At 36.0% G+C, this 42,413-nt stretch carries 36 protein-coding genes, 7 tRNA genes, 3 pseudogenes and 1 riboswitch; of the genes and pseudogenes, 10 read left to right on the forward strand and 36 right to left on the reverse strand.

The genetic code is table 11. The features are described 5' to 3' along the window. Window positions 1-105: 105 nt before the first annotated feature. Window positions 106-1,019, reverse strand: a pseudogene (locus J3U73_RS10555) (proline iminopeptidase-family hydrolase). Between the two features lie 36 nt (window positions 1,020-1,055). Next, window positions 1,056-2,824: pseudogene (locus tag J3U73_RS10560) on the reverse strand (oligopeptide ABC transporter substrate-binding protein). A gap of 187 nt (window positions 2,825-3,011) precedes the next feature. On the opposite strand from J3U73_RS10560, the gene J3U73_RS10565 reads away from it, so the two are divergent. Then, window positions 3,012-4,382: a serine hydrolase domain-containing protein gene (locus J3U73_RS10565; RefSeq protein WP_220268209.1), complete on the forward strand. Its 1,371-nt coding sequence runs from the start codon at window positions 3,012-3,014 to the stop codon at window positions 4,380-4,382. A 685-nt stretch (window positions 4,383-5,067) separates the two neighbouring features. Here the strand turns inward: J3U73_RS10565 and J3U73_RS10570 are convergent. The 12 genes from J3U73_RS10570 to J3U73_RS10625 all read right to left on the reverse strand — a co-directional run bounded on the left by J3U73_RS10570 (window position 5,068) and on the right by J3U73_RS10625 (window position 16,568). Further along, window positions 5,068-5,847 (reverse strand): alpha/beta hydrolase family protein, encoded by a 780-nt coding sequence (locus tag J3U73_RS10570; protein WP_267410409.1) that lies wholly within the window; start codon window positions 5,845-5,847, stop codon window positions 5,068-5,070. A 10-nt stretch (window positions 5,848-5,857) separates the two neighbouring features. Further along, the gene (locus J3U73_RS10575; RefSeq protein ID WP_267410410.1) at window positions 5,858-7,783 is read right to left on the reverse strand and encodes a PTS transporter subunit EIIC; all 1,926 of its coding nucleotides are present in this window, start codon (window positions 7,781-7,783) and stop codon (window positions 5,858-5,860) included. Between the two features lie 16 nt (window positions 7,784-7,799). After that, on the reverse strand, window positions 7,800-8,621 hold the full coding sequence (locus J3U73_RS10580) for a PRD domain-containing protein (protein ID WP_267394136.1): 822 nt from the start codon (window positions 8,619-8,621) through the stop codon (window positions 7,800-7,802). Between the two features lie 208 nt (window positions 8,622-8,829). Further along, entirely contained in the window at window positions 8,830-9,696 is an 867-nt protein-coding gene (locus tag J3U73_RS10585) for an ROK family protein (protein WP_267410411.1), read from the reverse strand. 52 nt (window positions 9,697-9,748) lie between these two features. Then, a complete protein-coding gene (locus tag J3U73_RS10590; RefSeq protein ID WP_267394142.1) occupies window positions 9,749-10,648 on the reverse strand; it encodes a ketose-bisphosphate aldolase in 900 nt (299 codons plus the stop codon). 66 nt (window positions 10,649-10,714) lie between these two features. After that, entirely contained in the window at window positions 10,715-11,758 is a 1,044-nt protein-coding gene (locus J3U73_RS10595; protein WP_416381437.1) for a PTS fructose transporter subunit IIC, read from the reverse strand. Window positions 11,759-11,829: 71 nt separating this feature from the next. After that, window positions 11,830-12,168: a PTS fructose transporter subunit IIB gene (locus J3U73_RS10600; RefSeq protein WP_267410413.1), complete on the reverse strand. Its 339-nt coding sequence runs from the start codon at window positions 12,166-12,168 to the stop codon at window positions 11,830-11,832. A 13-nt stretch (window positions 12,169-12,181) separates the two neighbouring features. Then, window positions 12,182-12,649: a PTS sugar transporter subunit IIA gene (locus J3U73_RS10605; RefSeq protein WP_267410414.1), complete on the reverse strand. Its 468-nt coding sequence runs from the start codon at window positions 12,647-12,649 to the stop codon at window positions 12,182-12,184. A gap of 11 nt (window positions 12,650-12,660) precedes the next feature. Next, the gene (locus J3U73_RS10610) at window positions 12,661-13,116 is read right to left on the reverse strand and encodes a PTS sugar transporter subunit IIA (RefSeq protein ID WP_267410415.1); all 456 of its coding nucleotides are present in this window, start codon (window positions 13,114-13,116) and stop codon (window positions 12,661-12,663) included. Then, window positions 13,079-14,569 (reverse strand): BglG family transcription antiterminator, encoded by a 1,491-nt coding sequence (locus J3U73_RS10615; RefSeq protein WP_267410417.1) that lies wholly within the window; start codon window positions 14,567-14,569, stop codon window positions 13,079-13,081. The genes J3U73_RS10610 and J3U73_RS10615 overlap by 38 nt, the downstream gene beginning before the upstream one ends. Before the next feature lie 309 nt (window positions 14,570-14,878). Further along, entirely contained in the window at window positions 14,879-15,742 is an 864-nt protein-coding gene (locus tag J3U73_RS10620; RefSeq protein ID WP_267410419.1) for an aldo/keto reductase, read from the reverse strand. A gap of 298 nt (window positions 15,743-16,040) precedes the next feature. Continuing rightward, window positions 16,041-16,568, reverse strand: a complete 528-nt coding sequence (locus J3U73_RS10625; protein WP_267394157.1) for an NAD(P)H-dependent oxidoreductase — start codon at window positions 16,566-16,568, stop codon at window positions 16,041-16,043. A 189-nt stretch (window positions 16,569-16,757) separates the two neighbouring features. Between J3U73_RS10625 and J3U73_RS10630 the strand changes: the two genes are divergently transcribed. Continuing rightward, window positions 16,758-17,327, forward strand: a complete 570-nt coding sequence (locus tag J3U73_RS10630; protein ID WP_267394159.1) for a histidine phosphatase family protein — start codon at window positions 16,758-16,760, stop codon at window positions 17,325-17,327. 79 nt (window positions 17,328-17,406) lie between these two features. Here the strand turns inward: J3U73_RS10630 and fba are convergent, their stop codons facing one another. The 6 genes from fba to J3U73_RS10660 all read right to left on the reverse strand — a co-directional run bounded on the left by fba (window position 17,407) and on the right by J3U73_RS10660 (window position 24,001). Continuing rightward, window positions 17,407-18,321: a class II fructose-1,6-bisphosphate aldolase gene (gene fba, locus J3U73_RS10635; RefSeq protein WP_103751911.1), complete on the reverse strand. Its 915-nt coding sequence runs from the start codon at window positions 18,319-18,321 to the stop codon at window positions 17,407-17,409. 100 nt (window positions 18,322-18,421) lie between these two features. Continuing rightward, entirely contained in the window at window positions 18,422-20,107 is a 1,686-nt protein-coding gene (gene argS / locus J3U73_RS10640; RefSeq protein ID WP_267410420.1) for an arginine--tRNA ligase, read from the reverse strand. A gap of 258 nt (window positions 20,108-20,365) precedes the next feature. Then, window positions 20,366-21,010 (reverse strand): L,D-transpeptidase, encoded by a 645-nt coding sequence (locus tag J3U73_RS10645; RefSeq protein WP_103751913.1) that lies wholly within the window; start codon window positions 21,008-21,010, stop codon window positions 20,366-20,368. 67 nt (window positions 21,011-21,077) lie between these two features. Next, window positions 21,078-21,920, reverse strand: coding sequence for an NAD(P)H-hydrate dehydratase (locus J3U73_RS10650; protein WP_103751914.1), 843 nt, complete (start codon window positions 21,918-21,920; stop codon window positions 21,078-21,080). A gap of 2 nt (window positions 21,921-21,922) precedes the next feature. After that, on the reverse strand, window positions 21,923-23,233 hold the full coding sequence (locus tag J3U73_RS10655; RefSeq protein ID WP_267410421.1) for a serine hydrolase: 1,311 nt from the start codon (window positions 23,231-23,233) through the stop codon (window positions 21,923-21,925). 42 nt (window positions 23,234-23,275) lie between these two features. Next, complete coding sequence (locus J3U73_RS10660; protein ID WP_267410422.1) at window positions 23,276-24,001, reverse strand: LysR family transcriptional regulator; 726 nt, start codon at window positions 23,999-24,001, stop codon at window positions 23,276-23,278. Window positions 24,002-24,110: 109 nt separating this feature from the next. Here J3U73_RS10660 and gap point away from each other — a divergent pair, with 109 nt between their 5' ends. From gap to J3U73_RS10675, 3 genes are all read left to right on the forward strand, one after another. Further along, complete coding sequence (gene gap, locus J3U73_RS10665) at window positions 24,111-25,130, forward strand: type I glyceraldehyde-3-phosphate dehydrogenase (RefSeq protein ID WP_267410423.1); 1,020 nt, start codon at window positions 24,111-24,113, stop codon at window positions 25,128-25,130. Between the two features lie 158 nt (window positions 25,131-25,288). Then, window positions 25,289-25,372 (forward strand) — tRNA-Leu (locus tag J3U73_RS10670). A 70-nt stretch (window positions 25,373-25,442) separates the two neighbouring features. Beyond that, the gene (locus J3U73_RS10675) at window positions 25,443-25,664 is read left to right on the forward strand and encodes a PspC domain-containing protein (RefSeq protein WP_267394171.1); all 222 of its coding nucleotides are present in this window, start codon (window positions 25,443-25,445) and stop codon (window positions 25,662-25,664) included. Window positions 25,665-25,834: 170 nt separating this feature from the next. Here the strand turns inward: J3U73_RS10675 and J3U73_RS10680 are convergent, their stop codons facing one another. The 3 genes from J3U73_RS10680 to leuS all read right to left on the reverse strand — a co-directional run bounded on the left by J3U73_RS10680 (window position 25,835) and on the right by leuS (window position 30,477). Further along, window positions 25,835-26,182 (reverse strand): hypothetical protein, encoded by a 348-nt coding sequence (locus J3U73_RS10680; RefSeq protein ID WP_267410424.1) that lies wholly within the window; start codon window positions 26,180-26,182, stop codon window positions 25,835-25,837. Between the two features lie 142 nt (window positions 26,183-26,324). Next, on the reverse strand, window positions 26,325-27,968 hold the full coding sequence (locus J3U73_RS10685) for a putative polysaccharide biosynthesis protein (RefSeq protein WP_416381505.1): 1,644 nt from the start codon (window positions 27,966-27,968) through the stop codon (window positions 26,325-26,327). 94 nt (window positions 27,969-28,062) lie between these two features. After that, the gene (gene leuS, locus J3U73_RS10690; RefSeq protein ID WP_267410426.1) at window positions 28,063-30,477 is read right to left on the reverse strand and encodes a leucine--tRNA ligase; all 2,415 of its coding nucleotides are present in this window, start codon (window positions 30,475-30,477) and stop codon (window positions 28,063-28,065) included. 259 nt (window positions 30,478-30,736) lie between these two features. On the opposite strand from leuS, the gene J3U73_RS10695 reads away from it, so the two are divergent. Beyond that, a complete protein-coding gene (locus J3U73_RS10695) occupies window positions 30,737-31,405 on the forward strand; it encodes a phosphatase PAP2 family protein (protein WP_103751943.1) in 669 nt (222 codons plus the stop codon). A gap of 66 nt (window positions 31,406-31,471) precedes the next feature. Here the strand turns inward: J3U73_RS10695 and J3U73_RS10700 are convergent, their stop codons facing one another. Continuing rightward, a complete protein-coding gene (locus tag J3U73_RS10700; protein ID WP_220268238.1) occupies window positions 31,472-32,233 on the reverse strand; it encodes an NAD(P)H-dependent oxidoreductase in 762 nt (253 codons plus the stop codon). A 259-nt stretch (window positions 32,234-32,492) separates the two neighbouring features. On the opposite strand from J3U73_RS10700, the gene J3U73_RS10705 reads away from it, so the two are divergent. Beyond that, window positions 32,493-32,693 carry a hypothetical protein gene (locus J3U73_RS10705; protein WP_220268239.1) on the forward strand — a complete coding sequence of 67 codons (201 nt, stop codon included), beginning with the start codon at window positions 32,493-32,495 and terminating at the stop codon, window positions 32,691-32,693. Between the two features lie 5 nt (window positions 32,694-32,698). Here J3U73_RS10705 and J3U73_RS10710 read toward each other — a convergent pair whose 3' ends face one another. From J3U73_RS10710 to J3U73_RS10755, 10 genes are all read right to left on the reverse strand, one after another. Continuing rightward, window positions 32,699-32,872 (reverse strand): hypothetical protein, encoded by a 174-nt coding sequence (locus tag J3U73_RS10710; RefSeq protein WP_267394179.1) that lies wholly within the window; start codon window positions 32,870-32,872, stop codon window positions 32,699-32,701. Window positions 32,873-33,320: 448 nt separating this feature from the next. After that, complete coding sequence (locus tag J3U73_RS10715) at window positions 33,321-34,772, reverse strand: MDR family MFS transporter (protein WP_220268241.1); 1,452 nt, start codon at window positions 34,770-34,772, stop codon at window positions 33,321-33,323. Window positions 34,773-34,790: 18 nt separating this feature from the next. Then, the gene (gene metK, locus J3U73_RS10720; RefSeq protein ID WP_267410427.1) at window positions 34,791-35,990 is read right to left on the reverse strand and encodes a methionine adenosyltransferase; all 1,200 of its coding nucleotides are present in this window, start codon (window positions 35,988-35,990) and stop codon (window positions 34,791-34,793) included. After that, window positions 35,988-36,071, reverse strand: a riboswitch (SMK box riboswitch). Its footprint overlaps the gene before it by 3 nt. A gap of 58 nt (window positions 36,072-36,129) precedes the next feature. Then, window positions 36,130-36,202, reverse strand: a tRNA-Val gene (locus tag J3U73_RS10725). A 4-nt stretch (window positions 36,203-36,206) separates the two neighbouring features. Then, a tRNA-Glu gene (locus J3U73_RS10730) sits at window positions 36,207-36,278 on the reverse strand. Between the two features lie 774 nt (window positions 36,279-37,052). Then, window positions 37,053-37,125, reverse strand: a tRNA-Val gene (locus tag J3U73_RS10735). Between the two features lie 230 nt (window positions 37,126-37,355). After that, a tRNA-Val gene (locus J3U73_RS10740) sits at window positions 37,356-37,428 on the reverse strand. A gap of 1,241 nt (window positions 37,429-38,669) precedes the next feature. Further along, window positions 38,670-38,795 (reverse strand): hypothetical protein, encoded by a 126-nt coding sequence (locus J3U73_RS10745; protein WP_267394183.1) that lies wholly within the window; start codon window positions 38,793-38,795, stop codon window positions 38,670-38,672. 154 nt (window positions 38,796-38,949) lie between these two features. Beyond that, entirely contained in the window at window positions 38,950-39,156 is a 207-nt protein-coding gene (locus tag J3U73_RS10750; protein WP_267394186.1) for a hypothetical protein, read from the reverse strand. Between the two features lie 166 nt (window positions 39,157-39,322). Next, window positions 39,323-39,634 (reverse strand): hypothetical protein, encoded by a 312-nt coding sequence (locus J3U73_RS10755; protein ID WP_267394188.1) that lies wholly within the window; start codon window positions 39,632-39,634, stop codon window positions 39,323-39,325. Window positions 39,635-39,895: 261 nt separating this feature from the next. On the opposite strand from J3U73_RS10755, the gene J3U73_RS10760 reads away from it, so the two are divergent. From J3U73_RS10760 to J3U73_RS10770, 3 genes and pseudogenes are all read left to right on the forward strand, one after another. Next, window positions 39,896-40,240: a helix-turn-helix domain-containing protein gene (locus J3U73_RS10760; RefSeq protein ID WP_220268246.1), complete on the forward strand. Its 345-nt coding sequence runs from the start codon at window positions 39,896-39,898 to the stop codon at window positions 40,238-40,240. Next, window positions 40,224-40,631 carry a hypothetical protein gene (locus tag J3U73_RS10765; RefSeq protein ID WP_267394190.1) on the forward strand — a complete coding sequence of 136 codons (408 nt, stop codon included), beginning with the start codon at window positions 40,224-40,226 and terminating at the stop codon, window positions 40,629-40,631. Before J3U73_RS10760 ends, J3U73_RS10765 begins: the two co-directional genes overlap by 17 nt. 67 nt (window positions 40,632-40,698) lie before the next feature. Next, window positions 40,699-42,095 (forward strand): annotated as a pseudogene (locus tag J3U73_RS10770) (IS3 family transposase). 137 nt (window positions 42,096-42,232) lie between these two features. Here J3U73_RS10770 and J3U73_RS10775 read toward each other — a convergent pair. Further along, window positions 42,233-42,323: transfer RNA gene (locus J3U73_RS10775), tRNA-Ser, on the reverse strand. A 6-nt stretch (window positions 42,324-42,329) separates the two neighbouring features. Next, window positions 42,330-42,402: transfer RNA gene (locus tag J3U73_RS10780), tRNA-Asn, on the reverse strand. Window positions 42,403-42,413: the final 11 nt, after the last annotated feature.

Genomic DNA, 42,413 nt, shown 5'->3' on the forward strand with positions numbered 1-42,413 from the left:
AAAGGCTTAACTCCGATTCAATATCGGAATCAAGCCTTAAGTAAAATGATATAAAACTAACGTCCAGTTTTAGGGGTTAGCTTCACCTCATGTTTTTTGTTTTAGTTATTCACCCTTAAAAGTACCTGCTTCCACTTCTCTGATAAAGTCAGCTACATGCTTATAGTAGACGTCGGGGTTATCAACCATGTGGTGCTGTCCAGCATTTGGTGTAGTTACTAAACGAGAATTAGGGATTTCTTTTTGCATAATTTTAGCAGTTTCTAGTGGCATTGTATCTTCTTCGCCAAAGGTTAGTAGAGTTGGCATTTTAATTTCTTTTAGGTACTTTCTGAAATGCCAATCTTTTAGCTTACCTGTAACGACAAACTCGTTATCACCTTGGAAAGCATGGTAGACAGGTAAACCGCCAATTCGCTTAATATGGTAAAGTTTGCACGGCTGACGACGATCAAGGAAGTTAATGTTCTATATTTGAACATCTTCCTGGTAACGCTTATTGTCATAGTCATTATTTTCTTCACATTCACGCATAAAATCAATTTCCGTTTGTGGGAAAATCTCTTTTCTACGCCAGTTAATTGAAGCGATATAGTCATCAGTATCATCAACCATTGAAGAAATAATCGTTCCTTTAAGGTGTTGACCATATTTAATGGCGTATTCTCGCGCCAAAAGTCCATTCCAACTTTGACCAATTAAATAACAGTATCGAGTCCAAGTTTATCCCTAACTTCATCTACTTCATCAAGGAAATATTCATAGGTTAAATACTTAGTGGCAATTTCTGGATCATCATAATCTGGTTGATCAGAGTAAAGTGAACCAAGTTGATCATACATCGTGACCTGGACATCTAATCCCTGCTTTTTCAATTGGTCAGCGGCATCTTCCCAATATTCATGGTTACCACCAGGTCCACCATGCAAGGCTACCAAGTGGATGTCACCTTCACCCTGTGTACTCGTCCATAAGTGGTAGCCGTTGTCTAAAGTGATAATTTTTGATCCTGTTCTCATTATTTGATTTTGTCCCCTTCTAGTCTTTTAATAAGATTATTTTGCATAACCAACCTTGTACCATAATGGATGTCCATTATTGCCCTCTGAAGGCTTGAGTGAATATCCCGTAAGCTTGTTATTCACAGCTGTAATTTGGTAAGAATTATCAATTGGAATGACATAAGCTTCATCATTCATGTATTGTTGCCATTCGTGGAATTTTTGTACCCGATATTTATGGTTAAATGCCTTCTGCGAATTCATTTCTGTCAATAACTTATTGTTTTTAGCAGTTACAAAGCGGGTCATGTTAAATGGTGCGGATTCGCTGTAGTACGGATGTGGAGATGGCTCAGTTGGTGTTGACCAGCCACCGATATACATATCAATACCCTTATCATCGTTTTGTAATTTGTCATAAAACGAGTTGTGCTCAATCAAGCGTCCCGTGGCCAGCTGAACATTTAAGCCTACCTTGTGCCACTGTTGAATATAATTTTGAATGATTGGTTCTTTAGTCGCATCCCCACTCATTGCGGCTACATTAATTTTAAGTGGTTTACCATTAGGTTGGACACGCCACTTACCCTTCTTCTTATAGCCTGCCTTATCGAGAATATCATTTGCTTTCTTAAGGTTATAATCAAAGCCTTTAGCACCCTTATCGTAGTAATCACCAAAGATTTCCGGAATTAGAGTTTTTACTCTAAAGGTTAAAGAATACGTATAACGTTTATTGACGGCATCAACGTTCATTGCATAACCAATGGCTTGACGTAAAGCCTTGTTATTCATCTTAGATTTAGGATTTTCAACGTTTTTGCTGAGTTTTTTATCCCACTTACCAACTTTAAAACCAAGGTAATGGTAAGCAATTGGAATTTGTGCTACAAAGTTAACATTCTTGGTATCTTTTACCTGAGGACATTGAGTGTTAATCACAGGAATCACATCAAACTTATGACTCTTAATGGCCTGCGAAGCAGAATTAGGGGAAACGACAGAAACAACGATTTTATCTAATTTTGGCTTGCCACGCCAGTAATACTCATTAGGAAACCAAGTGGCGGATTGTCCTCGAACCAGTTTTTCCATTTTATATGGCCCAAAGAATAATGGATTCTTTCTAATTTTATCAGATGATTTTAATTTAGAGAAAGGAACATCTTTAAGGTAATGATAAGGTTCAACTGCTTCCCAGAGAGAACGACTACCTGCATTAGACATACTTGGACTTAATTCCGTGAAATGGAGAACTAATTTACGACCATTTTCCCCATCTGGCATTTCAATGCCAAAATCGTTTTTGCCTTGCCTTCATGAGATTCTTTCAAACCTTTTAAAACTTCAAACTGACTACTATACCGAGGGCAAGCTGTGTCCTTGTTTGCTAAAATTTCATAAGCATATTCATAAACTTTAGCAACAACTTGTTTACCGTCGGACCATTTAACACCTTTTTTAATATTAATGGTAATGGTTTTGTTCTTTTGATCCAATTCACGCGTTGCTGCACCCTTATCAGTAACTTTAAAGTGATCATCACTGTCAAACAGGGTCTCTTGACCTGGAGAAGCTACCATTGAATCGAAATCTTCCGAAGATAATTCCTGCGAAAAAATTCCAGAAAACGGTGTGTCTGTTTCAACTGCAATCTTAACAGTTCCACCTTGTTTGACAGCCTTTTTTGGAGTTTCAATTGGGAATTTAGAAACATTTTTAGTTTCATCATTACTAGTATTATTCTGCTTGCCACAACCAACTAAAGAAATTGCAGAGAGACTTAAAACACCAATTGAGGTTAACAATTTGTTCTTTTTTATATATTTTCTCATTTCTATATAAATTAATTTTATTACGCTAATAAATATATCATAATAGTCAAATAATTACATCATAATTATGAGAAGAATATTTAATTTTGCCTTTAAAAAGAGTAAAATGTTTTATAAAAGATTGTTATTTTACTTTTCGCCTATTTTAGATTAGTAATTTACAAAAGGAGTAGTAATGGATAAACAAAAAATAAATGACTTTGCTGAAAAAGTAAGAGATACATTCAATCTGCCAAGTTTAGGCTTTGGAATTTATCACAAAAATGAAAGCTACAGCCATGTTTACGGCGACGCTAACGAAGATAGCTTATATCCTCTAGCTTCAATTTCTAAGTCCTTTTTAGCAACAGCAATTTGTCAATTAGCTGATGAAGGTAGAATCAGCCTAGATGATCCTTTAAAAAAATATTGGCCAGACTTTCAACTCGTTGATAAATATGCCCAAGATCATTTAACGTTTAGAGATGCCCTAAGTCATCAAAGTGGACTGCCTGCTCACGACTTAATGCGTTTTACTAACATGAATAAGCATGATTTAACTTTAAAAGAAAAAGCTGAACATGTCGGCTATTTAGAGCCTAACCATGAATTACGAGTTAAAATGCAATATAGTAATCTGGTTTATGCCGTTGCAACCTACGTAATGGAACAAGCAATAGGTCAGGATTATGGCTCATACGAGCGTGAACACTTACTTAAGCCACTTCATATGAATAATACTTTCATTAATCATCATGAAGCACCACGTGACAGAATTCCTAAGCCTTATATTCGAGATAACGATGTTACGCAAGAGGTACCGTTTATTGCACCTGGTAAAGTTGGCGGAGCCAGCAGCATGTTAGCAACAATTTCCGACTTGCTAACTTGGGGCGAATTTCAATTAAAAACCCAAAAATCAACTTCAACTGAGGTTACTGCCCAGCGTTATCAGCCGCAATCAATTATGCCTCCTAGCCGAGCATATGGTGGTGCTAATTTTGGTGCTTATGGTTTAGGAATGATGATGGAAGACTACCGTGGTCACAAGTACTTTTATCACAGTGGTTCATATATAGGATATTGCTCATTTTTGGGCTTTGTTCCTGACCTTGATTTGGCCTTTGTTGTAACTACCAACATGGATTCAACCGAATCAATTTTTGCTTTAGCTTACCAAACAATTGATGAGACCTTAGGAATTCATGACACTGACTGGGCCGATAAAATAAGTAAAATTATGGAGAAGAAGAACCAGGCAAGAGAAGATAAAATTACCAAATTTAAAGGAAATGACTGCCATGCAGTTAAGGCAAAATCTGAGTTACTGGGTGATTATCATAATCCTGGCTATGGTTTGGTTACTCTTTGTGACGAAAATGGCGAGCTTAAAGCAACTATCGGTAAATGGAATAATCCAATACTTGTGGGAGCGAATGGCAAAATGTACATTGAAGCTCGACTTTACCAACATGAATTAATCCCGATTGAACTAGGTACTGATAAAATTTACTTACAATCAGATCCTGCACTTAAAAAGCCGACTGAATTTATTAAAGTAAAGTGAGTTTTAGGCCAAAAAGCACTGCGAAATTAATCGTAGTGCTTTTTTACTGTTTTAATTGATACTGGCTAGGATACGCTTCGATGAATGTGAATAATTAAATACATCATTTCTTCATTGATAATTTTGATAGTATTCTTTTTTCTATATTATTTAAAAATTTTCCTTGCTTTAAGAACCAAAACAATTGAAAAGGGAATATTAAAGAAAATAACATCTAAAAATGATCATATGATCAACTCGATTTATTACTATTACTCTGCCTTGTATTGAATTGAAGTTATTTTATATATAATTCTTAGTTTGTGCAAAAGCTCTCATTTGTACAAATCAAGCAAAAAGTAAATTTAAATACGCCAAATAAGCTATCAAGAAATTATCAACAGTTATATTCATGAAAAAGGTATCACTTTTTATCTACAAGTTCATGTCCATGATTCAATCACTACACTCAATCTAGCTGAAGAATAGCTTGAAAATATTTTGATTTTTATAGAAGTCATTTAGAATGGAAGTTATAACAATATTAAGTTACCTTCTGATGAAGCCAAATTGATTTTTCCAATACTATTGCTTATTGCAATATGAGTGTTCTTTATATCACATGCTTTAGTATATTGACAAAAACAAGTTTAGGACAATTATAAAAAGCGTTGAAAAATAAATTTCAATCCTTTTATCATAGTTTTTACTCCATTTGTTTTGTAATCCATGGAATCATCTTATCATTTAGTTCATTCAGTTTAGTGTAATCACCTGTCTTGGCATTAAATGTATGATTTGCATTATTAATTACTATAGAATCAACGTTATTCATATTGCAATTTTTAACAAAATTAAATCCTATCTTTGGATTTAAAGTTGGATCATTGGCAGCAATACATACTAAAATTGGATTTTTAAAATTACGTATATTATTATTAAGAGTATCTTTCATATCTTCTTCAAAACGATGATAAATTAATTCTGCTCTGCCATCACTTGTATGAATAATATTATATCCTAGTTCTCTCATTTCAAGTTTGTTATAACTAGGAACCATCATTTCCTCTGTATTAATTGCACCATTTAAAGTAACTATTAATTTTGCGGGCAATGTTGAACACGTAAAAACAAGTCTACCACCCAAACTGTGTCCGAGAAGACCAATATAATCAGCTTTTACATAATCCAATGTTTTGAGATAATTAAAGCTTGCTTTTACTTCATCAATCATTGTTCTCATACCATATTTTTCCCTTGAGCATAAATTTTCTCCCATACTGCATAGGTCTATTCTAGCTGCAATGATTCCCTCTTTAACAAGTCTAGCACTAATCCTTTCAAGCATGTGACCATCACAATTTTTGGCAGACATGTATCCATGTACTAGCAACATTGTCGGAAATTTCCCTTTTCCCTCTGGAATTTCAATTTGCATTGGAACTTCATGATCAATGCATTTTAAAAAATGTAATTCTTCTTTCATCATAGTTCTCCTAAACCTTTGCAACTAATTTATTACTATCTAAAGTTACGCTCTGATAATCACCAGAATTTAGCAGTATTGTTATCACAGTATCATCTAGCTTTCTTTGCTGCAGCTTCTTACGGTGAAGAATAGCAATTTTTTGTCCCTGCACTACTTGTTCTCCTTTTTTAATCAATATTGTAATATCATCAGGTTGAACTTTCATTGAATCAAGTGTTAAATGCAACATTACATTATCTCCTGCATTCCCTTGTATCGTTATCGCATGTTTAGTCCGAGCAATTGAATTAATAATCCCATCAATTGGAGAAAAGATGTCATCATTAGCAGGTTCTACGCCAAAGCAACTACCTAAACTACCACTAGAAAATGCTTGATCTTTAATTTCTTTTTGATAAACAATTTTTCCCGCTACTGGTGCATTGATAGTCGTATCAGATAATTTATGAGCAAATTTAACAGGGGAATTACTACTTATTTCTGTAGACCGACCACGACCAAAGATAGATTTAAGTTTCGGAAGTGTATCACTAGCTTCGTCGTTCCAAGACCATTTAGTAAACCAAACTCCAACAAAAGAAATAAGAGCTACGAGTATGATACCACCAATTGCTTTGTAAAGATTTGACGGATCTTTTGAATTATAAAATAGCAATAAATTAGTTAAATAATATGCCCCATAGGCATAAGCCTTAGTTCCGACGATTCCGTTATAAATGCTAAGTGTAAGTCCTGTAATAAAGTTTACACCATAGAGAACTGGTATCTTGTATAAAATACCATACAATGTAGGTTCTGAGATTCCGCCAAACAAAGCTGATATAGCAGCAGTCCAAGAAATATTCTTCCCTTTAACATTTTTAGTCTTCAATGCTACCCATAAAGTAACAAATCCCGGTACCATAGTACCTGCCATAAACCAAATATTAATAATATCGTCGTATCCTAATGTACTTAAATTTTGTGTGGCAATTGGAATTAAAGCTAGATGAAAGCCTGGCATAAAAACGCCAACTGTCATCGCAAATGTGTAAATTGCTGGCACAGTCAGCCACGGTACATTTTTTCTCAAAAAGTCGATGAAAAGACTAATACTATTTGTAAATAATCCGCCTAAAGGACCTGTAATAGTTAGTGTAATCACTGACATTATCAACATTAGTAAAACAGGTTTCAAGAAATATCGAACAGCATTTGGAATTATTTTTTTTAGCCAGCGATCAAGAACACTCATTATCCAAATTGACAAGATAATTTGAACAACTTGTCCATTATAAGTTTGTAAATGTACTGGTAAGCCAAAATATGAAGTAAATCCAGATGAAGTTCCTTTGGCTACAAGACTATTCCAATCCGGGTATAGCAGAAAACTAGCAAGCATAATTGCCAAAACTGGATTCGTATTGAATTGCTTGGCAGAAGAATAGGCAACCATTACCGGCAAGAAATATAGTGCTGTCTGCCCTAAACTATTTAAAATAATGTATGTTGAATTTGTAGTCTTCAGGTGAAAGAACATCTGTGCAATGATAATTATTAATGAAAAAAAACCGGCACAAATTAAAGCGGGAATAACTGGAGCCATGATTTTGGCAACTAATTCCAAAAAGTCGATAAAAAGTGTGCCAATATTTTTCTTTTTACCTAACGATTTTGCTGAACCCATTGAAGGAGTATTAGAAAACTCAGATACTTGCTTAAACGAATGATATAAATCTTCAATTATTTGACCAACTATTATTTGAATTTGGTCAGGCATTACTTCTACTCCTAATACCCCATCAATTCTAGATAATTCACTTTTATTTATCTTATTAATATCTTTGACGCCTAAACGTAATCTGGTTGCACAATGATTAACAGTAGTTAAGTTTTCTGCTTGACCAATATTTTGCAAAATTTGTTTAGACATTTTTTCATAATCTAAAGCCATTTTTCCTCCAAGTTTATTAACAATTCGAATAAATTAGTCTTTGTAAATGTAGTAGCAAATACTTTTGTTCAACTTTATCCATCGAATGGCCATATTTCTCATTTAATTTTTTATTAATATTATTAATCAATTCTTTAGTACTATTAATAAAATCTTCATCAAAATCAAAACTAATATTTTGATCTATATATTCTTTATTTGAAACAAATCGAAATCCATAATATTGTAGATGTGTTTTAAATCTTTTATAAGAAAAACTCTGTTTATCAAGATTTGTAAAAGCATTATTTACTTCATTTTCAACCAAACGAGCGACTTCCATAATTAGTTTTAGTTTCTCCATTCCATTGTTATTTCCAATAAGATTGACAACATCAATAGTTAAGAAACCAATTTCATCTTCAGGTAACTCTACATTTAATGCTGCATCAAGGTAATCAAGAATCCATGCTGCAACACGATATTCATTTCTATAAAATAATTCTGCTTCTTGCATAAAACCAAACGGCATCTGAATATTATGTTTATAGCGATACATAATTCCTTTAATATGATCCGAGATAACAAAATAAGCATCATCAGTTAATGTTTGATCCAACTTCCTTTCAGCATATCTGATTATGACCATTGACATTTCAAAATATTCATCAGGAATTTTTTGAATTAAGTCAATAGTTTCCTTATTTGAGCTTGTATAGATTTTATCAATTCTTGATTTATCAATTTCATCACCTTCCTTTTTACCGAATGTTATTCCTTTTCCAATAACAATTATTGAATTAGAAAATCCATTCGAACAAATAGCCGCACTATTATTTAGTTTACGAAGGACTTTCATGATTAGTTTCCTCCCAATTTAACAAAAAAAAGACTAAATTCCTGATAGCAAAATATGCTATCCTTCCTTTAGTCTTGCTTTCATAACGAAATAACACCTATATTCAAAAAATAAAATGACGAATTTTGCGCCTAAGCTAACAATTTTATCTTATTAGAGTATAAACAATTCTGGTTTTATTTGCAAGCGATTTCAAAAAATGAGTATTTTAAATACTTAACTTGTTTTTGGCTAGTAAAAGACAACCCATTGTACCAGCGTTATCACCCAGTTTTGCATGAACAATAAAATCATTTAGTGATAGAGTTTCTAAATAATGTCCAATCATCTTATTATATTCGTAACGAATTTTTGGAAACAATTGCTCTTGGTTCGACACACCCCCACCAAAGATAATTTTTTCAGGTGATAAAACCATTGCTACATCGACACATGCTTGCGCAAGATAGTAAGCTTCTAAATCCCATTGTTTACTACTTTTAGATAAATCTTCAGCTTTTTTACCAGCTCTTTTTTCAATTGCAGGTCCACTAGCCAAACTCTCTAAGCAGTCAAAATGATAATTACACGTTCCGTCAACATGATCGTACTGGTTTCTCACAACCAATATATGCCCCATTTCAGGATGCGATAGGCCCGTAAAAATTTTTCCATTACATATTGCTCCAGCACCAATACCTGTTCCCACTGTCCAGTAAACAATATTCTTAAGTTTTTTCCCAGCACCGAGTTTAAATTCTCCGTAAGCGGCAGCGTTGACGTCTGTTGTCCAAAATACAGGTACATTTGTGTGATTCTTTATTTCCTCTAAAAATGAATAATTTACCCATCCTTTCTTCGGAGTTTCTAATATTTTGCCGTAGTTTTTACTAGTTTCATCAATTCCTATTGGGCCAAAGCACCCAATGCCAATCGAGTCAGGCTGATATTTTTGAAAAAATTGATAAATTAGTGGCATAGTGACTCTGGGTAAAGTAGTAGGTATCCTAGTTTTGGCAATAATATTCAAGTTTTCATCACTAACTGAACAAACAAACTTTGTTCCTCCAGCTTCAATTGAACCTAATCTGGTCATTACTTTTCCCTTCAAAAAAATGAGGACCGACGCCCTCACCCATTATCTATTGCTATATCTTGTCTGCACGCCAAGGATTCATTCCCTCGTATAATTTGGCTTTGCCAACAGCATCAAATAAATTATTCTTATGGTGAACAACCAGCTTTGCTGCTTTAATTGCATCTGGAAATAAATTATTAGGATCCCAACCATCATCTTTAGTCAAAATTTCGCGAGCTTTTTCAAAAAATGCATGTTTATAGTCAGAAGAAATATTTACTTTATTTATACCATTCTTTACTGCTTCAGCAATTTGCTCATCTGGATTTGATGAACCACCATGCAAAACAAGTGGTGTGTCCGGAACAGCCTTAACAATATCTTTTAAAATATCAATTCTAATCTTTGGCGTGACATCTGATGGATAGATACCGTGACTAGTACCTATGCCAACTGCTAACGTATCAACGCCTGTTTCTTCAACAAATTTTTGTGCTTCTTCCGGCGTGGTATAAATACCCTCTTTTTTATGTCCTTCAACGTGAACTCCAGTTTGACCGATTGTACCAACTTCACCTTCAACAGAAACACCTACTCTGTGTGCCATTTTAACCGTTTCCCTAGTTAAAGCAACATTAGTTTTCCAATCTTCTGCTGATAAATCAATCATTACTGAGCTAAACCCATCATGAATTGCTCGAGTTGCGCTATCAACTGAATCACCATGATCAAGGTGAAGGGCAACAGGAATCTTACTGTCACGAATACGAGTAAGAACATAACTAATGAAGTCATCTTTGCAATATCGCAATTCCGTTGGGTGAATCATGATAATTGCTGGAGCATAGTCTGCTTCACATTGCTCGATTGCAATACGCATTAACTCCAAGTTTGAAACGTTATATGCACCTACTGCAAAATTATTTTTTCTAGCTACTTCCATTAATTGGTTCATATTTACTAAAGTCATTGTTTATCTCCTTAAATATTTTTAAAAACTTTTTGAATAATTTTCTAAAACTAATTTACAAGTAATTTATTGAAGGTTAATTCCTGACAAATCAACATCTTCTTCTTTTTCATCTTCTTTTTCAGAGGATCCATTAACTTGTTCATCAGTTAAAGGTCTTTTTATAATTGCTAATAAAATTCCCGTAACAAAAGAACCTGCAACCAAAGCAATTATTGCTACAAGAGGTTTTGACATTGCAGGAATCACGAAAATTCCTCCTGAAGGAACGGGGCTTTCATTTCCCCATGCATAGCTAATCATGCCGGTAATACCGCAACCTATCCAAGTACAAGGAAGTGTTCTAAGCAAATCATTCATTGCAATTGGGATAACCCCTTCAGTAATCATGCAACACCCCATTGGAAAAGCAACTTCGATTGTTTCAACCTCACGTTTAGTGTAAATTTTCTTATGAAAAAGTTTGGCAAATAAGTATGACATAGCTATCCCAAATGGAGGTACCATTGCCGCCAAAACTTTTATCCCTTCAGGTCCCTTAATTCCGTCTAATAATAACCCATCACAAATCAAATTAGGAATCTTACTAATTGCTCCGCCAAAATCAGCACAGCCAATTAAGCCGATTAAGAAGCCATATAAAGCTCTTTGCGAGCGATCTAGCCCAGTTATAAAATGATTTAGAGCAATAGTCGCAGCAGTTAAAGGATTGCCTAATAAGAAAAACATAATTAATGCTGTAAAAATTGAAGTTATAGTAGGAACAATAAGCATTGGCATTAGCCCACTTGCCCACTTTGGAACCTTGATTTTCTTTATTCCTAAAGCTATATATCCAGCTATAAATCCTCCAATAATGCCTCCCAGGAAACCTGCTCCAAGAAATGAAGCAATTTGACCTGATAAAAAACCCGGAGCGATACCTGGTCTATCAGCTATTGAGTAGCCAATATAACCAGCAATAAATGAGGGTAATAGGCCCATTCCTAAAACACCCAACGTTGTCATTGCATTAGGAAAATTCATTTGAGCCAAGGTAGTAACTTGCTTGCCTCCCATTAGATTACCAATTGCAATAAGCAATCCCGAAGCAACAATTAATGGAAGCATATACGAAATTGAAGTTAACAAGTGTTTTTTAATAGCTGATCCCGCTTTTTTGGCACCATTAACAAAATTATTCACTTATTCCACGCTTTCTGACTTTTCTTTGCTTTGACTTCTTTTTCAATTTTTTGAAGCAATTGTTTTGGCGCCTTTACAACCAATGAAGTACCAATTTTGACAGTAGGTAGATCCTTAAAACGCTCATCACCAGTGGTTGCAATGTCAACTGCAAGTAAGGCAACGTCTGCTTCAGCAATTTGTTCAGGGGTCAGTTCATTTTCTGTACCAATTGTTCCTTGAGTCTCAATATGTATCTCATCTCCAAGCTCTTCTGCTGCCTTTTCTAATTTTGCTTTTGCCAGATACGTGTGAGCTATTCCTGACGTACAAGCACATACACAAACAATCTTCATAATAATCATCTCCTTATTTCTTACATAAAAGTTGAATCACGTTTTCTTTCGTTTTTGCGTGGTGAAGCTTGCTAATAAAATCGTCGTCTGATAATAAAATTGCCACTTGTTGCAAGAGTTTCAAGTGCAAAGTACTTGCATCTTGATCCCTTACCGCAAAGAGAATCACAGCAGTTACCGGCTTATCATCAAGTGTTTCCCATGGAATTGGATGATCACTTAACCCAATTGCGATTGTTGTATTTTTAACTGCTGGTGACTTACCATGAGGAATTGCAACACCTTGACCGATACCCGTTTCTCCTTCAGTTTCACGTTTAAACACATCTTCAACGAAAGCCTGTTTATTACCTACATCATTATCTTTTTTTAAAAGATCACTAAGTTCGTCTATTACCTCTTCTTTTGTAGTGCCAACTAAATTGAGTTTAATTAAGTCGGGACTTACAATTTTAGCAATATCTACTATTTTTTCCGACAAATTTTTAACTCCTAACTTTCTAAAATATCTATTACCTGTTTGACAGTTTCCGTTTTGCTAATTCGTGAAACAACATCATCTTCTGCTAATTTGTTAATAACATGCCTTATTTCTTTAAAATTATCTTCTTGTTGATTAACTTTTTTAGGAACTACTATACAAATTAAAATTTTTACCTTTGAATCATCAAGGCAGTACCAATCAGCAATGCATTTATTTGATTTAAAAACGTAAAACCAAGGTGAAAAGTTCTTTTTCAAAATTATATGAGGAATTGCTAGTCCCTGAACTAAGGCAGTATTGTTAGCTTTTTCTCTTCTCTCTAAACTGTCAATTACATTTTTTGAATCGATTTTCATAATTCTGGAAACATTAATTGCCACTTCCTTAAACGCACTTTTTTGACTAATTACACTACCATCTACGCCTTTAAACAAGGTTGCGCTCATTTTGGATTTTTCTAACAACGTTTTTCACCTTCTGTTCGTCCTTTTTCGTAAAAAATGCACTTACCAGTTCAATTGGAACCTTTCCATGGCAATCAATTGGAACAGTACTAATTAATAAATCAACAGCTGGCTGTTTCTTCAAAATCGTTTTAATATCAAAGTTTGAAGCCAATCCTACAATTTCAATTTCTGGAATACTATTTTTTATTTTAGTTGAGATAATTCCCGAAGTACCAATTCCAGTCGTGCAGATTACATACACTTTTACCTTTGCATTTGACTTGTTTTTTTCTTCGTAGTATTTTGCAAAGTACAAGCAAATAAAACCTGTTTCATCATCTGAAATCTTTGGTAATTCAAACTCTTGACTTACTTTTACCGCTGCCTTCTTCGTTGCTGAAAATACAGTAGGATATTCTAACTTAATGTCATTCAACAGAGCATTTGGAAGAGAAATTTTCATTTTTAGTCTACTGATCATTGCTAAAACGTGATTTTTTATCTCGTCTTTAATCGATAGCTCAAAACTACAATCTAGATTTTGTGAAACTTCTTGTATAAAGAAATCAGTTACTTCTTCCGCCAAATCACGATCATCCAGAACTATTCCATCAAATGAATTAAATCTCGAGGTCAATAAATACTTGAATAAGTAATAAACTTCTGAATCTATATCAGTTCCAGTAATTCCAAGATATTTTTTGATGTTATTAATAATGGTCTTGCAAACGCTGAAAATTTCAGGGTTTATTTTTATTTCTGCTTGTAAGTTACCTTCGGAGGCAATTGATTTGTCAACTGACTTGTACTTTCTTGCCCTTGTAAGCAAAATATAAATATGAGCAAAAAAATTTATATTATATGGATAAGTAAGTGAACCATTCAAAACGCGTAAAGACATTTCAACCTGACTTAATGCAAAATTGAAATCTTTTTGATGAGACCGATCCGTATTCCTGCGTAAAGTTTCTATATCAGTTGAGTTATTAATGTGAAGCACTAATTCAATGAGCGCACTTCTAATATCTTTTTCATTACCAACTATTTGAATAGATCGCTGCTTACGCTTAAGCTTTAAATTCCATTTTTTTATTTTTTTGCTTATTTGCTTTTCATCATTCCATAAAACTGATTCACTTATGTATAAACTATTTATTAAGTCATAAATCTTCACTTCACTTGGTGATGCAAATAGTAACTTGGTTAACATGTTTTCTTGTCTTAAATGTGTTGACGAATCATGATGAAAATCTTGGTTCGCGTAATCTAAATAATTTGAATAGTCTAGTTCATAACCTCGCCCCCTCTGAGAAACAATAATTGGTTTAGGATACTTTTCATTTAAACTATTGATATGGCGAGAAATTGTTTTTTTTGAAACATTTAACCCATCAGATAGTTCATCAGAAGTTATGAACCGATTGTGGACTTTAAGATAATCAATAATTTGTTGACTAATTTCTTTTTGCACTTTTCATCCCTCCTGATAATTATATTTTGCTTCTTATGTAAACGCTTAAATAATTAAAAAGTGTCCGTAGTAAATTCTTGCAAAGGACATTTGTTTAAAAACAAGTTCCACAAAAAAGTTATATTAATAGTTCTTTTCTGCCTTAGCTACAAAGCTGATTACTCTTTACTAATTACTACTAAAATACTTTTTTGATAAAAAATTAGAGCCAATATTTATGGCAAAAAAAAGTTACTTATTCAACAACAAAGAATAAGTAACTTAAATTAAGTTTAATATAAAATTTTTAAAAATTGAACGTTGTCCAGGTTACAATTTTCCGCCAAATACTGGAAAATGACTGGCTTCCCCATAATCGATTGCATTAATTTCTTGCAAAGTTTGCATATCTTCGGCGCTTATTTCGAAAGCAATTTCTGTATTTTGCTTAATATGATCAGCTTGCGCCGCTTTAGGCAACACTACCGTATTTAGCTGCCAATCATATCTAATACAGAGTTGGGCCGCTGATACATGATACTTATCGGCCATTTGAGTTATTACCGGATTATTCAAGGCCGCTCCATGGGCAACAGGTGAAAATGATTCAACAACAATTCCCTGTTTTTGTGAAAAAGCAAGCAAATCTTTCGGTGTTGCACCAATGTGACACAAAATTTGGTTTACCATCGGTTTAGTCGCACTATTTTTAATTAAATTAGTTAAATCATCTGGCTCAAAGCTCGATACACCAATTGCTCGCAGCTTGCCTTCCTTCATTGCATCCTCTAATGCACGCCAAGTTGCCAAATTACCTTCAAAATGGCGATCAGCTGATTGATTAACTTCGTTCCAAGGCTGTGGATTATGAATAATCATCATATCTAAATAATCAAGCGCCATTTTCGACAAAGATTCATCAATTGACTTCTTGGCATCGGCGTAATTTTTGATTTCGGCGGCAACTTTTGAATTAACAAAAATTTGCTCACGTGGAATACCAGAATTTTTTATTCCTAATCCCACTCCAGCTTCGTTACCATATGCTTGCGCAGTATCAATGTGTCGGTAGCCAAGCTGAATAGCTGTTTCGACCACTTGGGGAACCTGATTATTATTAATTTCCCATGTACCTAATGCTAATTTAGGAATTTTGACTCCGTTGTTTAACGTTAATGTCTTATCTAAAATCATCTTATTCCTCCCTGTTTAGGATTAATTTTCTATTAGAAGTATAGGACTTAAAGCACGCTTTAAGTCAAGATTTTTTTGTAAATTATTACCTAATACTTAGGAATATGCTTCTATTTATTTGCAGAGTATGACTGGTAAAATCATGATTATTTGAATATGATAATTCAAATGCTTGCTCTCTTCGAAAAAGCAATAATCAGTTTCAACTGTTGATATGAAGAGCAATTTTTTTTTGTGCAGCAATTACCTTGTTTATTCCATTTTTACCGGCTTTAAACTTAACTCGGTAAAAAATTGCCTACTTCGTTATTGTTTCGATGTACTCTTGTGCACGTTTAGCCAATTGAACATCATCTAAATGCTGCATGACACCTTTGGTGACAAAAGGAGGCATGAATTTAGTCCCAATTAAGTTGCTAGTTGCTTTAAAAGGAGATAATAATTCTGCCATTGTCACGTGAAATGCACCATCTGGCTGATAATTTTCTGCTGGCGCTCCAGCAGAAACAACTAACTGCAATTCTTTGCCATGCAGTTTATCACCATTAGTTCCATAGGCCCAACCATGTTCTAAAACGACATCTTCCCATTTTTTCAAAAGGGCGGGGCTACTATACCAGTAAAACGGAAATTGCAAAACGATGCGGTCACTTTGCTCTAACAGCTGTTGTTCCTGACTAACCTCAATTTGGCCCTGAGGATACAATCGGTATTCATCATAGATAGCTACATTTGGCAAAGATTTCTCTTGCAATTGTTTGATGAAAAAAGCATTAACGCGCGACTGAGCAAGATGTGGATGGAAAACTAAAACTGTTACTTTCATAAACTCTTATCTCCTTATATAAAGATATTAACAATTATTTTTTAGTTTAAGCCGTTCATCAAACCATGTAAAATACTTATCTTTCATCATTTGGTATGCGCAAAACGCATAAGTGAAAAATAGCATAACTTTTTACTTAGTCTTCAGGTAAAATAGAAAATAGCTGTTTACTAGGAGAAGAGGAAAAATATGAAATCATTATATTTAGTAAGACACGGGCAAACATTATTTAACGTTCAACACAAAATTCAAGGCTTTTGTGATTCACCACTCACCCCATTGGGAATTCAGAAAGCAAAGGCTACTAAAAAGGAGTATTTCGAAAAAGAGCATGTCCAACTGGACGAAGCCCATTCTTCTACCTCTGAACGAGCAATTGATACACTTAAAATAATTACTGATTTGCCATTTAAAACAAATAAAAACTTGCGTGAATGGAATTTTGGTACTTATGAAGGTGAAGGTGAGCATTTAAATCCGCCACTTCCCTACAATGATTTTTTCGTTCAATTTGGCGGCGAATCGCAGAAGGAATTAACAGCTCGCATTAACCAAGAAATTACAAAAATTGTGCGCCAATCACCTAATAAGCATATTTTAATTGTGTCACATGGTGCTGCCATCGCTAATTTCTATAAAGTCTGGAAAAAGTACAATACATTCAAAAGGACTGAAAGAATTAAGAATTGTTCTGTCTTAAAATACGACTTTGACGATGATATTTTTCGGTTAAAAACACTTTTTAATCCAGATTGTTAGCTTGAATCGTTTATTTTTTAATAAAAAAAACTAGCTCCATTCAGGAGTTAGCCTTTTTAATTTCATTACAACTCGGTAATTATTCTAAGTTTAATGAGCTCTTATCGAAAGCAGCTGACTTAATTTTGTCATCAATTGATGGCGTACCAAGCCAAGTGATCATTTCCTTCATTGCATCAGTGATTGCTTCAGTACCAGGAAGTAAAAGCTTACGTGGATCATAGCCCTTGTTAGCCTTGTCTTCATCCTTGTGAGCTTCGAAGTATTCACGAGTTGCTTTTTGGAATGCTAATTGGAATTCAGTGTTGATGTTAACCTTTGAAATTCCGAGTGAGATAGCCTTCTTAACTTGTTCTTCAGGAATACCTGAACCACCGTGCAATACAAGTGGAACAGAAACTGCATCAGCAATTTCCTTCAAACGATCGAAGTTAAGACCCTTCCAGTCAGCTGGGTAAACACCGTGGATATTACCGATACCACAAGCAAGCTTGTCAACACCAGCAGCAACGAAAGCTTTAGCATCTTCAACAGAAGCTAATTCTCCGCCTTCAGCACCTTGGTTTTCACCAATCTTACCGATTTCAGCTTCAACGGAAATTCCACGTTCATGAGCCAATTTGACGATTTCCTTAGTCTTAGCTAAGTTTTCGTCAGTTGGTAATGCGTGACCGTCAAACATAACTGATGAGTAGCCAAGTGCAATACATTCCTTAGCAGCTTCAAAGTCACCGTGATCCAAGTTCAATACGACTGGAACTGAAATGTCCATTGCGTCCATTGAATCTTCAACGATATCCTTAGCAATCTTGTAGCCACCCATGTACTTAGCAGCACCCATTGAAACTTGGATTAAAACTGGGGTTCTAGTTTCCTCAGCTGCTTGCAAAATTGCACGTGTCCATTCCAAGTTGTTAGTGTTATAAGCACCGACTGCATAATGGTTTTTACGAGCATCTTTAAAGATTTGGTTACCATTATCTAAATAAGCCATTAATAAATTACCTCCTATTAATCTTACAGTCACATTGTACCGTAATAACGAAGTCTTGAGCAATCTTTTAATCGATGTAAGCGTTATTTTTTGAATTTTTTTACATTTCTTTAGGAGCATTAACACCAAGTAGTCTGAGGGCCTCGGTTAAGACAATTGAGGTCGCCTGAACTAACGCCAATCTCGTGTTAATTTGCTCATCTTCAACCAAGATTTTAACATTAGCGTAGTATTTATTAAACTTCTTAGCTAAATCCAAAGCATACTTGGCAATAACAGATGGTTCAAATTTATCACTGCTGCGCGCAATGATTCTTGGGAAATCGGCTAATGCTTTGGCAACGCTAAATGACCAATCATCCTTAACTGGTGCATCATCAAGTTTAGGCTCTTGACCTAACTTCGCGGCTTTACGTAATACACTCTGTGCCCGCGCATTGGTATATTGAACATAAGGACCAGTGTCGCCTTCAAAGCGAACAACTTCATCTAAGTCAAAGTCAAAGTTTTCTACCCGATCATTTTTAAGATCATGGAACACAACGGCTCCTACACCAACATCATGAGCTACTTGTTCTTTGTTAGCTAAAGCAGGATTTTTCTCATCAATTTGCTTACGAGCTAAGTTAACGGCATCCTTTAATACTTGGTCAAGGAAAACGACGTTACCTTTACGGGTTGATAGTTTTTTACCATTTTGCGTAATTAAGCCAAATGGTACGTGATAAATTTCATCTGCCCAATCATAACCCATCTTCTTCAAAACCGTTTTAAGTTCAACGAAATGGTGAGCTTGCTCATTACCGACAACATACAGCATTTTAACAAAATGGTAAGTATTCATTCGGTAAATAGCGGCAGCTAAATCACGGGTTAGGTAAATACTGCTACCGTCAGATTTCACAATCATAGCTGGGCTTTCATCTTCGCCCATATCAACTACCTGTGCTCCGCGGGATTCGTGAAGCAAACCTTTTTCCTTTAATTCATCGATAACAGGTTGCATCTTATCGTTAAAGAATGCTTCGCCCTTGTATGAATCAAATTCGACGCCCAATTCTTTGTAAATCCGCTTAAAGTCCTTTAAGGAAACGTCACGGAACCATTGCCATAATTTAACTGCTTCAGGATCACCATCCTCAAGTTTTTTAAACCATGCACGACCCTCATCCTCAAGCTCAGGGTGCTTTTCAGCCTCCTCATGAAACTTAACGTAATACTTAAAGAGGTTCATGATTGGATCTTTTTTGACATCTTCCTCATTACCCCAATGTTTATAAGCAGAAATCAGCTTACCAAACTGGGTGCCATAATCACCTAGGTGGTTAATCTTAATTGGAGTATAGCCAACTTTTTTCAATGTTTCCGCAATTGAATTACCGATTACAGTTGAACGTAAGTGTCCCATTGACATTGGCTTAGCAATGTTGGGACTTGACATGTCAATAGGAACATTTCCTTGCCCTAATTTTTGGTCACCATAGTGCTGTTTTTCTGTCAAAACTTCATGTAAAGCTTGCGTAATTAATTTTTCGTGGTTAATTGCGAAATTAACATACGGACCAACAGCTTGAATACTGGTAAAATCGCTGCTTTCAAGATTGGCTGCAATTTCTTGAGCAATTTCAGCCGGATTCTTATGCATAACTTTAGCCAAAGTAAATGCAGGGAAGGCATAATCACCCATCTTTTCGTTCTTTGGCCGTTCAATAAGTTGGTTGATTTTTTCTTTAGGCAAATCTACTTGACTGGCAACAAGATCAACTACTTTACTTTTAAAGTCCATTTTTACCTCCAAATTCCAATAAAAAAGCCTCTTCCTTTAATTCCAAAGGAAGAGACGAGTTTTTACCCGCGGTACCACTCTATTTGATACAAAGTATCCGCTTATTATTTTTGTTAAATTACTGATCAGGCACGCCTTCAGTCATCCTCCTAACCCGACTCTCATCAACTCGGACTCGCTTACTAGGATAAATGCTTACTACTCCTAACCTCTCTCAAAAATTGATTATAACAGGAAATGGCATTCAAGCCAACACTTTTAATTATTTTTGACGATTACCTTTGTGCCAGTAGGAATATTTTTCATTATCCACCGTGCATCTGAAATACTCAACCTGATACAGCCATGAGACGCGGATTTAACACCCAATTTTTTGGCTTCTTTGCGATTATACTTTCCATTGCTCTTAGTTGGAACCGTATGAAAGAGGTAGACATTATCTTTATCCCAGCTAGTCCAATAATTAGCACCCTCATTTAATTCTGGATTATAAAAAGAATCTCCCCGATTATCCTGAATCTTAAAAGTTCCTGTTGGCGTTGTCGATTTGCCCTTTTTAAAGAGCCCTCCACTTGCCAGCATCGTGTACACTACTTGGTTTTCACGCAAAATGTAAACGCGATTGCCCCGAAGAGAAACACGAATGGTTAGATCATTTTCAAGCGGCTTAATTTTAGGATAAGCTTTTGTTTCGCTGGGTTGATGCCAATCATAAGGCACCCGCAGATCTTGCGGATCCTTATAGGGACGAAAAGATGCTGCCGTCTTCTTAACCTGCATTTTCTGATTTTCCTTAGGCTTTTCTTCCTTTGGACTTGACGGCATCGAAACACGAGCTAGACTGATTGCACAGATTAGTAGAACAAATAGGCCTGTTAGCGGCTTTAATAGGCTATTTTTCATACTAAATCAACCTCCTCGAGAATTATTTATACTCTATTTTACAATATTTGCTAGTTTAGCCAAAAACTTAATCTACAAACTTAAGCATAAGTTTAGGTAAAAGCGCACTAATTTTGGTTGGTTGTACAACATATTCATCTTTAGCAATTAGATCGCCAGCGAGTGAGTGCAAATATACAGCAGCTAAAACCGAATCAATATTGCCACCAAATTGCGCAGTAAAGCCACCAATTATGCCGGCTAAGGTGTCGCCCATGCCGCCACAAGCCATCCCTGGATTACCAAGAGGATTAACAAAAACATCCTTATTTGACGTATAAACTTTGGTATGATTGGACTTTAAAACTAAAATAGCATTTTGCCCTGGAAACAGCTTATTTAATGCCGTCAAATTAGCTGCATCCGTTTGATAAGGTATCCTAATTTGACTAAGTCTCTGCCATTCCATTTGATGAGGAGTCAAGATCACTAACTTCGCATTTTGCGGGGCCAGCGACCGATTTTGACCAATCAAATCCAGCGCACTAGCGTCTAAAATAAGCGTTTGCTGGTTAGTCACTACTTGACCCAGCTGCAAAAGAAGTTTTTGCGCAAATGGAGTAGCTCCTAATCCTGGTCCACAAACAATGACATCCATGTTTTTTATTAATTGCGGCAAATCACTGCTGCGCCAATCAACATACATCACTTCAGGATCGCGCGCATGTAGAGCATTTAAATTAATTGAATGGCAAGCAACAGAAACTAGACCAGCGCCAGATTTCAGTGCACCTTCTGCGGCCATAATAATTGCACCACCGTAATTTTCACTTCCACCTATTAATAAAATTCGCCCATAGTTTCCCTTGTGGGTATTGCTTTTTCTTTTGGCTATAACCTTGGTTAAAATAGATTGCTTAATTTCTGTCATTGTTATCCTCCAAAAAGCCGGTGCCAAAAACGAAGCAAGAAATTAACCTGTTTAGTGGATTGCAACGCTTTTGCAGGTAGTTTAATTCCGTCAGGTTCTTGGATAGAAATCAGTTTAGTTGACCCCGATTTAAAGCTATATGAACCAACCGTTTGATTTTGGGTTACCGGAGCTTCAATAGTGTCCTTAGTTAAATTAACGGTTAATTTTTGGCCATTTTTTGGTCCCCAGATTACTCGTCTTTGCTTCATGCCGATATCAACTTGCTTGTTAGCGCCATTATGAACATTAATCTTGCTGGTACCCATAATTACTTCATTTTGGTTAAAAACAATGGGTTGATAATTACGGTAAACATACCGCAGCAACCTGCCAGTTTGCTCAAAACGCGCTGGGTCAAAACTATTAGCATGACTTGCCCCCATTACTACAGTAATTAGTCTTGCATCGCTATCTTTTGCCGTTCCAATAAAACAAGCACCAGCAGCATCAGTAGTTCCCGTTTTTAGACCATCAACTTTTAGATCTTGCTGGTATTGGGACAAGCCTTTAAGCATCCAATTAAAGTTAGTCATGAGTGTTTGGCTTCCCTGATCAGTGAAGTTCAAATGAGTAATTCTTGTTGTTTCAATTATTTTGGGGAAGTCATTCAACAAGTGCTGACCAACGATTGCCATGTCTTTAGCTGACATCTCATTTTCTGCGTCTTTATCCGCTCCTGGATAGGCATCCGTTCCAACACTTTTATTGGGCAAACCGCAAACAGTATAGATCTGGGCGTCATTAATGCCCCATTTTTTTAATTGCTGACGCATCTGCCGAACAAACACAACTTGCGAGCCACTGACGGCCTGAGCAAGCAACATTGCCGCCCCATTGGCAGATTCGATTAGGGTCGCTTGGTATAACTGCCTGATTGTATAAGAGTGCCCCATTTTTAGTGGCACATTAGAAAACTGCTTATTATTGGCAACCTTGACAATCTGCTTAGTTGGCTTTACTTCTGTATCCCAACTAAGTTTTTGCTCTTTAATTGCTTGTAAGGTTAAATAAGTCGTTACTAATTTGGTCATTGAAGCAATTGGCAGTGCCTGGTTAATATTCTTGCCATAAAGCAGTTGCCCCGTTTTACTATCGATTGCAATTGCCGATTTAACATTGAGATTTAATTGCTCAGACTGATAATTATTTCTGACTTGAACTGATTTAGGTTGAGCTGGCGGTTCACTACTAGGACCTGTTCCACACGCAGATAGTGTCACAATAGCCAATAAGCTGACCACAACTGTTTTTAAATTTCGCCTTAGGTTCATAAGTTCTCCTTTGAAGTGAAAAAAATTTTAGCAAGTTCTAGATTAAATTTGATACTGATAACAATAATAGGGAATATTAAAATTATGATCATTAACCTTTTGATAATCATTGTCAATTAAATATTGTGGTAATAATGCAACTGCCTCTCCCCTTTTTACCAATTGCATAATTGTTTCAAGCGAATCAATTTCTAACAATCTCGTTTTATCAGGACATAACTTCAGGGTTAGTTTTCTAAATGGACAAGTTAAATCACTATTGATTGCAATCGGGCAGGTCGATCGATCTTCTTGTTTTCCTTTCAAAAAGCATGCTGGTAAATTAGCTGTTTGCTTTAACCGATAATTAGGCAAGTCGAATTGGTTAAAGGTCACCACTACATCGTAGTATCTTTGCGTTAGTTCCGATTCCAATTGGTTACTTTTCTTAATGGTAACTGCATAATCAGTAATAAAAAATTTCTTCTTAGCGATTAAAAAGTTAACTAGTAATTCCGATGATAAAATCGTTTTTCGAATAACTAACGTATCTTGCAGTTTTTGCCAATTTCGGAGCGCTTTAACAGCAAAACGATATACTTTGTTTCCGTTATCCGTCGGAGCCACACCTTGATTTGAGCGAACAAATAAAGTTGAATTCAATTCATGTTCAATTGCCTTTAAGCGTGCTGTCAAATTAGATTGTGCATAGCCTAATTCTTTAGCAGCTTTATTGATAGATTTAGTTTCATAAATTGTCTTATAAATATTTAAGTCATTAAAATTCATCTTGTCACATTATCACTAAAAGTGATAGCCCTATTAACTTTTCGGCTTATGCAAAGCCATTTTCATTCATTATACTATTTTTTGTAATCAAAGAAGGGAGAAAAATCTTATGACTACAAAAATTGGTATTAATGGTTTTGGCAGAATTGGTCGTTTATCATTACGGCGTATTTATGACATTAAAGATAATAGTTTAGAAATTGTTGCGATCAACGATTTAACTTCACCAGCAATGTTGGCTCATTTATTGAAGTATGACACGGCTCATGGTCAATTTAATCATGAAGTTGCCGCAACAGAAAATGCAATCGTAATTGATGGCCAAAAAATTCCTGTTTACGCTGAAAAAAGCGCAAGTGATATTCCTTGGGTAAAAAATAACGGGGTTGAGCTTGTATTAGAATGTACTGGCTTTTACACCTCAACGGAAAAATCCAGCAGTCACTTAAAAGCCGGCGTCAAAAAAGTGTTGATCTCAGCACCTGCCGGTGACATGAAGACAATCGTTTATAACGTTAATGACGATACCTTAAATGCAGATGATCAAATTATTTCTGCTGGTTCATGTACTACTAACTGCTTGGCTCCGTTAGCCAAGGCTATTAACGATGAATTTCAGATTAAAGCTGGAACAATGACCACCTTACATGCATATACCAGTTCACAAATGCTGCAAGATAGTCCCGATCGCCACGGTGATGTTCGTAATGCACGTGCCGCTAGCGCAAATATTATTCCCCATTCAACTGGTGCTTCTAAAGCAATTGGCCTAGTAATCCCAGAATTACAGGGTAAGCTAACGGGAATCGCTCTCCGTGTTCCTGTAATAACTGGTTCAATAACGGAATTAGCGGTTACCCTAGCTAAAAACGTTACTGTTAATGAATTCAATGCCGCAATCAAAAAGCACACAATTAACAATGCATCATTTGGCTGCAATGAGGATAAGATCGTTTCATCTGATATTATCGGCACGGAATTTGGTTCTGTTTTTGATCCGACAATTACCCAAATTGCTACGGGCACCGATTATTCACAAGTTATTAAGGCTTATGCGTGGTACGATAACGAATCAGGGTTTGTAGCTCAAATGATCAGAACATTGCAAAAAATAGCTAAATTAGGCTAAATTGTTCTAATTAGAATCTTTTTTACCTTTTACTGAAAATTGATATAAAAAGCCATTTCTTAATTAGTTTAAGAAAATGGCTTTTTTGTCTTCTAAACTATAAATTTTAATGACATCCCCGCGAAAATTTGGTATTATAATTAATGTATTTTGAAGAGGCCCCGATGGCGGAATTGGCAGACGCGCAGCGTTCAGGTCGCTGTTTAGGTAACTAAGTGAAAGTTCGAATCTTTTTCGGGGCATTAAAAGAAAAGCTAATCATTCGATTAGCTTTTTTTGTCAAAAATCTATTAATATTAAGGAGGAATTGGCATGCAAAAGCGTTTAACCAAATCGAGAGATAAAATTTTAACTGGTGTATTAGGCGGAGTTGCTGAATATTTCGGCTGGGATAAAGCCTGGACTAGAATCGGCGGCGCAATGGTTATTTGTTTTACCGGCTTTGGGTTAATCGCCTATATTGCCGCAGCAATTGCTATGCCGGACAAAACGCGTGCTGATGACATTCCTTCTGGTGAATATCGTCAATACTAATTGCGTTTAGCTATTACTCTTGTTAAAATGAAGTTCCTTGGCAGGGGCACAAGCAAAAACATCATAAGTTAGTTTTTTGCTGGCTACAAGAATTTTAGTAATACTAATATTTCTGCATCAAAGAGCATGAGTTCTCAATTATTGAACCCATGCTCTTTTTTGAATTTGACTCATAATTTAATTTCTTTAATTCTCCAAAAAAGCAGAATTTCTCGTTGCATATAGATTCCCACTCCCTTGCCGTTAATATCAACGACATAGTAGCCAATATTTTCTGAGCCACCTTGAAAATCAGTCACACTGTCACAATGAGTGTCTTTTTTTAAATGTAATAAATATGACCTAGTTTTCTTATTTGCTGCAACTTGGCGCATTCTCTTAGTATCATGACTTTGCAGCATTTGGTTAACCTCAAATTTTGCCGAAAGCGGAACCCATGAGGTTTGGTAAAAAAACCAGTAGAAGAAAGCACCAAAAATAAAAATAAAGATAAAAATTCCTTTTTTTCTGATATTCATGATTTTTTCTTTTTCCAACAATTAAAACAGTATTTGTTAAATATTATTGCAGTAGTTAACTGATCTGTTAATCGAACCACCTTAAACTTAGTAAAAAATAAAAAAGCATTGAGTAATATTCACCCAATGCTATTTATTAATTTTATGCTTTTATATGCAGCTTGGCCAAAAGCGGCACAATTTTATCGCCTAAGATCTTTTGCGCTAAGTTCGATTTAATCGCCGCAGCGGCGTAGAAGATTCCCCCAACTAGCACTGCAACAACGACAATAATTAGAGCTTGAAGGCGACTAGCAGGACTCAAGAAGAGCTCAAGCACTTTTTCAACGCCAAGAACAATCAGGAACATAATCAGCGAAAAACCAGTAATTCCAATAAAACGCCTGCTTGTGCGTCCTTGGTTGAAATCATAGACTACTTCTAGGTGTTTAAAAGCCAAAAAGATAATCACAAACATCCCTAAATTAGTGGCTACAAGTGGTCCAAACACCTTAAACACGTAAATCATCGGATATTGCACAATCAGTTTAATGATTAGACCTAACACTAGATACTTAATTGCCAGGCCATTCTCTGATAATCCCTGCAGAATTGCCATTAATACCGTAAACATCCCCAATGTAATCGAGGTAAAGGCAGACAAATAAAGAATATTAGAACCCAACTGATCAAAACCATAAAAAATGGTGTAAATTGGCGTAGCAATGGCTGCCATACCAAACGCAGCCGGAATCATTACGAACAAAAACAAATCTAGTGTGTTGCCGATCTGTTTAGAAATCCCGGCAAAATCATGTTTAGCATGTGCAGCGGATAATAAAGGTATCGCAGTTACCGCCATTGCACTAGCCAAGGAAACAATAATCATGATTAGCTTATTAGCGTTCAGCGCAAATAACGCATACCACGTTTCAATCGTGTTGTAACTAGCCTTGACCACACTAGCAATCATTGGGTGGAAAGTATATTGATCCACTAGGTAAAATAATTGAATTCCCGCATCAATAATTATAAACGGAATTGCTTGCTCAATTATCTCTTTAAATAAGGCTGCTGTTGAAACCTGAATTTCGTTTTCGGAATTTTCAACTAGGTGATTTAATTTTTTTCTTCTGGAAAGCAAGAACCAGCATAAAATCAAAATACCAAAAATTGCACCAATAGCGGCGGCGAAGTTGGATTGAACAACTGCATCAACAAAATTACCGTGCTGCACTTGCATAATTACGTAAGCAGTTAAAAGCATCCAAGCAACCCGGGCAAATTGCTCGACAAACTGCGACATTGCCGACGGCATCATATCAGCGTATCCCTGAAAATAACCCCGCATAATGCTTAACACGGGAATGAGCAGGATAGCATAAGACAAACTGCGCATTACCGCAACCTGGCGTGGATCGCTACGAGAGCCATTCGAAGCTAAAAATGGTGAAGCAAAATACATAATCGCGGCTGATACAACACCCAAAACAATCATCAAGACAAGACCACGGTGAAACAATTTGCGCCCCACGCCATATTCATTTAGGGCATTATACTTAGCCACTTGTTTGGCCACTGCTCCCGGGATTCCTGCTGTCGAAATTAAGATAAAAATACTATAAATGTTATAACTACGCGCAGTTAAAGCATTAGCGATATTACCATAAGGTGACATCCAGATAAACCACGGAATAATGTAAAGTGCACCTAAAATACGTGAGGTAATTGAGCCAAAAGTCATCCACGCGCTACCCTTAATAAAGGTATCTTGCGTATTTTGTTCTTTTAAATTATTTTCTTTCATCAATTTTCCCTAAATTCGTGTACTAACTATTTTATTTTGAATGAAAAACGACAATTAACAATCAATATACTTATCACTTTAGGAAAAATTAACTTTATTTAGCAACAATATTGACAATTTTATTTGGTACCACAATTACCTTTTTAATTTCCTTACCAGTCAAGAATTTTTGGACATGTTCAAGTTCTAAGGCCTGTTTTTGCAAATCCTCTTGGCTTGAATCCTTGGCAGCTGTGAAATTACCACGCAATTTACCATTAACTTGAACCATAATATCAACTGTTGATTCAACAAGCTTAGCAGGATCATATGTTGGCCATTTAGCAAAAGTAACAGATTCGTTATGACCAAAGATTTGCCAAATCTCTTCCATCATGTGTGGTGCGATTGGTGCAATCATCGTAATAAAACCTTCAGCATATTCCCGCGGAATAGTTTTAGCCTTTTGAGCAGCGTTGATGAAGACCATTAACTGTGAAATAGCGGTATTGAAATGCAAATCATTAAAGTCTTCTGTGACCTTCTTGACCGTTTCATTGTAGATTTTATCCAAAGTACCATCATTTTCGGCCACAATATTTTCTTGTGGAATTGCCTGTAAGTCAAGATCGTTAACAAACAAACGCCAGATTCGGTCAAGAAACTTCTTGGTTGAAGCTGGGCCATTGTCATCCCAATCAATTGAAGCATCAAGTGGTCCCATGAACATTTCATACATTCTTAGACTGTCAGCACCATATTCGTCAATCACATCATCAGGATTAACGACATTCCCCTTTGACTTAGACATCTTGTCATGGTCTTTAAGAATTAGTCCTTGATTGTATAAGCGTTGGAATGGCTCTTCATTTGGTACCACGCCAAGATCGTATAACACCATATTCCAAAATCTAGCATAAAGAAGGTGTCTAACGGCGTGTTCTGCCCCACCAATGTATAAGTCAACTGGCGTCCACTTCTTTAACAATTCGTAATCTGCTAATTTGTTATCATTATGCGGATCAATATAGCGTAAGAAGTACCAAGAAGAACCAGCCCAGTTAGGCATTGTGTTCGTTTCCCGCTTACCTTTGCGGCCATTTTGATCAACAACATTAACCCAATCCTTCAAGTTAACTAACGGACTTTCAGGTGTACCAGATGGCTTAATATCAGTTGCATGTGGCAATACAAGTGGCAGTTCATCTTCGGGAACAAGAGTAGTTTCGCCGTCTTCCCAGTGAATAACTGGGATAGGCTCGCCCCAATAACGTTGCCGGCTAAATTCCCAGTCGCGCAACTTATAGTTAACCTTTTGCTTACCGGCATTGTGTTCTTCAAGCCATGAAACCATTTTTTCTTTTGCATCTGCCACATTCAAGCCATTTAAGAAGTCTGAATCAATGTGTAGTCCCTCACCAGTGAAGGCCTCTTTATTAATGTCGCCGCCTTTAATAACCGCCTTAATTGGCAAATGGAATTTTTGGGCAAACTCATAATCACGTGTATCGTGAGCGGGAACTGCCATAACAGCACCGGTTCCGTAACTTGCCAGAACGTAGTCAGCAATCCAGATTGGAATTTCCTCATTATTGACCGGATTAATAGCGTAAGCACCGGTAAATACACCAGTCTTATTTTTATTTAAATCGGTTCTTTCCAAATCTGATTTGGATTCAATTTGCTTAATATAAGCATCAACGTCAGCCTGGTGACCAGCAGTAGTAATTTTTTGGACCAACTTATTTTCTGGGGCTAAAACCGCATAGGTAGCACCAAAAAGCGTATCAGGTCTAGTACTGAACACATCAAATGTTTGATCAGAATCCTTAATCTTGAATGTAATTTGAGCCCCAACTGAACGACCAATCCAGTTACGTTGCATTTCTTTAATATTTTCTGGCCAATCAAGATTATCAAGACCAGCAAGAAGACGGTCGGCATATTTAGTTATCCGAAGCATCCATTGTTTCATGTTCCGGCGATAAATTGGGTAGCCACCACGTTCGGTTTTACCATCAACAATATCTTCGTTAGCAACGACAGTTCCTAAATCTGGTGACCAGTTAACCGGAACTTCGGCTTCATAAGCAAGACCGTGCTTATACATTTGTTCAAATGTCCACTGCGTCCATTTGTAATATTTTGGATCACTTGTTGAGATTTCTCGGTTCCAGTCATAAGAAAAGCCTAACTTATTTAATTGTCTCTTAAAGTTAGCAATATTGTCCCTAGTTACGACAGCTGGGTCTTGACCAGTCTGCAATGCATATTGCTCAGTTGGTAAACCAAAAGCATCCCAGCCCATTGGGTGCAGCACATTGTAACCCTCACTACGCTTCATTCGCGCAATAATATCGGTTGCAGTATATCCTTCTGGGTGCCCTACGTGCAATCCCTTACCAGATGGGAATGGAAACATATCTAAAACATAATAATTTTTCTTTTGCGGATCATTACCCGTTTTAAATGTTTGATTTTTTTCCCAATAATCTTGCCATTTTTGCTCAACTACTTTGTGATTGTACATAAACATTTCCCTCATAAAAAAAGTCCTATGAAATAAACTCATAGGACGAATAATCGCGGTACCACCTAAGTTTCACGTAAATTAACGTGACCCTCACAAGCCCCTTAACGCGGATAGCAAACGAAAGATTTAACCTAGGCTCAGTTCACAATATATTTTTCAAGTCTTGCACCAACCGACTCTTCTCTATAGAAAAATAAAATTGCTACTAGTTCCTAACCTTTATTTTTTGATCAATAATGATTATAATTTACCACAAATGCTAAAAAAAACAAGGGGAGAAAGATATTTGAACACTACAGATCATTCGAAAAAAGATACAATCATACCCGCGACCATATTTTTACTTATCTACGCGGCTTGGGCAATTCTGGTTTCCTCTGGCAACCAATTTATCCATCAGTTTGATAAATCGTTAATTGGTTTAATTTGTAATAACAACCCTGCTATCATCAAATTCGCAACCACTTTTACCAACTTGGGCAATACTAGCGTTATTATGGTTGCGACCATTATTCTGGTAATTGTTTTAGGCGTTTTTCGCAAATACGCTTTCGCGGTTTTTACAGCGGGAACAATGATTGCAGCTAATGGTTACAATTGGATCATTAAACATGCGATTGGTCGGCAGCGACCAATGGTGCACCACCTTGTTGAAGCGCATGGTTACAGTTTTCCTTCAGGTCACTCCGTGGGAAGTGCCACACTTTTTGGCATTCTGATCATTTTAACCATCTTGCTAGTTAAGAAGAAAGGACTTAAAACCATTCTGTGTATCATTTGGCTATGTTTCCCCATACTGATTGGCTACACGAGAATCTTTGACCATGTTCACTATCCATCCGATGTTGTCGGTGGCTTTTTAGAGGGTATCTCCTTCTTACTAATTGGGTACTCATTTTTATACCATTACTATTTAGATAAATGAAGATTAAGTCGTTTTAAATAAACGGCTTTTTTTATTTGCTCTTTTTCTTGAAAATAGCTAAGAACATTATTTGACAACATTAAGCAAATCACGCTGCAGGTGTTCTTGTAAAACCGCGTGAAGTTTAACCAATTGGTCTTGATAATCAGAACTAAAATTTCGTGGGCTTTGATCATTCACAAACCGACCGGCGTTTGTCATTCCCCAAAATTGAGCGGTGTCGTCATCAAAAACTTTAAATGCATTCATGTATTTATCCCAGACTTGATCGTTTTGACCAATACCATCACCAACATAACCTTGACCACCACCAAGGTAGCCGCAGTTCATAATGGTGTACAGATATTTCCCGCTAAGTAACCCAGTTAGACCATTTTTACCTGCTTCATAGGCAAATCCGGCAGCAAAAACCTTTTCAATATAGCCCTTAACAATACTTACAGGAGCATCATGCCAATTGGGATAAGCAAAAAGAACCACATCTGCCTTTTTTACAAACGACTGCTCTTGAGCGAGGTAAGCCGGTGCTTTACCTAGGCCATCTTTGACATAGTAAAACTCTTCTTGGTGTAAAACGGGATCATAATTGAGATCATAGAGATCGCGTAATTCAACTGTCCAATCATTTTCCTCTAAATAGCGCATAGCGGTATAAACCAAATCATAAGTTAAACTATATTTTCTTGGTTCTCCGACAATAAATAAGGCCTTTTTCAGATTAGGTTTAGCGTTAAAACCGTGTGGTGTATATGGCTGCTGTAATTCCTGCGGTACCACTGTCCCAGAAGTTCTTATTTCTCCGTTTAAAACTTTTTGAGCTAATTCCATTTAATTTTTTTCTCCTCTAACTAGTTTTAACTTAACGGCAAATTTTTTGGTTTTAATGACAATTTTTATGCCTGCTGTTTGTTCTTACTTTGATAGATAGTATTAAAAAGAAAGGCAAGAATGATTGCCACTAGTGAAGCCAAAAATACTCTCTTTAAAGCACTGAACAATACCTGACGCAGCTGCGGAACCAAATTGGCTGTTAGCCCTTAGCCGACGAAACAATTTTGTTCATCATTGCCTGATTTAATTGCGGTGCTTGGCTAACTGTTTAACAACCACCGTGTTAAAGGTAATACCGAAGACTGACATCATCATTGTTTGTCCTAAAAAGCGCATAAAAGTATTAAACGACGTGGCGATGCCTACATTACTTGGTTCAACTAAAACTTGCGCCTGTACTTGGGAAGCAGGAATTACGACACCAAAGGCAACGACATTAATCCCAGCAATAACGTAATAAGTCTAGACGGGAGTAGTAATCGGTAAGATTAAGAGTACACAATCTACTGTTAAGATAATTGTTAATATCTCATAGAAAGTCTTCCGAACACCCCAACGTTTGAGCAGTCTGCCTACCAAAAATGAGCCAACAACCCAAAGAAGTGAACAAGGAGTTACCGCAAAACCTGCTACCATCGAACTGACGCCTTTAACTCCCTGCATCAAGTCGGAAGATAGAATTCAAAACAGGAAACAACACCACCAATTAATAGCGCTTTCATGCTCATTGCGAGAAAATAGCACTTTTTTAACATAGTTATGGACATTATTGGGTCTTCAGCAAGTTTTTCTTCCCGGTAAAAAAGTATGGCATAGACAAGCACCACTGTAAATAAGACAAGAATATACTCAGGCTTAAGTTTACCTAGCTGCTGCAATAAAAGCAATTAATCTCAAAAGCAAAATCGTTAACCAGAAAGTGCCTTTAAGATCAAGTTTTACCTTTGTTTTAGCCTATGACTCATTATATCTTAATTATTATTCTGTATATACCTAAGCAAAACATGCAGTTAAATTTTTTTAAACAAAAAGGAATCGAATTACGATTCCCAAAATTGCTTAACTTAAGTTTTAATACTTTAGGTTAATTTTCTAGTTTCTTTTTATAAATGCAGTTGAAAGCAATTGAAAGAACAATTGCCACAAGTGATACGGTATAGACTCCCTTAAGAGCACTAAACAGTACTTGACGCAATTGAGGAATCAAATTAGCTGCTAATTCTTTTGCCTTTTCTGCCGAAACTATTTTGTTCATCATTGATTGTGTTAGGTTTGGGTGCTTTGCTAGTTGACTGGCAACGATTGTATTAAAAGTAATACCATAAATCGATACCATCATCGTTTGCCCTAAATAACGCATTAACGTGTTAAATGAGGTTGCCACCCCAACATTATTTTGATCAACTAATACTTGTGAGCGAACTTGCGCAGCGGTCATAACGGAACCAAAGGCGAACCCATTCATTGTGGCAATAATACAGAATACCCAAAATGGCGTATGTACCGGTACGATTAAGAGCATGCAATCAGCAATCAGCAACAGCGTCAACATGCCGAAGAATGTTTTGCGCACGCCCCATCTACTGAGCATCCCGCCAATCAGAAATGAACCGATTACCCACATTACTGAACTTGGTGTAACCGCAAAACCAGCAATTGTAGCAGACGTACCTTTAATACCCTGCATCCAAGTTGGAATATAGAATTCGAAACCAATCACAACGCCTGAAATAAGCAGCGTGATCATGTTTACAGCCAAAAATTCTCTACCTTTAAGCATCGTCAAAGGCATTATTGGATCCTCAGCTCGCTTTTCTTCATGGTAGAACAACATTGTGCTAAGAATAATTAAAGCTGCCAAAGCCAGTAAAATTATTGGGCTAAGTGAACTTAATTCTTGTAAAGTAAACATTAAAGTTAGCAGTAAAACTACTAGCCAAAATGTTCCCTTTACATCTAACTTGGCCTTCTTTTTAGCTTTTGGTTCACTTAAGAACACGACAACGAGTAAAAAGGCAATTAAACCAATTGGAACGTTAATGTAAAAGACCCAGTGCCATGAAAGGTTTTGGACAATAAAACCACCGAGTAATGGTGCGATCACCGATGCCACTCCCCAAAATCCAGAATTAAGCCCTAACATCTTAGTTCGCTTTTCCAAAGTATACATGTCGGCTATGATTGTCATTGCAACAGGCTGAACAGCACCAGAGCCTAGACCCTGAATCACCCGAAATAGAATTAGTTCTAGCATGTTATTGGCTTGTCCGCAAAGTGCAGAACCAATGACAAAAAGAGCAATCCCAAAAAGAAAGATCGGCTTACGGCCTATGCTATCAGCTAATTTGCCGTACAAAGGAGTGGAAACAGCTGTCATAAACAAAAAGATTGAGACAACCCAATTCATAATTTCTAATCCGTTCAGATCAGAAACAATAGTCGGCATTGCAGTTGAAACGATTGTACCCTCAATGGCGGTCATAAACGTTGTCATAAAAATTGCAAGCGTAACTATTGGTACATTAGTCTTTTTCAAAATTACTGCTCCTTCAATTTACTTATTTTCCTTAACAAAATCCAAAAGTGCTTGAATTTTATCGGTTTTCTCCCATGGTAAATCGATATCAGTACGACCAAAATGACCGTATGCAGCCGTTTGCTCATAAATTGGGCGTCTTAAATCTAGCATTTTAATTATGCCGGCAGGACGCAAATCAAAGACGCTTCTAACCGCCTTAGTCAGCAATTCATCACTTACTTTGCCAGTATTTGCAGTATCAATCATGACAGATACAGGGTGAGCTACCCCAATAGCGTAAGCTAATTGGACTTCACACCGCTTAGCTAAACCAGCTGCAACAATGTTTTTAGCAACATAACGAGCAGCATAGCTGGCACTACGGTCGACTTTTGTCGGATCCTTACCTGAAAATGCACCGCCACCATGACGAGCATAACCACCATAAGTATCAACAATAATCTTTCGCCCAGTAAGACCAGAGTCACCCTTAGGTCCGCCAATTACGAACCGACCAGAAGGATTAATCAAAAATCTGGTTTCTGCATCAAGATATTTGGCAGGAATAACTTTTTTAATTACTAAATCAATCATTGCTTGCCGAATATCTTCATTACTTACCTGGTCATCTGTTTGCGTCGAGATAACAACAGTATCAACCCTCTTAGGCTTATTGTTCTCATCATACTCTACAGTGACTTGCGCCTTCGCATCAGGTCTAAGCCAAGTCAAAGTGCCTTCTTTACGCAACTTTGCCACTTGGCGCATTAACCGGTGTGCCAAAGAAATTGGCAAAGGCATTAATTCGGGTGTTTCGTCAATGGCGAAACCAAACATAAGCCCTTGATCACCAGCACCTATTTGGTCAAGCTGATCATTATCAGACTTATCTTCCCGCGTTTCAAGTGAGTGATCAACACCACCAGCAATATCAGGAGATTGCTCGTCAATTCCGACTAAAACAGCACAATTATTGCCGTCAAAGCCAAGCTCTGGCTTATCATAGCCAATTCGCAAAACAGTCTTTCTGACAATGCTCTGGATATCAACATAAGCACTAGTTGATATTTCACCAAATACATACACAATGCCAGTATTGACAATTGTCTCGCAGGCTACATGTGCAGACGGGTCTTGAGCAATAATTGCATCAAGAATCGCATCGGAAATTTGATCAGCAACCTTATCAGGATGCCCTTCAGAAACTGATTCTGAAGTAAATAAACGTTTTTCCATAATAGTCCCCCTTAATAGACGTTAGCTATTCGGTTACAAGGCATCTCCAAATCTTGGATCCTCTCAGGACTTGAACCGATAAATTATTCGTTCTTTTTGTAAAAAAAAGACTACCGTTGTTTCGGTAGTCCTAGAACGATGGAGGATACAGGGCTCGAACCTGTGACCTCCTGCTTGTAAGGCAGATGCTCTCCCAGCTGAGCTAATCCTCCAAAGTGACCCGTACGGGATTTGAACCCATGTTACCGCCGTGAAAGGGCGATGTCTTAACCACTTGACCAACGGGTCATGTTCTGAATCAAAGCACATTCAATAGTATACTAGATAAGCTCCAAAATGCAAGAAGAAAATGCTAAAAAATTACAACTTTTTCAAAAAAGCGCTTTTACCCTTGAAAAAGCAAAAAAACTCAATGACAATTTTGACATTGAGTTTATTTATTATTCTTCACTTTGTTGCTGCTGCAACAGATCTTAATCGTACTTTTTAATAAAAGGCCAATAAACAATTGCGGATAAAGCAATAATAACAAGCTGCCATAATACGGTCCGCCAACTGCTATATATTTTATTAGATAATATGATTTTCTCAAATACAGTAACATAATGATAGATTAAATATGCTACTTTAAGCATTCAGCAAAAACTACATTGCAAATTTTTAAAACAGCCAATTTTAAATGTCTCGTTGAATATAAATTCTAAATAAAGTCAGGTTTTAAGTGCTTAAAACGCAATTCTACCAGTAACTGTATTTAAGGTTGTAATCATGTTACAAATTAATTCGTAAATGACCGGAATTTTTCATTGTACAGTATAAAATTTGATGTAATCTTTTTATTCTTTTGTAGTATTCTCTTAACGCTCAAGAAATTAAGCTCTAAATTAAATCATTATATCTCTTTATATCTCTTTCTTATTCGGTTAGATTAGGAGTTCCCTAATAATTATCCAATTTTCACTAATTTAACGGGTAATCCTGGCATAAAAGTCCAAGTATTATTTTAAATAACAAAATAAGCAAGAAGCTGTACTGGTTCTTGCTTAAAAAATTTTAATTTAATGGAGGATACAGGGCTTGAACCTGTGACCTCCTGCTTGTAAGGCAGATGCTCTCCCAGCTGAGCTAATCCTCCAGTTTGTTGTCATCAAATGACTACTCTTTTAAAATTTTAGCATACAAAAGATAACTTGTCTATTATTTAAAGAAATTAATTAAATTGTTTCTAAAATAGCCTATGCGAATTTTTTATTAGTTAATTACTTAGAACTATCATACGCACACTAATATTTTTGTTAAAGTTGATTATTAAATAACAAAAAAGCAAGAATTATTATCTCTTCTTGCTTAAAATTTTTTATCTAATGGAAGATACAGGGCTCGAACCTGTGACCTCCTGCTTGTAAGGCAGATGCTCTCCCAGCTGAGCTAATCCTCCATATTTGTATCATCAACTGATTACTTTTAAAACTTTAGCATACAAAAGATAACTTGTCCATGTTTTTTTCAAATTTAGCTATTCTGTTATTGTCAAAATCAAATCGGCAGTTTTATTATATAAGATGTAATCAGTTATCTACTAAGTTTACTATTAATAATATCAGCAATTTAATAATGTACTGAAAGCAATTTTTACAAAATAATTTTTAACATAAAGTCATGACAAAATGTTTAAGTATTTTCCCATTTTCAGTTGCTCATTAAATCCATAAGTGCTATAATTTTAGACAAGTTGATGTAGTATTGATATGTCGGCTTATATTTATACTTTACTTTGTAATTAAATGTTAATATATTAACTTTACAAATAATTAACTTAATTGAATTTTATTCTTATACAATTAAGGTTAATAATGTATTAAAAACCTTCACTAGCTATATATAGCTGAATGAAGGCTTTTTATTTTTTAAAGTAAAGACAAGACAATTCATTTACTTAATTTGATAAATTTAATAATTTTAAAATGATAGTTCTTACTTTTAAATTAATGAAAGAGACGGACCATAACAACTAACGATAATTAAATTGCATGAATGCCCGATATCAGATGACTTCAACATGCTTACGATTCTCAAATCAGATAAGCCTTACTAGCTGTTAATGGACTTGCTTTTTTTACTGTTGGCAGTAGGATGATAAAATACATATGTGATAGATAGCACGACCTTAGCCCAACTAGCAAGATTATCATCTGTGGCAATTTAGCTTAGTAATCCCGGATCGGCCGTTAACCCATTAGTTTTTACCCAATTCTAGCGCGCTGCCTCTTTCATCTTGAACTTCTCAAGTCATATTATATTTTAATAAGTTAACACTTGGTTTCAAGTTAGCGCTATCATACAATTTAAGACCTTTTGATCAGTTACAACAAATGCAAGTTCAATATTCCATTGACTAGAGTATGAGAAGAAAGGTCAAGTTGTCAGTATTAACTGTGCTACCTTTCCCCCCCAATTGGCTGCCTAGTAAGTTCTTTCAAACAGGTCAAATTCAACTAACTTTTTTTAAACAAATTTAGCCTTTGCTTTAATCAAAGCAGAATCATTTGAAAATATGGTAGTAAATAGTACATCGTAATTAAACCAGGAGTTATATAGCACATTATCGCCTTTAAATATTGAAACTTTTAAATGGCAATATTGTCACTAATACATTAGCCCATATCTGTTTTAATGTTTTCATTTGGTGATTTTATCCACTGGAATAATTACAGATTGTTCATCGTCATTTTCAGCAAAACTTTGAATATCTTCAACGCCATCGATAATATTGTCTTTTTGCATTTTCTTGAAGGACTTTATCAATCATAACCCTGACTGTTTCAGATACAATCTTAGCCTTTGATTGCATAGTACTTGCTGAAAATGCAGCCACAGCGGTCCTATGCTGCTTGACGTAAGAATAGGTTTTACAATATATAACAGTGCTACATTTAGAATAATAATGATTTGATGAATTTTATAATTTTCTCAATTCTTCCTCAAGTTTTTCAGTTTTCTTTTTCTGCCTGTAATAGTCTTTTTTAAACTCTTCTCTTTCTGCTGTTAATTCTTTAATAATCGCTTCGTAATCTGCCTTGTTATATTTTTGAGTTACGGCAAGCACTGTTCCAACCGTGCCAACAAAACCAACCAGTACTTGTAACAAATTGATTAAATCATGCATGTGACCACTTCCTATCTCATATATGCTTTTCTTATAATTACCCACAAAATGATATTTACCAGTATGTGCCATTCTCATTTGACTACAAAGAAAGGCAAGCTTAATTTTAGCTATGGTTAAGCTGTAACAGCTTGATTCAACTATTACCTGGAAATTTTCAAAACCATTACTGAAAATTTGGGGATCGTGATCTTTTAACTGCTACATAGCAAAACTTAAGTTGCAAATCATAATTAGAGGCAATTTGTCTAACTAAGTAAAAGGAAATTCCTGTTTTTGCAACAATGTTATGCAAATTAAAGCCGGTTTTCATGAGGGCAATTACCACTTTCTCATATTTGGTCAAATCAATATTGTCATGGGCAGTAATGCTAATTTGCTCATGTATTTGATGCAAGATAGGATTGTTATCTGGAACTAGGTCCAATGAGCCGTAATCAGCTTCGAGTTTATGGATTAGATCATACAGGATTTTCATCTCAATTCTCCTTTCATTGCAAATGTGTTATTGATCGCTCAAGTAGTTGCAATATCTATCATTCGTGATAAAATTTAACTATGATAAACAAAATAAAACCAACAATAAACCTGCAGGGTCAACAAACAGTTATAATATTTAGTTTTATTTTTTACTACTTAATTACTTGATGAAATTAATTATCAATCACTTTGGGTAAAAAGTCAATATATTTTTATCACTTAAGATAATTTTGCTTGATGGAAACGTGAGGAAAACAGAATGACTACTTTAGATCGAATTAAAATAATTGCAAAAAAGAAGGGGTGGTCATCATTGCAAAGTCTTGCACTTAAAGCTGGAATTGGTGCCAACAGTATTTATCGCTGGGATAAGCAAACACCAAGTACAGCAAGTTTGAAAAAAGTGGCTAATGTCTTGCACGTCTCTGTAAATGATTTACTCGGTGAATCAAGTCCAGCAGAAACAGTCAAACGAATTGACTTAGCTGACGACATTCCACTTGCTTATAATGGAAAAGCAGTTCCTGAAAAATATCTTGATATAATCCGTAACCTAATGGACTCTGATTTTAAAGAAGGCAAAAAAGGTGGAAAATTTAATTAAATACATGCTAAATTATGCATTTGACCATGGAATTAGTTACGCGTTATTAGACCAGATTGATCCTGATTATCCCTCAGTTTCTTTTACTGATATTGGTAGAATGGTTATCAATCTCAATTGGAAAAATCAAAATGAAATACCTTTTATGATTGGTCATGAAATTGGCCATTTTGCCAACGGCGATAAGGGAACTTTTTACTATATTAATTTGAGCACACTGGTTGAACATCAGGCCGATTTATTTTCACTAAATCTAATCTACAAATATGCTTCAAAACAGTTCTATACATTCGATGAGCCCGGACCTTTTATGCAGCAGTTCGGTATTCCCTACCGTTTAGAAAGAGCCACCTACAAGCTATTTCAGAAAAATAACGATTTAATTTTTTAAAAACACAAAAAAAGGCGGAAAAATTGAAGTGACCCCTAAATTTAGGACAAATTTGGGGATTATTTTTATGGCTAAATTATCTAAACAAGATAAAATTGAAATCTATCATCTTTGGCATGATTATCAAGTTGGTCCTACTGAATTAAGTCAGCATTATCGGGTTGGCAAGTCGAATATTGATTATTTGTTGGCTTTGATTAATCGTCACGGTCTAGCTATTTTAGACCAGCCTTACACTACTTACACAAGTAATTTTAAGGAGCAGGCACTCAAGCGGATTATAGTTGACCATGAATCCCTTTATCACGTTGCACTAGCTTTAGGCTTAAAAAGTCGTGGCATGTTGCACAATTGGCTACGAGAATATCGTAAAAATGGGTATAATATCGTTAATAAGCAAAGAGGAAGGTCGCCCCATGACCAAAAGAGAACAACTGATCAAACAGGAAAATCATCGACTCAAGCAAGAAATCGAACGCTTACGCCAGCAGAACTTAAAGCTGACTATCGAGAACGAATTTGTAAAAAAATTGAGCGTCTTAGTCGACCAGCGTACCAAGAACCGCAAGCCCCGGAAATAGCCGTGGCAGTTACCCAACTAAGACGTGAGCTTAAAGTCAGCGTAACTTTTATTCTTGCTACTATTAATGCCAATCCCAATCTACCCCATCTATCCCGTAGTGATTACTACTACACTTTAAAGAAGAAGGACAAAGATCGGGATAACCAAGAAATAATGGCTGAAATCAAAGCTATCTACGAAGAACACAAGCACCGCTACGGCTGTCGACGTATTACTTTGGAATATTAAGACGTCGTGGTTTATTAGCCAATCATAAAAAAGTGCAGCGCTTAATGAACAAACTGAAATTGTGTGGCATAGTCAGCAAACGCTGGCGCAAATATAACAGTTAACGCGGCACCTAAGGTCTGATTAAGTCTGACTTGATTAAACGTAACTTTAATGCGATTTATCCCAATCACAAATGGTATTCAGATATAACTGAGTTTAAGCTCAATGGGCAAAAGACCTATTTATCACCGATCATTGATGGGTGTACCCAAGAGATTATTTCCTATACCATTTCTCGCAGCCCTAATCTTAAACAGACCATGGATATGTTAAAAAAGGCCTGGCACAAGTATCCGGCACTGAACGGCTTGATCTTCCACACCGATCAAGGCTGGCAATATCAGAACTACAGATTTCAAGCATGGCTCAAAAATCATGGCATTAGCCAATCAATGTCACGCAAGGGTAATTCGCTTGATGATGGCTTAATGGAAGGTTTCTTCGGCATACTTAAACGAGAAATGTTTTATGGGTTTGAAAAGCGGTTTAAGAATCTAAATGAACCGGAAGACGCAATCAGAGACTACATTGAGTATTACAATCAAAAAAGAATCAAAACCAAACTAAAAGGACCAACTCCGCTTGAATATCGGAAGTTAGTCCCCAGTTAGCAGCTAATATAAAGTATCCTAATTTTAGGGTTCACTTCAAAGATAAACTTAACTGCCTTTTTCTCTTTTAATTTTATATTTTACTAAATAAAAAATAGTCACTAAAACTAAATTTAGTAACTATTTAAAGTGTATTACGGAGTGTGAGAGATTTGAACTCTCGATACAGGATAAAACCCGTATACATGATTTCCAATCATGCTCCTTAAGCCACTCGGACAACACTCCAGAAAGCTCCGGCTGTCAGACTCGAACTGACGACATCTTGATTAACAGTCAAGCGCTCTACCAACTGAGCTAAGCCGGAATATTTAAAAA

Source organism: Lactobacillus sp. B4005, from assembly GCF_026536045.1.
GTDB classification, from domain to species: domain Bacteria; phylum Bacillota; class Bacilli; order Lactobacillales; family Lactobacillaceae; genus Lactobacillus; species Lactobacillus panisapium.

Bases quoted from the DNA above. Each gene is read 5' to 3' on its own strand.
- J3U73_RS10565 (WP_220268209.1), top strand. From the start codon at position 3,012: ATGGATAAACAAAAAATAAATGACTTTGCTGAAAAAGTAAGAGATACA.
- J3U73_RS10570 (WP_267410409.1), bottom strand. From the start codon at position 5,847: ATGAAAGAAGAATTACATTTTTTAAAATGCATTGATCATGAAGTTCCA.
- J3U73_RS10575 (WP_267410410.1), bottom strand. From the start codon at position 7,783: ATGGCTTTAGATTATGAAAAAATGTCTAAACAAATTTTGCAAAATATT.
- J3U73_RS10580 (WP_267394136.1), bottom strand. From the start codon at position 8,621: ATGAAAGTCCTTCGTAAACTAAATAATAGTGCGGCTATTTGTTCGAAT.
- J3U73_RS10585 (WP_267410411.1), bottom strand. From the start codon at position 9,696: ATGACCAGATTAGGTTCAATTGAAGCTGGAGGAACAAAGTTTGTTTGT.
- J3U73_RS10590 (WP_267394142.1), bottom strand. From the start codon at position 10,648: ATGACTTTAGTAAATATGAACCAATTAATGGAAGTAGCTAGAAAAAAT.
- J3U73_RS10595 (WP_416381437.1), bottom strand. From the start codon at position 11,758: ATGCTTCCATTAATTGTTGCTTCGGGATTGCTTATTGCAATTGGTAAT.
- J3U73_RS10600 (WP_267410413.1), bottom strand. From the start codon at position 12,168: ATGAAGATTGTTTGTGTATGTGCTTGTACGTCAGGAATAGCTCACACG.
- J3U73_RS10620 (WP_267410419.1), bottom strand. From the start codon at position 15,742: ATGATTTTAGATAAGACATTAACGTTAAACAACGGAGTCAAAATTCCT.
- J3U73_RS10625 (WP_267394157.1), bottom strand. From the start codon at position 16,568: ATGAAAGTAACAGTTTTAGTTTTCCATCCACATCTTGCTCAGTCGCGC.
- J3U73_RS10630 (WP_267394159.1), top strand. From the start codon at position 16,758: ATGAAATCATTATATTTAGTAAGACACGGGCAAACATTATTTAACGTT.
- fba (WP_103751911.1), bottom strand. From the start codon at position 18,321: ATGGCTTATTTAGATAATGGTAACCAAATCTTTAAAGATGCTCGTAAA.
- argS (WP_267410420.1), bottom strand. From the start codon at position 20,107: ATGGACTTTAAAAGTAAAGTAGTTGATCTTGTTGCCAGTCAAGTAGAT.
- J3U73_RS10645 (WP_103751913.1), bottom strand. From the start codon at position 21,010: ATGAAAAATAGCCTATTAAAGCCGCTAACAGGCCTATTTGTTCTACTA.
- J3U73_RS10650 (WP_103751914.1), bottom strand. From the start codon at position 21,920: ATGACAGAAATTAAGCAATCTATTTTAACCAAGGTTATAGCCAAAAGA.
- J3U73_RS10655 (WP_267410421.1), bottom strand. From the start codon at position 23,233: ATGAACCTAAGGCGAAATTTAAAAACAGTTGTGGTCAGCTTATTGGCT.
- J3U73_RS10660 (WP_267410422.1), bottom strand. From the start codon at position 24,001: ATGAATTTTAATGACTTAAATATTTATAAGACAATTTATGAAACTAAA.
- gap (WP_267410423.1), top strand. From the start codon at position 24,111: ATGACTACAAAAATTGGTATTAATGGTTTTGGCAGAATTGGTCGTTTA.
- J3U73_RS10675 (WP_267394171.1), top strand. From the start codon at position 25,443: ATGCAAAAGCGTTTAACCAAATCGAGAGATAAAATTTTAACTGGTGTA.
- J3U73_RS10680 (WP_267410424.1), bottom strand. From the start codon at position 26,182: ATGAATATCAGAAAAAAAGGAATTTTTATCTTTATTTTTATTTTTGGT.
- J3U73_RS10685 (WP_416381505.1), bottom strand. From the start codon at position 27,968: ATGAAAGAAAATAATTTAAAAGAACAAAATACGCAAGATACCTTTATT.
- leuS (WP_267410426.1), bottom strand. From the start codon at position 30,477: ATGTACAATCACAAAGTAGTTGAGCAAAAATGGCAAGATTATTGGGAA.
- J3U73_RS10695 (WP_103751943.1), top strand. From the start codon at position 30,737: ATGCTAAAAAAAACAAGGGGAGAAAGATATTTGAACACTACAGATCAT.
- J3U73_RS10700 (WP_220268238.1), bottom strand. From the start codon at position 32,233: ATGGAATTAGCTCAAAAAGTTTTAAACGGAGAAATAAGAACTTCTGGG.
- J3U73_RS10710 (WP_267394179.1), bottom strand. From the start codon at position 32,872: ATGGTAGCAGGTTTTGCGGTAACTCCTTGTTCACTTCTTTGGGTTGTT.
- metK (WP_267410427.1), bottom strand. From the start codon at position 35,990: ATGGAAAAACGTTTATTTACTTCAGAATCAGTTTCTGAAGGGCATCCT.
- J3U73_RS10750 (WP_267394186.1), bottom strand. From the start codon at position 39,156: ATGCATGATTTAATCAATTTGTTACAAGTACTGGTTGGTTTTGTTGGC.
- J3U73_RS10755 (WP_267394188.1), bottom strand. From the start codon at position 39,634: ATGAAAATCCTGTATGATCTAATCCATAAACTCGAAGCTGATTACGGC.
- J3U73_RS10760 (WP_220268246.1), top strand. From the start codon at position 39,896: ATGACTACTTTAGATCGAATTAAAATAATTGCAAAAAAGAAGGGGTGG.